Genomic DNA, 56,644 nt, shown 5'->3' on the forward strand with positions numbered 1-56,644 from the left:
CAGCGCCAGCAGGCCAGCGCCCAGAAGGAAGCCCACACCCTTCACCGCATTCTTGGACCCCGTCAGAACCGCGACCCATCGGAAGAGCCCGCCTTGCGCCTTGGGCGCGAGCGTCTTCACGGCACTCTTGGCCGAGGTCTTGGCAAGATCCTTGGCGACGCCCGATGCGCCTTGCACCGCCATGACATAGGCGACCGACGCCCAGAGCGCCCATCCCGGATCGAGCGCGGCAAGCGCCAGCAGCGCCACGACCTGAAGGCCAAGCCCGGCATACAGCGTCGAGGTCATCCCGAACCGCGCCGCGATCCAGCCCGCGCAAAGATTGGTGATGATCCCGGCAATCTCGTAAAGGATGAAAAGGTAGGCCAGTTGCACGGGCGAGAAGCCGAGCGTGTGGAAGTGCAAGAGCACCAGCATCCTCAGCGCGCCATCGGTGAGCATGAAGGCCCAATAGGCCGCCGTCACCGCGATATAGGCGGAAAGCCCGTCCTGCCGCGCCGCGCTCATAGGGACGCGCCCACCATGCGTGCCACGTCGACGAGGCGGTAAGCATACCCCATCTCGTTGTCGTACCACGCATAGATCTTGGCCTGCGTGCCGTTCACCACCATCGTCGAGAGCGCATCCACGATGCCCGAGCGGGTGTCATTGGTGTAATCGGCCGAGACGAGCGGGCGCTCCTCGTAGCCGAGAATGCCCTTCAGTGGGCCCTCTGCGGCCTCCTTGAAGAGCGCGTTCAGCTCCTCCGTGGTGGTCTCGCGCTCCAGTTCGAAGACGCAATCGGTGATCGAGGCGTTGAGGAGCGGCACGCGGACCGCGTGCCCGTTGAGACGTCCCTTGAGCTCGGGATAGATCAATGTGATCGCCGTGGCAGACCCCGTGGTCGTCGGAATGAGCGAGGTCAGCGCGGAGCGCGCACGGCGGAGATCCTTGGCGGGCCGGTCCACGATGGTCTGCGTGTTGGTGACATCGTGGATCGTTGTGATCGAGCCGTGCCGGATGCCGATCGCCTCTTGCACGACCTTCACGACCGGTGCGAGGCAGTTCGTCGTGCAGGAGGCCGCGGTCACGATCCGGTGCTCCGCGGGGTCGTAGATGTCATGGTTGACGCCGTAGACGACATTCGCCGCATTACCGTCCTTCACGGGCGCGGAGACCACGACCTTCTTCACACCAGCCTCGAAATACGGGGCAAGCTTGGCCTCGGTCTTGAAGACGCCGGTGCAGTCGATGACCACGTCGACGCCGTCCAGCGGCAGATCCTCGATCCGACGTTCGGAATGGACCGGCAGGCGCATGCCGTTCACCGTGATGCTGCCTGCATCATGGGCGAACTCGGCGTCCCAGCGGCCATGAACGGAATCGAATTCCAGAAGATGCGCGTGCATCTCGGGATCGCCGACCGCGTCGTTGATCCAGGCGATCTTTGTGCCTTGGTCGATCAAGGGTTTCAGCGCAAGTTTTCCGATACGGCCAAGGCCGTTCAGCGCGTAGGTGGTCATGCGGGCTCCCCGGCATTGGTCTGGCCGATGTCATCGACGGCGTGTTGCAGCGAGATCCGGTCGAGCGTGCCGATGGGCAGCGCGACGAAGGCCTGAATGCGATTGCGAAGGGCGCCATAGGCGTGCTGGAAGGCGAGGCTCTTCTCGGCATCGGTGCCGACCGTCTTCACCGGGTCGGGCATACCCCAATGCGCGCTGACAGGCTGGCCTGCCCAGGCCGGGCAATCCTCGTTTGCCGCGCGGTCGCAGACGGTAAAGACGAAATCGAATTGCGGCGCGTCCGGGCCTTGGAATTCCTCGACATTCTTGGCGCGCAGCGCGTCGATGTCGTAGCCTTTCTTGCGAAGCGTCTCCACCGCGAAGGGGTTCAGCTCCGAATAGGGCCTGGTGCCCGCCGAATAGACGTTGAAGCGATCTCCCCCCTCCCGGCGCAGGATCGATTCAGCGAAGATCGAGCGGGCGGAATTGCCCGTACAGATAAAGAGAACGTTGTATTTGCGGCTGGGCATGATCGCGTTTCCTTCTGGCAGGGGGAATGCGGATGGCCCGCAGAGATCCGGGCGGCCCCGGCAGCACTCCGCGAACAGGAAATCCATCAATCCCCGCGATCTCGTCGCATCGAGCCGGTAAAGCAGCGAGCGACCCTCACGGGACTGAGTAATCAGACCGACGTGACGCAGGGATGACAGGTAGGTGGAGGCGGTATTGGCGCGCGCGCCGATCGCGTCGGCCAGCTCGCCCGCCGGAACGGCATCGGGGTAGCGGCGCACAAGGAGCCGAAAGAGCGCGAGGCGCTGCGGATGGCCGAGGACGGCGAGCTGATCTGCGTGGTACGATTCCATATTTCAGGAAATATTGAAATATAGCGCGGGTCGTCAAGAGCCTTTCGCCCGTGGCGCGTGCGGGAGCGAGGGGCCAGCCCCTCGCGCTCCCCGCGGTATTTTCACCAATCCAAAGAGGGGGCGCAGCGCGCCCGTCAGGTCGTCTCGCGCTCTGCCCAGCCGGCGAAGACGCGCTCGAGAAAGACCACCGCGTAGTAAAGGGCGATGCCGAGCACCGCGAGCGCGATCAGCACCGCGAACATCAGGGGATAGTTCGAGTTCGTCTGGCCCGAGAGGAACAGCGCGCCGAGGCCGCGCCCGTGCGGCGAGACGATCTCCACGAGATTGGTGCCGATGAAGGCAAGCGTGACCGAGACTTTCAGCGCGCCGAAGAATTCGGGCAGCGTCTTCGGCAGCGCGATCTTGCGGAAGATCGTCACCCGGCTCGCGCCGAGCGAGCGCAGGATGTCCCGATATTCGGGTTCGAGCGTCGAGAGGCCGATCCCGACCGAGACGGCGATCGGGAAGAAGGAGATGAGGAACGCCATCATCACCGTGTTGAAATCGTGCTGGCCGATGAAGAGAAGCGCCAGCACCGGCACAAGTGTCGCCTTCGGGATCGCGTTGAACCCCACGAGCAGCGGATAGAGCGCATCGCGCATGATGCGCGAAAAGCCCATGACCATGCCGATCAGAACGCCGACGATCACCGCGAGCAGAAGGCCCGCGACCGTCCGCCAGAGCGTTTGCCAGGCGCCGACGAGGAACAACTCCCAGAACCGCGCATAGGCCTGCGGCAGATCGGAGGGAGACGCCATGACGTAGTCGGGCCAGCCGTTCAGGCGAACGAGTGCCTCCCAGAGAACGAGAAAGACAAGGATGGCGGCGATGGGCACGCCGATTTTCTGAAGGCTTTCCATCACTGCGCCTCCGCCGCGCCGCGCCCTTGGGCGATCTTGATCTGGTCGCGCAGGATATGCAGCATCTCGCCCGCCTCGCGTTCGTAGAGAATGTCGATGGTCCGGTCATCCGGAAGGGTCACGTCGAGCACATATTGAGTGCGTGCGGGTCGGCCCGACAGGACGATCACCTGATCGCCGAGAAAGACGCTCTCGCGCAGATCGTGGGTGATGAGGACTGCGGTGAACGGCTCCTTGGCGCGCAGATCGCGCATGGTCTGCCAGAGATCCTCCCGCGTGAAATTGTCGAGCGCGCCGAAAGGCTCGTCCATGATCAGCACGTCCGGTTTGTGCACGATGGCGCGGCAGAGCGAGGCGCGCTGACGCATGCCGCCCGAAAGCTCGGAGGGACGTTTGCCCTCGAAGCCCGACAGCCCCACCATCTCGAGCAGCGCCTCGGCGCGGGCCACGCGGTCGCGGCGCGGCATCGACGGAGCGACGATCTCGAGCGGCAGGATCACGTTGTCGAGGATGTTGCGCCATTCGAGAAGGACGGGGTTCTGAAAGGCCATGCCGACGGTCTTGCGCGGGCTCGTCACGCGCTTGCCGTGCAGCCAGACCTCGCCCTCGTCGGGACGCATGAGACCCGCGACAAGGCGCGTCAGCGTGGACTTGCCGCAACCCGAGGGACCGACCACCGCGCAGAATTCCGATTCCGCCACCTGGATGTCGAGCCCGTCGAGCACGGGCAGCGGGCCGGCCTTTGTGCGGTAGGCATGGCGCACGCCCTTGATGTCGATGAGATTGTCCATGTCCCCTGCCCCTTTGCCTTGCGGACCGGAGGCGCATGACCCCCGATCCGGTCGTTTTATTCGGACAGCATCCGCGCCTCTGCCTCGGGCAGGTAGCTGTCGTCGAAAAGCGCCGCGATGTCCGGCTCGTTCTGGAACTCGTAGACCGTGCGTGTCTGTTCGATGGCGGCAGCAAACCGCTCGGGGTCGATTCCGCCCATGCCGTTCTCGGCGACGTAATCGGTAAGGACATTGGCCTCGATCGACAATTGCAGACGGCGCTGTTCGAGATCGGCATCGGCCGCCGGGTTACGCTCGAGGAGCGAGGCGATGGCCGCCTCGGGGTCGGAGATCGCCGCCTGCCAGCCTTCGGCGATACCGGTCAGGAAACCTGTCACGGCTTCTGGGTTCTCGGAGGCGAAGTCGGTGTTCACGATAATCGCGTTGCCATAGAGATCGACGCCGTAATCGGCCATCAGAAGCACCGAGATGTCGTCCTCTGGGACGCCGAGCCGGATGAGGTTCAGCGTCGAGGAGAAGGAAAAGCCGGTGACGGCGTCCACTTCGCCCGAGGCCAACATCGGCTCGCGGGTCGGAAAGCCCACGGGCTCCACGGTAATCGCATCCATGTCGAGATCGTTCTCGGCGGCGAAGATCGGGAACTGCGCCCAGGCGCCGTCCGGCGGCGGCGCGCCGAGCGTTGCGCCTTCAAGATCGCCGGGCGCTTCGATGCCCTGGCTGATCCGGCCGACGACGGCGAAGGGCGGCTTGTCGTAGACCATCATCACCGGAACGACGGGCGCGCCGGGGTTCTGGTCGAGAAAGCGGATGACCGAATTGATATCGGCAAAGCCGACCGGGAAGGCACCGGTGGCGACTTTCGGGATCGCGTCGAGCGAGCCCTGACCTTCGGTGATCGTCACCTCGAGGCCCTTGTCTGAAAAGATGCCCTCGTCGATCGCCAGGGTGTATGGCGCGGCGGGACCTTCGAACTTCCAATCGAGTGCGAAGGGCATCGAGGTCTGCGCGAGCCCGGCGCTGGCGATCAGCCCGAACGCGGCGGCGGCGAAAGAGGTTTTCAGCATGTATGTCTCCCTGTTGACGGGCCATCTTTCTCGGGACGTCTGATGGCTTGGCCGCTACCCTTGCGCGGCGCAGGCCAGTGAACCACAGCCGATGCCTGCACTCGACCATTTTTTCGGCACCCTGCCGATTTTTCGAGCAATCCTGAAAGGCCATTGCCGCAGGTCACACCTTTCCGTGAGGGCCGAGACCGCTATCTGTCCGGTCCATGACGCATTTTTCGCTCGCTCTGCCGCCCCGCATCGCATTTGGCAGGACTTGTTCGGACGCTGCGCCGGACGCTTGTCTCGCATTGGGGCAGCGCGTTCTGATGCTCCGAAGTCCGTCCGTCTCCGCTGCGGGCCGGATCGGCCGTGCGCTGGAGGAAAAAGGCGCGGAGCTGGTCACGGAAGACCATCGCGGCGAGCCGACGATCGACGCGCTCCGCGCCGCGCTCGACCGCTGGCGGACGGCCCCGCCTGACGTGATCCTTGCGATTGGCGGCGGATCGGTGATCGACATGGGAAAGGCGCTGGCGGCTTTGCTACCGCAGCCGGGTCCGGCCGAAGATCATCTCGAAATCGTGGGGGCCGGGCGTCCGCTCGACACGCCGCCACTGCCTGTGATCGCCGTGCCCACCACGGCGGGCACGGGGGCCGAGGCGACAAAGAACGCGGTGATCGGCGTGCCGGAGGCGGGGCGAAAAGTGTCCTTGCGCGATCCGGGGATGATCCCGGCCCGCGCTTTCGTCGATCCCGCCCTGACCGATGAAAGCCCGCGCAACGTTACGCTAGCGTCGGGGCTCGATGCGATCACGCAAGTGATCGAGCCGTATCTCTCCGCGCGGGCGAACCTCGTGACGGATGCGCTCTGCCGCGACGCGATCAGCCGCGGAATCGATGCACTGCACTGGCTGATGGCCGAAGAGACCGCCGAGGCGCGGGACACGATGGCCTATGTCAGCCTGATTGGCGGTATCGCCCTGGCCAATGCGGGCCTTGGTGCCGTTCACGGGCTTGCGGGCGTGGTCGGCGGTCAGACGGGGCTCGCGCACGGTGCGATTTGCGGACGGCTCCTCGTGCCAGTCCTCAGGGCCAACGAGGAAGCGCTGGCGGTGGACCGTGACACCGCGCGGATCGATTTCGTCGCGCGCATCCTTGCGGACCAGTTCGGGGTGCCGAAGATGGGGGCATTCGACGCCTTCCAGGACTGGATTGACGACCAGGGCCTGCCCTATATTCCGCGGCCCGAAAACAGTGAGACAGTGTTGGGCAGCTGGGCCGAGGCGGCGGCGGACGCCTCCTCGATGAAAGCCAACCCGGTCCCGTTGCCGCGCGAAAGGCTTGCCGCGATCCTGTCCGAAGCCAGCGCCTGATCCGCAATATCCCGCGAAGGGCGGCGCATCACGTCAATCGGTTGCTCCTGCCGGCGGTTCCGATCTCCGCACGCCTATCCTGTCACCGTTGGAGCGCGGCCGGCTGAGCCGACCTCCTCGGCCACGTCCGTCAGCCGTTCGGCCAGCGGGTTCGAGGCGCGCCAGATCATGCCGACGCTGCGCTTCGGACGCGGATCGGCGAAACGCGCGACCGACACGCGGGCCGAGCGCGTCTCGACCGGCACGGCCATCTCGGGAATGAGCGTCACGCCGATCCCCGCGCCGACCATCTGAACGAGCGTCGCGAGCGAGGATCCCTCGAGCCCTTCGCGCGGCAGGTTCGACGTCATCTTGCAGAACGATAGTGCCTGGTCGCGAAAGCAGTGCCCCTCTTCGAGGAGGAGAAGCCGCATCCGCGCCAGCGCCTCGCCGTCGGGCACCGGCAGGTCGGCATCGGCTTCGGGCCGGATCAGCACGAAATCCTCGTCGAAAAGCGCAGTCTCCGACAGGCCCGGCTCCGAGACCGGCAGCGCCACGATGGCCGCATCGAGCCGTCCATCACGCAGCTCCTCGATAAGGCGTTGTGTGACGGTCTCGCGAATATGGATGTCGACCTCGGGAAACCGCTCGCCGAGCCGCGCGATGACCCTCGGCAGAAGATACGGCGCGATCGTCGGAATGACCCCGAGGCGAAGGCGCCCCGAAAGGCCCTCCCCGGCTGCGCGCGCCATATCGGAGAGCTCGTCCACCGCGCGCAGCACCTCGCGGGCACGGGCGGTGAACTCCTCTCCGAACGCGGTCAGCCGCGCAGCGCGCGCACCGCGCTCCACCAGTTTGAGGCCAAGCGATGCCTCAAGCTCGCGGATCTGCACTGACAAAGCAGGCTGGGAGATCGACGACGCCTCTGCCGCGCGGCCGAAATGTCCGTGGCGCGCAAGCGCGTCGAGATAACGAAGCTGTCTCAGGCTGAATTCGCTCATAAGAAAAAGTTATCAAAACCATTCCCAAAAGCAAATTTTCTTCATAGCTGGAGGATGCTAAACACGGGCACAGATCACTGCGCCGGGGGAATCGTTCCGGCTGCACGACAACCCGAGAGGAGAGACAAGATGATGGACGGCAACGATCTTGGCGGCTGCCCGGTCATTCACGGCACCGCCACGCAATCGCGCTTCGGCGGTCGCGGCAACCGGGACTGGTGGCCCAATCAGCTGAACCTGAAGATCCTGCATCAGAACCAGCCTGCCGGTAACCCGATGGGCGGCGATTTCGATTATGCAGAGGCGTTCAAGGCCCTCGATCTCGATGCGGTCAAGACGGATATCGCGCATGTCCTGAAGGACAGCAAAGACTGGTGGCCCGCCGATTACGGCCACTACGGCCCCTTCATGATCCGCATGGCCTGGCATTCCGCCGGCACCTATCGCACCGGCGATGGTCGCGGCGGCTCGGGCTCGGGGAGCCAGCGTTTCGCACCGCTCAACTCCTGGCCCGACAACGGCAACCTCGACAAGGCCCGCCGCCTGCTCTGGCCCGTGAAGCAGAAATACGGCCGGTCGCTCAGCTGGGCAGACCTCTTCATCCTGACGGGCAATGTCGCTCTCGAGGATATGGGCTTCAAGACCTTCGGTTTCGCCGGTGGCCGCGAGGACATCTGGGAGCCCGAGGAAGACATCTATTGGGGCTCCGAAGAAAAGTGGCTCGCCACCTCCGATGAGCCGAACAGCCGCTACGCCGAGGGCCGCGCGCTCGAAAACCCGCTGGCGGCGGTGCAGATGGGCCTCATCTACGTCAACCCCGAGGGCCCGGACGGCAACCCCGACCCGCTGGCCTCGGCGCAGGATATCCGCGAGACCTTCGCGCGCATGGCGATGAACGACGAGGAAACCGTCGCGCTCACCGCGGGCGGCCACACCTTCGGCAAGACCCACGGTGCGGGTGACGCGGCGAATGTGGGCGTCGAGCCAGAGGGCGGCGACATCACGGCGATGGGCTTCGGCTGGCTCTCGACCTTCGAGAGCGGCAAGGGCAAGCACGCGATCACCTCGGGTCTCGAAGGTCCGTGGACGCCGACGCCGACGCAGTGGGACATGTCCTATTTCGACATGCTCTTCGGCTACGAGTGGGAGCTGACCAAGTCCCCGGCCGGCGCGCATCAGTGGACGCCGAAGAACATCAAGGACGAGGACAAGGCCCCGCAGGTCGACGGCTCGGACGAGAAGGTCGTGCCGATGATGTCCACCGCCGACATGGCGATGAAGATGGACCCGGCTTACGAGAAGATCTCGCGACGCTTCCATGCCAACCCGGACGAGTTCGCCGATGCCTTCGCCCGCGCTTGGTTCAAGCTGACCCACCGCGACATGGGTCCGAAGGTCCGTTACCTCGGTAAGGAAGTCCCCGCCGAAGACCTCATCTGGCAGGATCCGATCCCCGAGCGCGATCACGAGCTGGTCGATGCGAAGGATATCGACGCGCTGAAAGCCTCGATCCTCGAAAGCGGCCTGTCCGTGCGTGAGCTGGCCTATACCGCCTGGTCCTCGGCGGCGACCTATCGCGGATCGGACAAGCGCGGCGGCGCCAATGGCGCGCGCATCCGTCTGGCGCCGCAGAAGAGCTGGGAGGTCAACGAGCCCGAGCAGCTCTCCAAGGTGCTCGAGGTTCTCGAAGGTCTGCAAAAGGCGTTCAATGACGGTCAGAGCGGTAACAAGCGGATCTCGCTCGCCGACATGATCGTTCTCGGCGGCAACGCGGCCGTTGAAGAAGCCGCGCGCAAGGCCGGTCACAAGGTCGAGGTGCCTTTCACTCCGGGCCGGATGGATGCCACCGAAGAGCAGACCGACGTCGACAGCTTCGACGTGCTCGAGCCCGGCGCGGACGGCTTCCGCAACTACCTCAAGACCGGCTACACCGTGCCGACCGAGGAGCTCTTGATCGACCGCGCGCATCTTCTGACGCTGACCGCGCCCGAGATGACGGTGCTGGTCGGCGGGATGCGCGCGATGGGTCTCAACCAGGGCGAGCGCAAGCACGGCGTGTTCACCGACCGTCCCGGCGCGCTGACCAATGACTTCTTCCTCAATATCCTGTCGATGGATACCGAGTGGAAGCCGGTCGACGAGAACGGGCAGGAATTCGAAGGTGTGGACCGTGCCAGCGGCGAGAAGAAGTGGGATGCGACCCGCGTCGATCTGGTCTTCGGCTCGAATTCGCAGCTTCGCGCGATCTCCGAGGTCTATGCCGAGAACGGTCACGAAGAGAAGTTCGTCGCCGATTTCGTGAAGGCCTGGGTCAAGGTGATGGATGCGGATCGCTTCGACGTGAAGTGAGCCCAGCTCCCTCTGCAAATGAAACGCGCGCCCCGAGGGGCGCGCGTTTTTCGTTCTGAGGCCCCTGCCCTGTCCCTTGAAACCTCAGGGCATCAGAACGGTATCAATGACGTGGATCACGCCGTTCGTTGCCATGATGTCGGCTGTGGTGACGCGGGCATTGTCCACATGCACGCCGTTGCGGCCGTCGATATGCACGTCCGAGCCCTGAACCGTCGTCACCGACATGCGCTGACCGGCAAGCTGGTCGGAGGTCACCGCACCCGGCACCACGTGATAGGTCAGGATCGAGGTGAGCTGGTCCTTGTTCTCGGGGAGCAGAAGGCTTTCAACCGTGCCTGCAGGCAGCTTGGCGAAGGCCGCGTTGGTCGGCGCGAAGACGGTGAAAGGCCCGTCGCTCTTGAGCGTGTCGACAAGCCCGGCGGCCTCCACAGCGGCCACGAGTGTCGAAAAGTCGTCGTTTGCCGCAGCGATATCGACGATGTCGTCTCCGTCATCCATCGCCGGAGCGCAGGCGGCGGCCAAGGCTGCGACGCTGAGCGCGGCGAAGGTCTTGATGGCAAAACGTCGTTTCATGGGACGTCCTTCCTCGGTTTTTTCCAATCTGGGTGCTGCGCCGTCTCGCCCGGCGCTGGTTAGGTTTACGCGACGTCGCCCATGCCGGATCAGTTTTGCCTGTATCGCCACCCGGGCACGGGTTCAAAGCGGCGGACCTGTGGTCTAGGCTCAAGGCCTCAACGCCCGTCGAAAGGCCTCGCATGACGCTTTCCCTCGCCCATATCCTCTCGGCCCGGCGCACCTTGCGGGGCGTCGCCGATGCGACCCCCTTCGTGCCCTCGCCGTTCATGACGAAGGCTGCCGGGCAGGACTTCCTGCTCAAGCTCGAGAACATGCAGCCGATCGGGGCCTTCAAACTGCGCGGCGCGATGAACGCGGTGATGGCCTTGCCAGAGGGCACGGCGGGCGTGACCTGCTGCTCCACCGGCAATCACGGGCGGGGCGTTGCCTATGCGGCCGGCCTGCGCGGCATTCGCGCGGTGATCTGCATGTCCGAGCTGGTACCGCAGGCGAAGGTCGACGGCATCCGGGCGCTCGGCGCTGAGGTGCGGATCAAGGGGCGCAGCCAGGACGAGGCGCTGGCCGAGAGCCTCAGGCTCGTCAAGGAAGACGGGCTGGTGGAGATCTCGCCCTTCGACGATCCGCATGTCATCGCGGGACAGGGAACGATCGGCCTCGAGATGCTGGAGGCGCGGCCCGATCTTCACACGATCCTCGTGCCTCTTTCGGGCGGCGGGCTGGCCGCGGGCGTCGCGCTTGCCGCCAAGTCGATCAATCCGGACATCCGCGTCATCGGCGTCTCGATGGATCGCGGCGCGGCGATGCACCTCTCCATCGCGGCGGGGCATCCCGTCGAGGTGGAGGAAGTCGCGAGCCTCGCCGACAGCCTCGGCGGCGGGATCGGGATGCAGAACCGGCTCTCCTTCCCACTCTGCCGCGACCTTCTGGACGACACCGTCCTGGTGACAGAGGACGAGATCTATCACGCCATGCAGGTTCTTTTCTACGAAGACCGGATCGTCGCCGAGGGAGCCTGTGTGGTCGGCCTTGCGGCAAAGCTGGCGGGCAAAGTGCCCGCAGCCGAGGGGCCCGTCGGCACGATCATCACCGGGCGGAACCTCGACATGACCATGTTCCATGACATCATGGCCGGGCGCGATGTGCAGCTCGGCGACGTGACCGTGAAAGGCAAACCCTATGGCGCATGACGTTCGTGTGGTCACGGAGGCCGAACTGCGCGCAGTCGTCGCGCTCGATCTGGAGACGGTCGACGTGATCGAGGCGGCCTTTGCGGCGCTTGCCTCGGGCCGCGTGGTGATGCCGCCGATCCTGTCGATGGAGCTGGCGGAAGCCAATGGCGAGGTCGACGTGAAGACCGCCTATATTCCGGGATTCGACGGCTTCGCGATCAAGGTCTCGCCGGGCTTTTTCGACAATCCCTTGCTTGGCCTGCCGAGCCTCAACGGCTTGATGATCCTCTTTTCCGCCAAGACAGGCCTCGTGGAGACTGTCTTCCTCGACAACGGCTACCTGACCGACATCCGCACCGCCGCCGCGGGCGCGGTCGCCGCGCGGCACCTCGCGCGTTCAGAGATCGAAACCGCGGGCGTGATCGGAACAGGCGTGCAGGCGCGGCTTCAGATGAAGGCGGCGCATCTCGTCCGACCGTTCTCGAGGCTCTTGGTGCATGGCCGCGACGCCGCGAAAGCGCGCGCCTGCGCCGAGGAACTGGCCGCAGAGCTTGGCATCGAAGCAGACGCGGTGGATGCGGAGACCTGTGTGCGGGAAAGCCAGCTCGTGGTGACGACCACGCCCGCGCGCGACCCTGTGGTTCACGCCGACTGGCTGCATCCGGGACTGCACATCACCGCGATGGGCTCGGACCAGGCCGGCAAGAACGAGATCGCGCCCGAAGCGCTCGCCGCAGCCGATCTTTACGTCTGCGACAGGGTCAGCCAATGCGAGGTTTCGGGCGAGCTTGAAGCAGCGCACGCGGCGGGGCTTCTGATGGACAGAACGCCCCCAGAGCTTGGAGAGATCGTGGCCGGCACCCATCCCGGCCGCACCGATGCCACACAGGTCACGATCTGCGATCTGACGGGCACTGGCGCGCAGGACACGGCGATCGCGAGCCATGTCTCCACCCGGCTTTCCGGGGCCGGAACGCTCGTGCGCGCCTAGCGCGCGGCGAGGACCGCGCCGATCCGCTCTATCGCCTTGGAAATGTTCGCCTCTGAATTGGCGTAGGAAATTCGTAGGAACCCCTCGCCATTTGCGCCGAACGACGTGCCCGCGACGGTCGCGACGCCCGCTTCCTCGAGAAACAGCGTCTGCGCGTCCATCGAGGTCAGGCCCGTCCCACGAATATCGGCAAAAGCGTAGAACGCCCCGCCCGGATCGGCGCAGGAGACCCCCGGCAGAGCGTTCAGCGCCTCCACCGTCACGATGCGGCGGCGATCGAAGGCGGCGACCATCTCGGCCACGGCGTCCTGCGGGCCGGTCAGCGCCGCGAGCCCTGCATATTGTGCCGAGGCGTTCACGCAGGAATGGTCGTTGATGCAAAGCCGCGTGACGTGATCGACCGCCGCTTCCGGCCAGACCGCGTAGCCGAGCCGCCAGCCCGTCATCGCGTAGGTCTTGGACCACCCGTCGAGCAGGATCAGCCGGTCGCGGATCTCGGGATAGCGCAGGAGCGAGACATGCTCGCGCCCGCCATAGAGCATCTGCGAGTAGATCTCGTCCGACAGGATCGCGACGTGCGGATGCTTGGCGAGGCCCGCGACGAGCGCATCGATCTCGGCTTTCGGCATCACCCCGCCGGTGGGATTGCCGGGCGAGTTCACCACGATCAGGCGCGTTCGATCCGTGATCCGGGACAGGATCGCCTCGGCCTCGGGCGCGTGTCCCAACGTTTCGGACAAGGGATAGGGCACGGCTGTCGCGCCGGAATAAGCGATGGCGGAGCCGTAGATGGGAAAGCCGGGATCGGGGTAGAGAATCTCCGCCCCCGGCTCGCCGAACATCAGCATGGCGAAGAACATCGTGGGCTTGCCGCCCGGCACCGCGACCACGTGGCCCGGATCGACCTCGGCCCCGTGGCGGCGGGCAAGGTCCGCGGCCACGGCTTCGCGCAGCGCCGGAATACCGTTCGCCGGTGTGTAGCCGTGATGGCCATCCCTCAGCGCCGCAATTCCGGCCTCGACGATATGGGGCGGTGTCGGAAAATCCGGCTGGCCGATACCGAGATTGACGATGTCGTGTCCCTCGGCGGCAAGCGCGTTGGCCCGCGCGAGGACTGTAAAGGCGGATTCCGTGCCCAGCCGCGAGAGCGAGGCGGCAAACCTGAGTTGAGACATTCCCGCATCCTCCCGATTGCGAAGATCATGGCTATCGCCGGGCGCAGGCGGGGGCAAGGGCGCGGTGTTCGGGAGGTTCAGACCGCAGCAGAGGCTACCGTCCGTTGCCTGAAAGCGACATATAATGTCGCATCCGGGCGATTCATCCCTTTACCGTCGTGTCGTGACAGATAGCTTAAGCTTCATCGCGTGTGGTGCCAAAGGTGCCCACGCCACCAAAAATGACAAAGCACAGATAGGGAAGATCATGAAGACACTCGCTTACAGCGCGGCAGCCATTGCGCTTTTCGCCGCCGCACCGGCATTGGCGCAGGAAGATTGCGGCGAAGTCTCCATCACGGAGATGAATTGGGCATCGGCCTCGATCGTGACCAATGTCGCGAACTTCATCCTGACGCAGGGCTATGGATGTGACGTCAGCGTGGTGCCGTCCGACACCGTGCCTGCGATCACCTCGCTCGTGGAGAACGGCGAGCCCGACATCGTGACCGAGCTCTGGACCAATTCCACCGGTGACGCCTATGCCCGCCTTGTCGAAGAGGGCCGCGTACAGGAAATCGGCACGATCCTCGATCCCGGCGGCATCGAAGGCTGGTGGGTGCCTGCCTATCTCGTCGAAGAGCATCCCGAACTCGCCGATGTCGAAGGTGTGCTTGCCAATCCCGACCTTGTCGGCGGGCGCTTCCACAACTGCCCCGAAGGCTGGGGCTGCCGAATCTCGAACGACAACCTGACCGAAGCCTTCGGCGTCGCGGAAGCGGGCATCGAGATCTTCAACCACGGCTCGGGCGAGACGCTCGCAACCTCGCTGGCCTCCGCCTACGAGGCCGAGGAGCCCTGGTTCGGCTATTACTGGTCCCCGACCGCGCTTCTGGGCTCCTACGACATGGTCAGCGTCGATATGGGCCCCTACAACGAAGAGGAATTCCGCAAGGCGACCCAGCCCGATTCCGAGAATGTGGGACGGTCCTCCTTCCCCGCATCGCCTGTGAAAACAGCCGTGGTCGCGGATTTTGCAGAGGCGCATCCGGCAATCGCTGATTTCCTGTCGAAGATGACCTACCCGACCTCGACCATGAGCGAGATCGTCGCCTGGATGGATGAGAACTCCGCCTCCGCCGAGGAGGGCGCGGTCTATTTCCTGACGAATTACCAGGACGTCTGGGGCGCCTGGCTCGACGAAGGGGCGACACAGCGCCTTCAATCCGTCCTGAACCAGCAGGGCTGAATTCAAGAGCGGCCTCTCGGGGCCGCTCTTCGCTTCTTGGCCGACCGCATGGCCGGTTCCCAAGCACAGGGAGAAACATCATGAAACTTCAACTGACCGCTGGCGCCGTCACCGCGCTTCTCGCAGCACCTGCCTTCGCGCAAGAGAGCTGCGGCGATGTCTCGATCACCGAAATGAACTGGGCCTCGGCCTCCGTCGTGACCAATGTCGCGAACTTCATCCTGACCCAGGGCTACGGATGCACTGTCAGCGTCGTGCCGTCGGACACCGTGCCCGCGATCACCTCGCTCGTGGAGAACGGCGAGCCCGACATCGTGACCGAGCTCTGGACCAACTCGACGGGCGAAGCCTATACGCGCCTTGTTGAGGAAGGCCGCGTGCAGGAATTGGGCGACATCCTCGATCCCGGCGGAATCGAAGGCTGGTGGGTGCCCTCCTACCTGGTCGAGGAGCATCCCGAGCTGGCCACGATCGAAGGCGTGCTGGAGAACCCCGAGCTTGTTGGCGGGCGTTTTCACAACTGTCCCGAAGGCTGGGGGTGCCGGATCACCAACGACAACCTTCTTCCCGCCTTCGGCGTCGAGGAAGCCGGTTTCGAGATCTTCAACCACGGCTCCGGCGAGACGCTCGCAACGTCGATGGCCTCCGCCTTCGAGGCAGAAGAGCCCTGGTTTGGCTATTACTGGGCCCCGACCTCACTTCTGGGCTCTTACGACATGGTCAGCGTCGACATGGGCGAGTTCAACGCCGAAGAGCATGCCAAGGCCACGCAGCAGGACGCCGAGGATGTGGGACGCACGTCCTACCCCGCGGCGCCGGTGAAAACCGCCGTCGTGTCGGACTTCGCCGAGAGCAATCCCGAAGTGACCGACTTTCTGTCGAACATGACCTTCCCGACCGCCACCATGAGCGAGATCGTTGCCTGGATGGACGAGAACTCGGCCTCGGCAGAGGAAGGCGCGGTATTCTTCCTCACCAACTACCAGAATGTCTGGACGGACTGGCTGAGCGACAGCGCGACCGAGAACCTGCAATCGGTTCTGGCCCGCCAGTAAGGCCGTCAGGGGCGGTCCTAAATGGATCGCCCTGCCTTCGCTTCGCAGGTTCGAGGCCGCCCCGACACCCCGCGGGAAGCTAGGACTCGCAATCATGGCCCGACCGTGTCTATAATTGACTGGTCAATCAAAAGCCCCGCTCAAGAGGGTGCATGATCCACAACCGTAAACAGGGATAAATCCGAATGAACCGCACCATCACCTTGGCGGCCTCTGCCGCCGCAACGCTTTTCGCAGCCCCCGCCCTCGCGCAGGAGGAATGCGGCGAGATTTCCATCACCGAAATGAACTGGGCGTCGGCCTCGGTCGTCACGCAAGTCGCGAACTTCATCCTGACGCAAGGCTATGGCTGCGACGTATCGGTCATCCCCTCCTCGACCAACCCGGCGCTGACCTCCGTCGCCGAGACCGGCGAGCCTGATGTTCTGACCGAGCTCTGGACCAATTCCGCACCCGCCTATGCGCGGCTTCGCGACGAAGGCAAGCTCGTCAAGCTCGCGGACGTCCTCTCCGATGGCGGTGTCGAGGGCTGGTGGGTTCCGAACTACCTCGTGGAAGAGAACCCCGAACTCGCCACGATCGAGGGCGTGCTGGCGAACCCGGAGCTTCTGGGCGGACGTCTGCACCAGTGCCCTGATGGCTGGGCCTGCAAATCCGTCAATGCGAGCCTCGCCGAGGCGGCGGGCCTTGAGGAGGCCGGTTTCGAGATCTTCGTGCATGGCTCGGGCGAGACACTCGCGACGTCCATCGCCTCGGCCTATGAGAGCCAAGACCCCTGGCTCGGCTATTACTGGTCGCCGACCTCGGTACTGGGCCAGTATCCGATGACGATGGTCGACATGGGGGGCACCGATATGGAGGCGCATGAGTGCAACGCGCAGGAAGATTGCGCCGATCCGCAGCTGTCGAACTATCCCTCCTCCGAGGTGCTGACCGCCGTCACCGCCGATTTCGTGGAGCGCGAGCCGGCCGCCTCCGAGTTCCTGTCCAAGATGAGCTTCACCAACGCGCAGATGAACGAGGTTCTGGCCTGGATGGAAGAGAACGCGGCCTCCTCCGAGGAAGGCGCGGTTTACTTCCTGACGAGCTTCCAGGACAACTGGACCGGCTGGCTGAGCGACGGCGCACGCGAGAACCTGCAATCGGTCCTCGCCTCGCAATAAGGCAAAGCGGCGGGCGTGTCTCAGGGCACGCCTGCCCCGCCCCGTGCCGGAGCCTTGCATTGCGTCCGGCGATCGGGGTCAAATGAAAGGAAGTGGCGGGCCGCGACGTTGCGCCTGCCGATCTTGCGATCACGCGATGGGTCCGGTCACAAGGGCCCGACAAAGAAAAGACAGGGGAAAGGATCGCCATGGCGACCTATGATTGGATATTCGACGGTCTCGGACTTCGGGGCTGGTGTGACGGGGACGGCTCCGGGAGCGGAGCCCCGATGTCGATGTCGGACCTGATGAACCAGGCTTCGGGAGAACAGCCGGACGTCTCGGTCTGGGAGACGCCCTTTCCCTCGATGGACGCGCTCAACGATGCCTGCGATGCCTTTCCGCAGTCGCGCGAGGTGACCAAGGGACTCGAGCGGGGCTTTCTCGACGTCAAGGACGCGCTCTCGACGGTGCTCGACCCGATCACTCAGCCCCTGAGCTGGGCGCTCGAATACGCGCTCTGGGCGTTCCAGGGTGTGCCGTGGTGGATCATGATCCCTCTCCTGGCGCTTCTCATCAAGGTCGTCAGCCGCTCTTGGGGCCTCGCGGCCTTCGTCGCGGGCTCCTTCGCGGCGCTCGCCTTCATCGATTACTACGATTACACGATGCAGACGCTGGCGGTGATCTTCGTCTGCGCGCTGATCTGCGTCGCCCTCGGCGTGCCCATCGGAATCGCCATGTCGCGATCCGACAAGCTCCAGCAAGCGATGATCCCGGTCTTGGACATGCTGCAGACGCTGCCGCCCTTCGTGTACCTGATCCCGCTGATCTTCCTCTTCTCGGTGACCGAACCCAAGCTCTACGGCATCGCGATCATTCTCTATGCCATCGTGCCGGTGATCCGCCTGACCAATCTCGGTATCCGGCTCGTCGACAAGGAGGTGATCGAGGCCGCGGACGCCTTCGGCATGACCAAGCGCCAGAAACTTTACGGCGTGCAGATCCCGCTCGCGCTGCCGAACATCATGGCCGGCGTGAACCAGACCATCATGATGAGCCTCGCGATGGTGGTGATCGCCTCGCTCGTCTCGGCCCCGGGCCTCGGCGTTCTTGTCCTCCGCGGCATTCGCAATCTCGAGCTTGGCGTCGGGCTGATCTCGGGTCTCGGCATCGTGCTGCTCGCGGTCATCCTCGACCGCTCCACCAAGGCGGCGCTGGCGCGCGTCAACGCCGCGCAGAAGCATTAAGGAGGGCGCGACATGGCCGATCCCAAGATTTCCATCCGCAATCTCTACAAGATCTTCGGCAGCGACCCGCAGATGGCGCTGAAGCACGCGAAGGAAGGCATGCACAAGACCGAGCTGTTGGAGCAGCACCGGCATGTCCTCGGTCTGCGCGACATCAACGTCGATATGCAGGCGGGCGAGATCACCGTCATCATGGGCCTTTCGGGCTCGGGCAAGTCGACGCTGATCCGGCATCTCAACCGGCTGATCGACCCCACGGACGGCGAGGTTTGGGTCGAGGATTCGAACATCATGACCTATTCGGATGCGCGGCTTCGAGAGATGCGGCGCAAGAAGATGTCGATGGTGTTCCAAAAATTCGCGCTTCTGCCGCACCGCACGGTGCTCGAGAACGCGGCAACCCCGATGATCGTCGACGGGGCCAAGCGCGCCGACTGGGAAAAGGAGGCGACCCGCTGGCTCGACCGCGTCGGGCTCGAGGGACAGGGGCCGCAATATCCCCACCAGCTTTCGGGCGGTATGCAGCAGCGCGTGGGCATCGCGCGGGCGCTGACCTCGAACTCGGACATCATGCTGATGGACGAAGCCTTCTCGGCGCTCGATCCGCTCATCCGCACCGACATGCAGGATCTCTTGATCGAGCTGCAGCGCGAATTGCAGAAGACCGTGGTCTTCATCACCCACGATCTCGACGAGGCGCTGAAGCTCGCCGATCACCTGGTGATCCTCAAGGATGGCGAGGTCGTCCAGCAGGGCGAGCCGCAGCATATCCTGATGAACCCCAACGATCCCTACATCGTGGACTTCATCTCCGACATCAACCGCGCCCGCGTTCTGCGCGCCCGGACGGTGATGAAGAAAACCTCGGAGAATCCGGGCGACACCTCCGGCGAAGTGGACGGCAACGACACGCTTGAAAGCGTCATCGCCAAGTCACGCGGCAATGCGGACCTGTCCTACCGCGTCATGCAGGACGGCAAGCAGACCGGCATTTTGACCATGCGCGACGTCGTCACCGCCCTCGTGCCGACCGAGGCGGCCGAGGACGGCATGCGGAAAGCGTCGTAACTCCCTACCCGCGCGCCGGCTCCGGCTCAGGCGCGCGGGAAGTAATCGTGCCGGATCATGTAGTCGAACATCTGCATCATGGAGAGCCCGAGCGGGCGGTATTCGAGCCCGAGCTTCTCGCGGCTTTTGGAATTGTCCGCACGGAACGGCACGTCGACATTCCGCTTGACGTAGCCGCGTTCGAGCCCCGCCTTGGGCGCGATCAGCCAGACGAGCCATTTCGGCGCGGCGCGCGTCGGTATCGGGTAACTCTCGCCGTAGCTCGGCACCAGTTCCTGCGACACCGAGAAGAGATCGGTGTCGTGCCCGCTCGTGATGTGACGCCCCTGAGCGTCCGGCAGGAAACCGGCGGCGATATGCGCCTCGGCCACGTCGCGCACATCGACGACACCGATGCCGAGACGCGGCGCGCCTTGCTTGAATTCGCCGTTCCCGATCCGCGCGACGATGGAGAAGCTCTCGGAACTCGGCGTGCCGCCGATCGCGGGACCGACCACAAGGCTCGGATTGATCGTCACGAGCCGCCACTGGTCCTGATTGTTGGCGATGCGCCATGCCTCGCGCTCCGCGACGGTCTTGGAGTAATTGTAGGGCTGGTAGTCGAGCGAGGCGGTCTCGTTCCAGACATCCTCGGTCAGCCGGCCGCCCGGCGCATCCTGGCATTCGGTGTTGTCGCTGTAGATCGCGGCACAGGAGGATGTGACGACGACCCGACGCACGGTTTCGGTCTTGCTGGCCTCGCTGAGAACGTTGCGCGTGCCGTTCAGCGCCGGGTCGATCAGATCCTTCTGCGGATCGTCGTAATCGGAGGTGAAGGGCGAGGCGGTGTGAAAGACGACGCCGCATCCTGCCATCGCCTCGGCGTAAGAGCCCTCTTCCAGAAGATCGGCCTCGAAATAGCGAATCGTGCCCGGCGCGTCCTCGGCGATTGCGTCGAGATGGCGGGTCTTGGCGGAGTTCCCGGCGTCGCGGATGGGCGCATGGACGGTCGCGCCCGCCTCGAGAAGGCGCTTCACGATCCATCCTGCCACGTAGCCGGTCGCGCCGGTCACGAGAATGGGGGTATCGGCGTCGATCTCGGGTCTCGGCATGGTGTATCCTATGAAAATTGTTTGTCTTTGATGCGGGAAAAGCGCGCAAACCGGCCGCCCGGTTCCCCGTCTGAACGCGCACCTTGCCGTGACCTTGCGTTCCGCGCGCGGGAAGGTGAGCGCGCCGTCATGGCGTTTATGGAACGGAATGTTATCCTTCCGCCAAGTGATGAGGAGGGGTGCATCGCATGAAACTCACCGTGAACGGCACGTCGCACGAGGTGGATGTCGAGGAAGACATGCCGCTTCTGTGGGTTCTGCGGGACGAGCTCGGCTACAAGGGCGTCAAATACGGCTGCGGCATCGCGCAATGCGGGGCCTGCACGGTGCATCTCGATGGCGTCGCGACGCGGTCCTGCCAGATCCCGGCGGGCTCGGCGGAGGGCGCGGAGGTTCTGACCATCGAAGGGCTCGGCCAGCCGGATGCCCTTCACGCGCTTCAGGCCGCCTGGATCGAGCACCAGGTCGCGCAATGCGGTTACTGCCAGTCGGGCCAGATCATGCAGGCCGCCGATCTTCTCTCGCAGGTGGCGGATCCGACGGATCAGGACATCGACGACGCGATGGGCGGCAATCTCTGTCGCTGCGGGACCTATCCACGCATCCGCGCCGCCATTCGCAGCGCCGCGCAGGCGATGAAGGAGGTCTGAGATGAGCCGTATCGGAACCATCGCCCGCCGCACCTTCCTCGTGGGCAGCGTTGCCGTCGTCGGCGGGGCGGCCTTCGGCGTCTATGCCGCGCGAAAGCCCCACCCCAACCCGCTACAGACCGGCGAGGGAGAAGCCGCGATTACGCCGTATGTTCGGATCGATGGCGGCGGGGTCACGCTCATCACGCCGCGCGCCGATAGCGGTCAGGGGGTCTACCACGTGCAGGCCGCGCTCATCGCCGAAGAGCTCGACGTCGATCTGGACGCGATCGCCATCGATCCCGGCCCGCCCGCGCCCGCCTATTGGAACACCGCGCTTGGCGCGGAGGCCGCCGAATTCATGGTGCCCGCGCAAGGGGCGATGCACAACGCGACCGAAGGCGTCGTGACCGCCGCGATGAAGCTGATGGGGCTGCAGATCACCGGCGGCTCGACCTCGGTGCCGGACGGGTTCGACAAGCTGCGCGCCGCAGGCGCCTCCGCCCGGGAGACGCTGAAATCGGCAGCCGCCGCGCGGTCGGGCGTGGATGTGACGCTGCTCGAGACCGAAAGCGGGCACGTGATCCTGCCCGATGGCAGCCGCATCGCCTACCCGGATCTCGCGCCCGAGCTGGCCGAGACCCCCGTCGTGCAGGACGTGCCGCTGCGTGCGCCGGAGGATTGGCGCTATATCGGCAAGCCCATGCAGCGGCTCGATATCGTCGCGAAATCGACCGGTACGCAGACTTACGGGATCGATGTCGAGGTCGAGGGCATGGTCCACGCGACGGTGCTTCTCAATCCCGCCCAAGGCGGCGATCTGGGAGACTGGGACGCGGCCGAGGCGCTGACCATGCGCGGCGTCACCGACATCGTGCCGATCACCGGCGGGCTCGGCATCGTGGCGGACAACACCTGGCGCGCTTTCAAGGCGGCGCGGGCGATTTCCGCCGAATGGGGCGCACCAGACTTTCCGGCGGAGCAAGAGGGCCACTGGGCCGCGCTCGAGGCCGCCTTCACCGAAGAGGCCCGCGACAGCCGCAAGCGCGATGATGGCGATGTCGAGGCCGCGCTGGCTGAAGGCGAGGTCATCGAAGCCGAATACCGCGCGCCTTACCTCGCGCATGCGCCGCTTGAGCCGCTCTCGGCCATCGTGCGCGTGAACGCCGACAGCGCCGAGGTCTGGACCGGCACGCAGATCCCCCGCTTCCTGCAGAACAACGTGGCGCGGATCGCCGGGATCGACGCGGAGAACGTGATTGTTAACGCGCAGATGATGGGGGGCTCATTCGGCCACCGGCTCGAGGACGAGGTGGTGAAGCACGCGGCCGAGATCGCGGTGCAGATGCCCGGCGTGCCGGTCAAGCTTACCTATTCGCGCGAGGAGGACATGATCCACGACTATCCCCGCGCCATCGCGATGGGCCGGATCCGCGGGCGCGTGTCGGAGGGCCGCGTCCAGGCGCTGGACCTGTCGATCGCGCAGCCTTCGGTCATGTCCTCGCAGATGGGACGACAGGGGCTCTCGGCACCGGGGCCGGACAGCCAGATCGTTGCGGGCGCGTTCGAGCAGCCCTTCGCCCTGCCCCATCAGCGCGTGACGGGTTACCGGGCGACGGGACTTGCGCCGGTGTCCTCCTGGCGGTCGGTCGGCGCGTCGTCGAACGGGTTCTTCTACAATTGCGCGCTCGACGAGCTCATCCATGCTGCCGCGGCCGATCCCCTGGAGGAGCGGCTGCGGCTCGTTTCGGATCCGCTGGCGCGCGCGGCGCTCGAGGCCGTGGGCGAGATGTCGGGCTGGTCGGGGCCGACGCCCGAGGCGGGGCTCGGCCGCGGCGTCGCACTCACCCGGTCCTTCGGCGTGCATTGCGCGCAGGTGGTCGAGGTCCGGGATACCGAAGCGGGGCTCCGTATTGCACGGGTCTGGGTGGCCGCGGAAGTTGGCCGCATCGTCGATCCGGTGAACTTCGAGAATCTCGTCCAGGGCGGCGTGATCTGGGGCCTCGGGCACGCGATGAACTCCGAGATCACCTATTCGGGCGGCGTCGCGCAGCCCGACAATTTCCACGACCATGCGGGGATGCGGATCTGGCAGGCCCCCGAGATCGAGGTGCGGGGGCTCGAGAACGGCGATGCGGTCCGGGGCATCGGCGAGCCGCCGGTGCCGCCGGCCGCCCCGGCGCTTGCCGGCGCGATCTTCGCCGCGACCGGCACGCGCCTCCGGGAGATGCCGTTCAACAGATCCGTGACATTCGCCTGACGGGGAACGCCGGGGGCGCTGCCCCCGGACCCCCGGAGTATTTTCGGCCAGATCATGGGCAAGGCGCGCATCGCCCCAGCCCATTGCACCCCGGCGCGTCATGCGGTTGTCTTGTGCCAACAGGCACATCGGCAGACACGGGAGGCGCCGCATGACCCATATTCTCGCCATCGACCAGGGCACGACCTCGAGCCGGGCGATCCTGTTCGACGAGACGCTGAAGATCACGGCCATAGCGCAGGAGGAGTTCGACCAGCATTACCCTGCGAGCGGCTGGGTCGAGCACGAGGCCTCCGACCTTTGGACGACAACCGCCGCGACTTGCCGGGGCGTGATCGAGAAGGCCGAGATCGGCGCGGGCGACATTGCTGCTATCGGGATCACCAACCAGCGAGAAACAACGGTGGTCTGGGATGCAGAGACCGGCCATGCGGTCCACCGCGCCATCGTCTGGCAGGACCGCCGCACCTCCGCGCTCTGCCAGGAATTGAAGGCCGCGGGCCACGAGGAGATGGTCACGGATCGCACGGGACTGCTGCTCGATCCCTATTTCTCGTCGACCAAGCTGAAGGTGATCCTGGATGAGGTCGATCCGGACCGCTCGAAGGCGCGGGCGGGCAAGCTCCTGTTCGGAACAGTCGACACGTTCCTCATCTGGAAGCTCACGGGCGGCAAGGTCCACGCGACGGATGCGACCAATGCCTGCCGGACGATGCTGTATGATACGTTCAAGGGCCGCTGGTCCTCCTCGATCTGCGAGCTTCTCGATATCCCGATGGAGATGCTACCCGAGGTCCGAGACAGCGCCGGCGATTTCGGCGTGACACGGTCGGATCTCTTCGGGCGCGAGATCCCGATCCTCGGCGTGGCGGGGGATCAGCAGGCAGCGACGATCGGTCAGGCCTGTTTCAAGCCCGGCATGCTGAAATCGACCTATGGGACGGGGTGTTTTGCACTGTTGAACACGGGCGATACGCCGGTCCGGTCGGAAAACCGGCTTCTGACGACAGTGGCCTACCAGCTGAACGGCACGCCGACCTATGCGCTCGAAGGATCGATCTTCATCGCGGGCGCCGTGGTTCAATGGCTGCGTGACGGGCTCAAGATCATCCGCGAGGCAAAAGAGACGCAGCCCTTGGCAGAACGCGCGGACGACGCGCAGAACGTCGTGCTCGTTCCCGCGTTCACGGGCCTCGGCGCACCCTACTGGAACGCCGAATGCCGTGGCGCGATCTTCGGCCTCACGCGAAATTCGGGCCCCGAGGAATTCGCGCGTGCCGCGCTCGAGAGCGTTGGCTATCAGACCCGCGATCTTCTCGATGCGATGCGCGCCGACTGGCAGGGCGAGAACGCCGCCGACACCCTGCGCGTCGATGGCGGCATGAGCGCGTCCGACTGGGCGATGCAGTTCCTCGCCGACATCATCGGCGCAAATGTGGACCGCCCGGATGTGCTCGAGACGACGGCGATGGGCGCTGCGTGGCTTGCAGGAATGCAGGCCGGGATCTACCCGGACCAGCAAGGTTTTGCGGATATGTGGCAGCTCGACCGGAAATTCGAACCAGCGATGGATAAGATGCGGCGGGAAGAGAAATACGCCGCCTGGCAACGCGCGGTGGCGGCGGCTCAGGGGTTTTGATCCGGCGCGCAGAATAGCTCGGCGCCTCTCCGCCTCCGGCTCAGCGCGCTCTTGCCGATATGAGGCCGCGCGGTCATGCTTCGGCAAAAGCTTCGAAGCAGGAGGCCGAGCAGAATGACACGACTGACACGACGCGGTTTCACATCCCTCGCCGCGATGGCGGCCCTATCGGCATGCGGCGGCGTGCCGGCCGGCAGCGGATCGGGGCCGGCCCCCGCCCCGGATCCGAGCCTCCGTCCGGTTCCGAATTCGGGCTACGATCAGTGGGTCGCGGCGTTCCGGAGCCGCGCTGCGTCGAGCGGGATTTCGAACACCACGCTCGACACCGCCTTCCGCAGCGCGGGCTTCCTGCCCGGCGTGGTGGAGCGCGATCGCAACCAGACCGAGTTCAAACGAAGCTTCGAGGATTACCTCAACATCGTCGCAGGCGAAGCACGCGTCACCACGGGCCGGGAGAAGTTTCGCCAGTTCGGCGGCATCCTGTCCGAGATCGCGAACCGCTACGGCGTGCCGCCCGAGATCACCTGCGCCATCTGGGGCGTCGAGAGCCGCTTCGGCGCGCGGCGTGGCGATATCTCGGTCATCTCGGCCACCTCCACCCTCGCCTATGACGGCCGGCGGGGCGATTTCTTCGAAGCGCAGCTTCTGGCGGCCCTGCGGATTCTCGAGCGCGGCGATACGAGCGCAGGCCAGCTACAGGGGTCCTGGGCAGGCGCGATGGGGCATACGCAGTTCATTCCCACGACTTACCAGGCCCATGCGGTCGATTTCCGTGGCGACGGGCGGCGCGACATCTGGTCGGAAGATCCGACCGACGCGCTGGCCTCGGCGGCGGCCTACCTTTCGGACAGCGGCTGGCGGCGCGGCGTGCCCTGGGGTCTTGAGGTCAACGCACCAAGCGGTCTGCCAGTCGGGCGCGGCACGCGCCGGTCGGTCTCGAGCTGGGCCTCCTCGGGGGTCACGCCTGCGCGCGGGGGCAGCCTGCCCGCGCTCGGCGACGCAGCGCTTCTGCGGCCCGATGGCAGCACGGGCCCGGCCTTCCTCGTGTCGCGGAATTTCGACGTGATCCTGCGCTACAACAACTCGGAGAATTACGCGCTCGGCGTGGGATACCTCGCCTCGCGGATCGCGGGCGGGCCGCCGCTGTCGGCGTCGTTTGGTCCCGACAGGTACGGTCTGACCGTCGAGGACCGCCGACTTCTGCAGGAGCGGCTGACGGCGCGCGGCTTCGATACAGGCGGCACCGACGGGGTCATCGGTCCCAATACGATCGAGGCGATCGAGGCTTACCAGGCGAGCGCCGGTCTTGCCGTGACAGGAGAGCCGTCGCAGGCCCTCCTCAACACGCTGCGCTAAGCGTCGAGTGGCACCACGCGAAAGCCATCCGCCGTTTCCCTGAGGCGGATGGCGCGACACGGCGCCCTGGCCTTCAGACAGCCGATATGCGGCGCGAGCCCGGCTGCCTCGGCGGGAAGTCGCGTCGCCATGGCAAGCGCGCGGGACAGCGGCACATCGCACTGCCGCACAAGCACGGTGACAGCCCGCGCCATATCGAGGTAGGCACCCGCGAGCGTGCCATCCTCAAGGCGCAGTTCTCCGTCCCGGCGCAGAATTTTCCGGCCATTGAGCGTGAAGTGGTCCAGTGTGGTGCCGGCCACCGCCATCGCATCCGATACGAGAAAGATCTTTGGGGACGCAGCCAGCGCAACGCGCATCACATCGGGCGCGACGTGAACGCCATCCGCGATCAGCCCCGCCCATGCTTGGGACGCGAGCGCTGCGCCGACAAGGCCCGGTGCGCGCGACTGCATCTGGCTCATGGCGTTGAACAAATGCGTGACGCCACGCGCACCAGCAGCAAATGCACGCTGGGCGGTCCCGGCATCGCACGCGCTGTGGCCGAGCGAGACATAGATCCCGGCCTCGGAGAGCCGCGCGATCTGATCGGTCGTCACGGTCTCGGGCGCGACAGTGACCTTGAGGCAGCCGACCCGCGCTTTCGCCTCGATGAGAGCAGCGAGATCCGCTGTCTCTATCGGCCGGATCAACTCGGGCGCATGCGCGCCGTGCTTCGCGGCGGAAAGGTGGGGGCCTTCGAGATGAAGACCCTCGATGCCGGTCATAGTGCGGGTTCGGGCCTCGGCGACAGCGTCGATGGCGGCTGCGGTAATCTCGGGCCTGTCGGTGATGAGCGTGGGCAGCAGCGACCCTGTGCCGAGCGCGATATGGGCATCTGCGATGCGCTGAAGGGTCTCCACGCTCGGATCATCGTTGAAGAGCACACCGCCGCCGCCATTGACCTGCAGATCGACGAATGCCGGGGCGAGGATATCGCCGGAGAGGTCTATCGGATGCCCCTCAGCGCCTTCGATTATATAACAATCTTCGATAGTTATCGCGCCATTCTCATGCAGGACATGACCATCGAAGACCCGGCCGCCGTGATAGGTTACGCGTTCCATGTCGCCCCCGAGATCCAACGCTGTGCGAGAGAGAGCGCTCCGTCGAGAGGCGTGCCCACAGGCTCGATGACGCGATGACGCGCACGCTCCGGTAGCCGCGATGCGAGATTCGGGCCGAGCCCGCCCGTCAGGCATATCGGGGCGTCTTGAGACAAGCCAATTTCCTTTGCCACATCATATAATTGCTCTGCGGAATTGATGAGAATTCCGTCAGCAGCAGGATCATTGGCCGCAGCTTCCGTCACGAGCCGCGCCAGCGCGGCGACCTCTTCGGTCGACGCACCGGCCGCAAAGCGAATAATCGCCGCGCGATCACCGATCCGATCTCGGATCGCGCGGCTCAACCACCCCTCGGCTGCACGGCACTCGAAGAACGCCATCGCGTGCCGGAGCGCCGCGCGTCCGACCTCGTAGGCGGACCCGTCATCGCCAAGGCGCGCGCCCCATCCGCCGGCGAAGCGAAGAGGGCCGTTATCGCGCACGGCGACGAAAGACCCCGTGCCGGAATGAAGGACGCAGCCATTCCCCGGACCGAGCGCACCTTCAACCGCGCAAAACCGGTCTTCTTCGACCTTCACATGCGTCAGCGGCAGCGCCGCTTCAGCCTCACGTGCGAGCGCATCCGAGACGACGCCAGCGAGTCCGCAATAGGTCGGAACGTCTGTCAGCGCGCGTCCGGCCTTGTCTGACAAAAGGTCAAGACCGCCCCACAATACATTGATACCGCGTCTAAAATCGCTCGAAAGATTGCATGGTCCGACCTCAAGCTCGGTGCGCTCACCCGCCTCGAGCAGCGCGAGCCGGCATCTTGTGCCGCCGCCGTCTATACCGATGACCGGCGCATGTTCTGACCGCATCGAAAGCCTCGTGGATCGGATCGCTGATTCGCACGGGCGTTGACACAAAACGCGAACGCACGTAGAACAAAGCGGAACGGGTGAAGGAAATCATCTCATGTTGACCAAGAAACAACTCGATCTTCTCGACTTCATCAACCGCCGCGTGCAGCGCGATGGCGTGCCCCCGAGTTTCGACGAAATGAAAGAGGCGCTCGACCTTCGGTCGAAGTCCGGCATTCACCGCCTGATCACCGCGCTGGAGGAGCGTGGCTTCATCCGGCGGCTGGCCCACCGGGCCCGCGCGATCGAGATCGTGAAGCTGCCCGAGAGCCTTGGCGGTCTCGCCAGCGGCTTCCAGCCAAAGGTGATCGACGGCGACCGCCCCGACAGCAAGCCGCTGGCCGCGCAACCCATCGAAACGGCACATGCGACCGAGCTGCCGCTCATGGGCCGGATCGCCGCCGGTCAGCCCATCGAGGCGATCAACGATGCGCCTCCGGGAATCGCGGTGCCGGGTCAGATGTTGTCTGGGTCGGGCAAGCATTACGCGCTCGAGGTCAAGGGCGACTCGATGATCGAGGCGGGGATCAACGATGGCGACGTCGTGGTGATCCGCGAGACGAGCGATGCACAGAACGGCGATATCGTGGTCGCTCAGGTCGAAGGCTACGAGGCGACGCTGAAGCGCTTCAAGCGCAAGGATGACATGATCATCCTCGAAGCCGCGAACCCCGCCTACGAGCCGCGCGTGCTGCCGAAAGGATCGGTCAGCGTGCAAGGACGGCTGGTCGGGCTGATCCGCACCTATTGACGGGCAGCGTGACCGGACGGGCCATGGGGCTCGATCCGGTCCGCCCATATCCGGCGGCCGGTCTGGTCCGCGACGGTTCGGATCAGGAAGCCCTGCCCGCGGCGGGCCACCGCGACAGCACCGGTAGCGGCGAGTTCCTCGGGGCCGAAGGCCAGGCAAGGCAAGTCCGGGGGTAGCGTGTAGCGGCTGACGACGATCTCTTGGTCGCTGCACCCGCCGAACGCGGCCTCCCCTTTCTTGTCGGCGATGTGGATCACGGCGGTCTCTTGCAGCCAGCGCGCGGCGGCCTGCACCTGATCCGCCGGATCGCCATCGTTCTCGAGCCAGAGGCCTGCCGCGAACCCCGCCCCGCGCTCTCGAGACAGCGCCCGCCCCACTGCCGTCATCTCGCCGACAAGAGCGCCGTTTGCATCGATCAAAAGCCAAGGCCGCTCCGTCTGCCACCACATGAGCCCCGCAAGGGCAGCTGGTCCGAGCGCGACGAGGCGCCCGCGCCCCGCGACAAGCACCGCGATGAGACCGGCCAGAGCGACGAGGGGCAGAACCGCGCCCGACGGCGCGACGACCTTTCCCACCGCGCCCGGCAGCGCGGCCGCCCAGTCCGCGACCCCGAGGATCCAGTCGAGACCGAGGCGCATCACCCAGAGCGGCAAAGCCTCGAGGCCGAACGGCATGAGCGCTAGTGCGATCAAGCCGGCGGGCATGACCAGCGCGCCCATGAGCGGCACGGCAAGAAGGTTGGCCAGCAATCCGTAGTGAGCAACCTGATTGAAATGCGCCATCGCGAAGGGAGCTGTGGCCGCTCCCGCGACGGCGGAGGAGATCACAACCGCCGCCGCGCCGCGCAGCAAAGGCGGCAGGCGCCGCTCCATCCCGGTATCGCGCCAGAGCGCGAACGCCGCGACCAGTGCTGTGGTGGCTGCGAAGGACATCTGGAACCCGGGCGATAGCAGCGCTTCGGGCCGCAGGAGGAGCACCACCAGCCCCGCAAGCGCGACCGAGCGCAGGGACAGCGCGCGCCGGTCCGCAAGAACGGCGAGCAGCATCACCGCGACCATGACGAATGCCCGCTCCGTCGCGACATTCCCGCCCGACAGCGCAAGATATCCCGCCCCCGCCAGAAGCGCGCCCCCGGCGGCGATTTTCTTCACGGGCCAGACCAGCCCCAAACCCGGCAAGAGAACGAGCGCAAGTCGCAGAGCGGCGAAGACGATGCCGGTCACCAGCCCCATATGCAGACCGGAGATCGCCAGAAGATGCGCGAGGTTGGACGCGCGCAGCGCCTCCGTGGTGCCTGCTTCGATCGCGCTTCGGTCGCCTGACAGGAGCGCCGCTGCCACCGCACCCGAGGTCTCGGGCATGGCGGCCCGAACGCGGTTGGAAATCGCGTGGCGCAGGCGAGCGATGCGGAAGCTGCCGGGCTCCGCCGGGGCGAGCGCGAGCGCCGGGCTGCGGGTGTAGCCGACACCGCCAATTCCCAGAAACCAGGCATGCCGACGGAAATCGAATCCGCCCGGCTCGACGGGCCCGTTCGGTGCGGAAAGATGCCCCGTGAGGATAACAAGACTACCGGGCTTTGGATCGATCCAGCGTTGATCGCCGTGAAGGGAGATCCGCACACGGCGCGGCACGGCCTCTCGAGGCATCCAGGGCAAGGCCACGCGGTCGAGCGTAAGACGCATCTTGTCGGAGGCGGAGCGGTCGATCCCGACGACCCGGCCTTCCACCGGACCATAATACCGCCCCTCGATGAGCGGCCCCGCGACGAGATGCGCGCGCGCACCGGCGACCGAGAGGCCGAAGAGCGGCAAGGACATCGCCAGCGCCAGCACGGCGAGGACCGGCGGGACACGCGAGGCGGTGACGAGGCCCAAGGCCCCGAGACAGGCCGCCGCGACCAGAACCGGGATCGGCGGTTCGACACGTAAGGCGAAGTAGAACCCGATCCCTGAGGCGAACGCCACCACAGCCCAAGGAAACAGCGCGCCGGTCTGTCGCCCGAGCCAGGCCTCCAGCCGCGCCTCGATACGGGCCATGCTTGTCCTCTGATCGCTGCACCGTTAAGCCTCCGCTCAAGAATGCGCGCGGATCATTATCGAAGGGTTAATACACGCCGATGGCAGAGAAGATCGTCACCCGTTTCGCCCCGTCTCCCACGGGGTTTCTGCATATCGGGGGGGCACGCACGGCGCTCTTCAACTGGCTTTACGCGCGGGGCAGAGGTGGCCAATTCCTGCTGCGGATCGAGGACACCGACCGGGCCCGCTCCACCGAGGCGGCGACCGACGCGATCCTCAAGGGTCTTTCCTGGCTGGGGCTCGACCACGATGGCGACGTCGTCAGCCAGGCCGCCCGCGCGGATCGTCATGCCGAGGTGGCGCGCGATCTCTTGAGCAAGGGCGCGGCCTACAAGTGTTTTTCCTCGCAGGAGGAAATCGAGGCGTTCCGCGAGACCGCCCGCGCCGAGGGCCGCTCGACGCTCTTCGTCTCACCCTGGCGCGATGCCGATCCGTCCACGCATCCCGAAGACGCGCCTTACGTGATCCGTCTCAAGACCTCGCTCGACGGTGAAACGGTGATCCGAGACGAGGTGCAGGGCGATGTCCGGATCGGAAACGATCAGCTCGACGACATGATCCTGCTGCGCTCGGACGGCTCGCCAGTCTACATGCTGGCCGTGGTCGTGGACGATCACGATATGGGCGTGACCCACGTGATCCGGGGCGACGATCATCTGAACAATGCCGCGCGGCAGATGGGGATCTACACCGCAATGGGCTGGGATGTGCCCGTCTACGCGCATATCCCGCTCATCCACGGGCCGGACGGCAAGAAATTGTCGAAACGGCACGGCGCGGTCGGGCTCGAGGAATACCAGGTGATGGGCTACCCCGCGCAGGGGATGCGGAATTACCTCGCCCGGCTCGGATGGAGCCATGGAGACGACGAGGTCTTCTCCGATGCCGAGGCGCTCGAATGGTTCGACATCACCGGAATCGGAAAATCGCCGGCGCGGCTCGATTTCAAGAAATTGGAAAGCATTTGCGGTCATCACATCGCCCGGATGGAGGATGCTGCACTGCTGCAAGAAATCGATGCTTTTCTGGATGCCGCCGGGCGCCCCGCCCTGACCGAAGGGCAGCGCGTGCTCTTGTCGGAGGGCATGTACTGCCTGAAAGATCGCGCCAAGACACTCCCTGAACTCCTTGAGAAGGGGCAATTTATTTTCGCGGAACGCCCGATTGTCCCGGACGAGAAAGCGGCGAAGGCACTGGACGATGTATCCCAAGGTATACTGTCAGAATTGACGCCGCAGCTGCGAAATGCTAATTGGTCGCGCGACAATCTGGAGGTTGTTCTCAACGCCTCGGCGGAAGCGCACGGAATTAAATTCGGCAAACTTGCGGGACCGCTCCGCGCCGCACTCGCAGGGCGCGCCGTCACGCCAAGTGTGTTCGACATGATGCTCGTTTTGGGACGCGATGAAACTATCGCGCGGCTGGACGACGCAGCAGGCCGAACGGACTGAGACACGGTCGCCAGACCGACCTCGTCCCGGCCAAACGACATTCGCGCGCCGCGCCCGCGGCGTGACAGGGATAGCTTGAAGGGACGACGCCATGGCTGAAAGCACGAAAAACGCAACGCTCTCCATCGACGGAAAATCGTGGGATCTGCCGATCTATTCGCCCACGGCCGGACCTGACGTGATCGACATCCGCAAGCTCTATTCGGATGCCGGTGTCTTCACATACGATCCGGGCTTCACGTCGACGGCGAGCTGCGACTCGACGATCACGTTCATCGACGGGGCCAAGGGCGAGCTGCTGCACCGCGGCTACCCGATCGATCAGCTCGCCGGCAAATCGCACTATCTTGAGGTTTGCTACCTGCTTCTCTACGGAGAGCTCCCCTCCGCAGAGCAACTCGAGATCTTCGAGAGCACGATCACCCGGCACACGATGCTGCACGAGCAGATGGTCAACTTCTTCCGTGGCTTCCGCCGGGACGCGCATCCGATGGCAGTCATGGTCGGTGTCGTCGGCGCGATGTCGGCCTTCTATCATGACAGCACCGACATCTCGGATCCCTACCAGCGCGAGGTCGCCTCGCACCGCCTGATCGCCAAGATGCCGACGATCGCGGCCTGGGCCTACAAGTATTCCGTGGGACAGCCCTTCGTCTATCCGCGCAACGATCTGTCCTACGCGGCGAACTTCCTGCACATGTGCTTTGCCGTGCCGGCAGAGGAATACGTGGTCGATCCGATCCTCGCCCGTGCGATGGACCGCATCTTCACACTGCATGCGGATCACGAGCAGAACGCGTCCACGTCGACAGTGCGGCTCGCCTCCTCCTCGGGCGCGAACCCCTTCGCCTGCGTCGCGGCGGGGATCGCCTGCCTGTGGGGTCCGGCACATGGCGGCGCGAACCAGGCCTGCCTCGAGATGCTGAAAGAGATCGGCACCCCGGACCAGATCCCTGAATATATCGCGCGCGCGAAGGACAAGAACGATCCGTTCCGCCTCATGGGCTTCGGTCACCGCGTCTACAAGAACTTCGACCCCCGCGCGACGGTGATGAAACAATCGGCCGACGAGGTGCTCGATCTCCTTGGCGTCGAGAACAACCCGATCCTCGCCACCGCGAAAGAGCTCGAGAAGCAGGCGCTCGCCGATCCCTACTTCACCGAGAAGAAGCTCTTCCCGAACGTGGACTTCTATTCGGGCATCATTCTCGAGGCGATGGGCTTCCCCACCTCGATGTTCACGCCGATCTTCGCGCTCTCGCGCACGGTTGGCTGGGTCAGCCAGTGGAAAGAGATGCTGAACGATCCGCAGAACAAGATCGGCCGTCCGCGCCAGCTCTATCTCGGCAACACCCAGCGCGACTACGTGGACATCGAAAACCGCTGAACCGTATCGCACACGACATCGTGCGGCCGTCCGAAAAACCGGGCGGCCGTTTCGATTCGCCCGTCCCGTGGACTTGGTAAGCCCGACCGCGACAATCCCGAGACATCCTCAAACATTGTCACCAAGCCAAAGACAATGGAGCGGCCAAGCCCCTGAAAAAAGGCGTTAATCTGGCGTTTTACCACCTTTTTCTTGCCACATATCCCAAGCTTGAGGCCATGTCTGGCGAGGCTTTCCTCAACCGCTGGAGTAACGAATATGGCAACTGGTGAAACTGTTATCGTGACGCTCGGATGCGATCCGACCATTGACCTCGAAGTGGTCGAGGACGGCAACAAGCTCGTCGTGCGTCTCATCAATCCGTCCGCCGATGTCGATATCGACGGGCTGTTCCTGAACCTTCAGAACGACGCGCTCGCCGATCAGATCGATATATGGCCGCGTGAAAACTCGGTACCGATCACCGGCTTCGACACTCAGGCCAACAGCGTCGACCATCTCGACAACGGCGCGACCGTCCAGGGCGACTACGATGTCGGCATCCAGTTCGGCAATGCGCCCGACAGCACCGCCGGCTACACCGAAGCGCCCGTGATGTTCACGATCGAGCCCAAGTTCGGCTCAGGCATCGACGCGATCACGCTCGCGGATCTCGACCTGACGAACGTCACCCTCGTCGTGAACAGCGATACGGGCAACGGCCAAGCGCTGGTCGGCAATCCCTCCGGCGATTTCGACGATGGCGCCACCACCACGGAAATCGTCGAGGAAGTGGCGGTCTCCGAGGACTTCAACCACATCCACCGCCCCGAAGACAGCGACGACATCGTGGGCAACGATGGCTGGTACATCTGGGACAACAAGGCGTGGACCGACGGCTGCCGGGACGGCAAGCTCGTTTTCGAGGAAGTCGCAGCGAATTCCGGCGTCACCATTTCCTTCGACGCCATGACCTGGAACGCGGCCTGCTTCGAGAATTCAGGCCATTCGAAGGACACGTTCGAGGTTCAGGTCAAGCTCGATGACGGCTCCTGGCAAACGCTCGATGTCTTCACCGTGAACGATAAGGGCACGGCGATGGTCGGCTCCGAGACGGGTCAGACCTTCGGCAACCACGGCAATACCCTGACCTACGAGGTCGACGGCGTCAGCGAAAGCGCGCAGCTTCGGCTCGTCTCCGACTTCACGGCGAGCAACGAATATGTCGGGATCGACAATGTCGAGATCGTCGCGAAGAACGAGGTTATCATCGACGGTGACGGCGATGATTGCGACGACGAAGACGTCGTGATCGCCGAAGACGATTTCGACGGCCTCCGCTACGCCAGCCACGCCGAAAGCGTACAACATGCCGGTAAATGGTATGCCGAAGACGGCAAGCTCGTCGCCGATGGCTGCAAGGACGGCAATCTCTGGTTCGATACGGTCGAGACGCCGAACGATACCACGATCTCCTTCGACGCCTCCACGCCGAACGCGCATTACTTCGAGAATAACGGCTGGATGGAAGACAGCCTCGAGGTCTGGGTTCTCAAGGACGGCCACGAATGGGTTCTGCTCGACACGTTCCATGTGAACGATGAGGGCACGGCCCTGGTCGGCGACAAGACCGGCCAGACGATCACCTCCGACAGCCAGACGATCAGCTATTCGGGCGGTGAACTCGAAGGCGCGAAGAGCATGCAGCTCGTGCTTGATGCGGATTTCTCGGCATCCAACGAGCAAGTCCACATCGACAACCTCGCCTTCACCGAGGAAGCGGAGTGCGACGACGACGGTGGCAAGGATGGCGAGGAAATCTGCGAGGATTTCAGCGGTCTGCAGGCCGGCGACGATCCCTTCGATGCGTTCGAGAACCTCAAGATCACCGCGACCAAGGCTGGCACGACGCAAGCCGACGATGCGATGATCTTCGACACCGAGAACCCGACCGGTTGGGACTACGACCTTGGCTTTGCCGATCAGGGCAATGCGATCATCATCTCCGAAGATGGCGACGCGCATGATCCGGACGACAACGCCCACGGCGGCACGATCTCGTTCGAGTTCACCAGACCGTCCGAGGTCAAGAGCCTCAGCATCCTCGATGTCGAGGAGCATGGCGGCACGATCGATCTCTTCGACGCGGACGGTAACGTTCTGAACTCGCTTGAAATCCCCGCGGGCCGCGACAACTCGCAACAAACGCTCGAGATCAACACCCAAGGCGTGAGCTACATGGACGTGAACCTCGTCGGCTCCGGTGCGGTGGATGATCTCTGCTACATTCCGGAGGATGATTGCGAAGGCGACCAATACGACATTCTCTTCAAGGACGAAGAGGACGAGGACGCCGATCCTTACGCGGATGCCGAGGACGAGAGCGAGGACGAGGACGCGTACGAATACGCATAATCCAAACTCCTGCCCAAGACAGCGCGCCCGGGGCTCCTGCTCCGGGCGCGATCGTTTCGGCGAACCAGAAGCGCCGTTAACCCATTGTTAAGATTACAATCCGCTTAACCATCACATTCTGTTATTCCGCGCTCGGGGCAGTCAGTGGAGTTTGCGGAATGGAACAGCTGGTTTTCCTTGCCTTCGGCCTCATGGCATTGCCCGAAGACGACAAGCGGGCGCATTTCCTCGCCGGACGGGCGATCACGGAAATCGGACAGGCGGACGGTCTGGATCCATTGGAAGCGTGCGGCGTGACGCTGCTGGCCGGTGTCGCCAAGGAGATGGCCGATATCCGCGGACCGGGAGACGCCTCGCTCCGCGACGGGCTCGCGACCGTCGCGGGATGCGGCATCACCTATCGGTTCTGAGCGATCAGCGCCCCTCGAAGGCAGCGGGGCGCTTTTCGAGGAAGGCGAGCACACCCTCTTTGAAGTCGCGGGTCTGGCCGCATTCACCCTGCAGCTTCGCCTCGAGCGCGAGCTGTTCCTCGAGATCGTTCTCGAAGCTCGCATGCATGGCCTGTTTGACCTTCTGAAACGCCGCGGTCGGCCCCTTGGCGAGATGCGCCGCCCGCGCGCGCCAATGCGCGTCGAACTCATCATCCGCGACCGCTTCCCAGATCATGCCCCATTGGTCAGCCTGCCGCGCGGATATCTTCTCAGCGAAAAGCGCCGCGCCCATCGCCTTGGCGAGCCCCATCTGCCGCGGCAGTGCCCAGGTGCCGCCCGCATCGGGGATGAGCCCGATCCGCGTGAAGGCCTGGCTGAAGAAGGCGCTTTCGGTGGCGATGACCACATCGGCAACGAGCGCAAGATTGGCCCCTGCCCCCGCTGCCGCCCCGTTGACCGCCGAGATCGTCGGGACCGGGCTGTCCACGATCGCACGTAGCATCGGCACGTATTCGTCGCGAAGCGTGCGTTCGAGATCGAGATTGGCGGCATTGGACCGATCTCCAAGATCCTGACCCGAACAGAAGGCCCGGCCCGTGCCGGTCAGGACGACGCAGCGCGACTCCTCTCCGCCGCGCTTGACGGCGTGGGTGATCTCGGCGCGCATCTGGGTGTTGAGCGCGTTCATCACGTCGGGACGGTTCATGGTGACGACAGCCACCCCGTCTGCGACCTCGTAGGAAAGCGTTTCGTATTGCATGGGCCCTGTCCTCCTTGTCGCGCGCATCAAACACGCGCCCGCGGGGAAAGGCAAAGCGCAACGCGGCGTCACGGAAGGGCGGATCAGCGGCTGTCGCCGTCCAGAAGTTCACGGAGGCGGGCTTGCTCTGCGTCGCTCAGTCCCGCTTCTGCCTGCGCCTCGGCGCGAGAGCGGCCGCGCAAATAGCCGAGGCCAAGACCGAGGGCGATAAGCCCCATGAGCGGGCCCGCCCCCCAGAGGAGCCAGTTCCAGCCATCGGCCTGCGGGTTCAGGAGAACGAATTCGCCGTAGCGCTCCACGATGAAGTCGACGACTTCCTCGTCGGTATCGCCAGCTTCCAGCCGCTCGCGCACGAGCAGACGCAGATCCCGCGCGAGCGAGGCGTTGGATTCGTCGATGGATTCGTTGCGGCAAACGAGGCAGCGCAGACCTTCGGAGATCTCCCTCGCCCGCGCTTCGAGCGCCGGATCGTCGAGCACTTCATCGGGCTGCACTGCCGGCAGGGTCGATGTCAGAGACGCCGCGAAGACGGCCGCAAGGGTGAATGAGCGCGCGACCCTCATTCCGCCGGCACCGCAGACCGAGAGGTCTTCTTCGCCCCGGCGGCCACGCGGAAACGCCGGTCCGAGAGGCTGAGCGCGCCGCCGAGCGACATGATGAGGCAGCCCGCCCAGATCCAGTTTGCGAGGGGCTTGATATATGTCCGAACGACCCAGCCGCCGTCATCCTGACGGTCGCCGATCACAACGTAGACATCGCGCAGGAAGCGGTAGTCGATCGCAGCCTCGGTCGTGGGCATCCGCGCCACCGGGTAATTGCGCTTCTCGGGCGTCAGAACAGCCACCTCGCGCCCATCCTTGGCCAGCGTCACGTTCGCCATCGTGGAGACGTAGTTCGGCCCCTGAACGCGATCCACGGCATTCAGCGTCAGCGTGAAGGCTCCGACATCGAAGGTCTCTCCGATCTGCGCCGTGCGGATGTCCTCCGACTCCCAGGCCGTCAGTCCGGCGACCCCAACGAAAAGGATGCCGAGCCCCGCATGTGCCACGCTCTTTCCCCAATCGGCGCGCGGCAGGCGGGCAAGCCGTTTGAGATCGCGCGACTGTCCGGTACGCGACCAGAGATCCACCACCGAGCCGCCGACGAGCCAGGCGCCGAGGAAGAGCCCGACCGGCCCCAGCAGCGAGCGTCCGGTTTGCATCGCCCAGGCCAGCCCCGCGATGGCGAAGGCCAGGAGCAGCACCGGCAGAAGGCTTCGCCCGATGCGACCCAGCTTGCCGCGCTTCCAGGAGATCATCGCGCCAAAGGGCAGGATCAGCCCGAGGATCAGCATGAAGGGCGTGAAGGCCGCGTTGAAGAACGGCGGGCCGACCGAGAGCTTCCGGTCGAACGCCATCTCCGCGATGAGCGGCCAGATCGTGCCGACGAAGACGACGAGCGAGGAGACCGCCAGTAGGATGTTGTTGGCCACCAGCGCGGATTCCCGGCTGACCATCCCGAAGACGCCCTTGGCCTGCATCGCGCTCGCCCGCGCGGCGAAAAGCGTGAGCGCGCCGCCGGTGAAGGCGATGAGGATCATCAGGATGAAGACGCCGCGCTCGGGGTCGTTCGCGAATGCGTGGACCGAGGTGAGCACGCCCGAGCGCACGATGAACGTGCCGATCAGGGAGAATCCGAAGGCGAGGATCGCCAGAAGGATCGTCCAGGCTTTCAACGCCTCGCGCTTTTCGACCACGATCGCCGAATGCAGCAGCGCCGCTGCGAAAAGCCAGGGCATGAAGGACGCGTTCTCGACCGGATCCCAGAACCAGAAGCCGCCCCAGCCAAGCTCGTAATAGGCCCACCAGGAGCCCATGCCGATGCCGATGGTCAGGAAGATCCAGGCCGCGAGCGTCCAGGGTCGAACCCAGCGGCCCCATGCGGCATCGACGCGCCCTTCAATGAGCGCGGCAACCGCGAAGGAGAAGCAGATCGATAGACCGACATAGCCGAGATAGAGAAATGGCGGATGGAAGGCGAGCCCGGGATCCTGCAAGAGCGGATTGAGATCCTGTCCGTCGAAAGGCGGCACGGCAAGGCGCGCAAAGGGGTTCGAGGTCCAGAGGATGAAGGCATAGAACGCCACACCGATCGAGGCCTGCACCGCGAGGACACGGGCCTTCAGCGTCTCGGGCAGGTTGCCGCCGAACCAGCCGGCCATCGCCCCGAACAATGCCAGGATCAGCACCCAGAGCAGCATCGAACCCTCGTGGTTCCCCCAGGTACCGGAGATCTTGTAGAGCATCGGTTTGGCCGAATGCGAGTTCTGCATGACGAGGTTGAGCGAGAAATCCGACGTCACGAAGGCATGGACGAGCGCGCCGAAGGAGAAGGCCACCAGCAGGAATTGCGCCGTCGCCGCTGGCTCGCCCACGGCCATCCAGCCGCTCCACCGTTTGTGCGCGCCGACAAGCGGCACCACCGTTTGCACGAGCGCCACGAGGAACGCGAGGATCAGGGCGAAATGGCCAAGCTCTGTAATCATGCCCTGTTATAGGCACGAAAAATGGGGCGGGCCAATGGGGAGCAGCCCGCCCCGGTTCAACTTGTCGCGCGTCTCAGCCGGCGCGGGCCCGCCATTCGGCAAGCGCTGCATTCGGTTCCAGGGGCTGCGTTTCCTCGGGCCTCTCAGGCTCAGCGGCACGAAGTGTCTCCAATGCCTTCATATCCGCCATCACGCGCGGCGCGGCCGCCATCGTCAGCGCGACGTCGCGCTGGAAGTCCTGTCCCTTCGCCTGGTGACGCGCTCCGAAATAGAAGCTGACGATCGCGCCCAGAAGCCACCAGAGCGGCTCTGGCACGAGTGCAATCCCCGCCATGCGTTGGCCGAACCAAACCGGATCCACGAGCGCCGCGATGAAGAGCCCGATCGTGCCCAGGGCCATCGCCGGGCGCGGAACACGGTTGAGCCCGTCGATCACCTGGTCGAATACTCCTTTCCTCGGCAAAGCAAACTCCGCGCCGAATTGCTTGAGGGCGGCCTCGCGAAGGGCCTGCCCGCGTTCCGCTTCGCCTTCGGCATTGGCGCGAAACACCTCGACGGTTTCCGCGACGACGTTCCGGCCGGTGCCGAACAGCAGCTCCATCATCCCCATGCCGCGACCCTCCGCTCGAAGTCGCGCTGGCTGAGGTGATAGCGCAACGCGATGAACTCTTCCGCCCGCGAGATCCAGCCGCCCTTCCCGCCAGCGCGGGTCCGGGCGTATTTGCGTGAGGCCGGGCGGCGGTCCGCCAGCGCGAAATAGTAGTTGCGCCGCGCGATTCCGTAGGCATCGACGAAATAGGCACCTGCCTGGTCATGGGCCTCGCGCGCCGCGCCGCAGGTCTCGGGGCCAAGCGCCCCATCCACCGCCACGCGCCAGCCCATCTCGCAGAGAAGTCGCTGGAGGATCTTGATCGCATTGGACCCGGCATTCACCTGCATGTCGAAGACGCTTGCCTGTAATGGCTCCGGCAGGTTCGCGATGCCTGGGGCGTGGAAATAGTGCTGCAGGAAAATTTCCGTCGCCTCGGCGCGGCTCAGCGCCTTCACATCCGACACCCCGACACGGCCATCGCCATCGAGATCGCGGCCGAGCCGGCGCATCGTGTGAAGGGTGACGCCATACTTCGTTGCGCCGCCGGGATCGTCCGGATCGTTCACGTAGCCGCCTTCACGCGCCACGATCTCTTCGGCGATGCGCCGGACGTCGGACTTGGGTGAGCTCATCGGATTTGCCTCTTGCCTCTGGATAGTGAGGCGGCAAAGCTCGCGCGAACGGGTTAATAGCGGGCTCCATCGGCGTTCGCAGCCGGCACGGATCAGGGGATGGCGACATGCACGCGGATGAAATCATTACGCTTCTGGGGCTGGAGCCACATCCCGAAGGCGGACATTACAGGCAGACCTGGGAAGGGCCCGGAGAGGAACGCGCCTCGGGCACGGCGATCTATTTCCTTCTTAAAGGAGACGAGGTGAGCCATTGGCACCGCGTCGATGCCGCCGAGATCTGGCACTTCTATGCCGGCGCGGCGCTGACACTGAAGATCGCCGACACCGATCAGGGCCCGGTCACCGAGTTCACGCTGGGGTCCGATTTCGAGACCGGCCAGCGCCCCCAGATCACCGTGCCGCAAAGGGCGTGGCAATCGGCGCGGTCGACCGGAGACTGGACGCTGGTCGGCTGCACGGTATCGCCCGGTTTCCGCTTCGAAGGGTTCGAGCTGGCACCGGAAGGGTTCGACATACCTGGCGCATGAAAAAGGCCGGGCGCTGGGGCCCGGCCTTGATAACGTGAGAGACGTGGAACCTTAATTCCAGAAGCCTTCATCGACGCCTTCCATCTCTTCCAGCTGCTCTTCGCTCTGGCCGATGGCGAGCGCGTAGCTGCGGTCATCGACGGGCACGAGCTGCACATCGTCGATTTCCAGGAAAACGTGCTTGTCGCCAAGGTCGAGGAAGCCACCGACCTCGATCACGAGCCCGCGAAATTCACCGCTCCGCGTCAGGACCACGTCTTCAATGGTGCCGATCTGGTTCCAGTCGGAGCCGACCTCTTCGTAGGTCTCTGCGCCGAAGTTCTCGACGCCCTCTTCGGAGTTGACCGAGTAGACGGGTCCGTCGGTGATGTCGCGCGTACGGATGAGCTGCGCGTCCTCGGCGTTGCCGGTCATCTCGGCTGTCTCTTCGGAGATCTCGTCACCGGCGTTCTCGGCCGCCTGCTCGGTGTTCTCAGCGGCATTCTCGGTCGCCTGAGCGGCATCTTCCGCAGCGTTTTCAGTTGCCTGAGCGGTATCTTCAGCTGCGTTCTCGGTCGCTTGGGCCGCGTCCTCAGCGGCGTTTTCGGTCGCTTCACCCGCGTTCTCGACCGCCTGCTCGGCATTCTGAGCGGCGTCGTCCATGTTGTCGTCGGATTCCTGGGCGAACGCGGTGCCCGCAACCATCGTCAGGGCGAGTGCGGACGTCATAAGACGTGTCATGAGATACTCCTTTCAATCTCGTGCATCTGAGCAAAGAACACGAAATCGGGAGCGGCGTTCCGCTTATTGAGCAAAAAATACTCACGAAATTCACGGAACAGTGAGCGGCCTCACGCGTTCGCGCGGATCATGCGTCAGTCGCGGTAAAGCGACGCGAATTCGATCAGTTGCCGGGTGGAGCCATCCTTGTCCTCGGCGGATCGCTCGCCCGTCACAACAGGTCCGAGCGAGGAGGCCAGCTCCTTGCCAAGCTCCACTCCCCACTGATCGAAGGAGTTGATTCCGAGGATCACGCCCTCGACGAAGACCCGGTGCTCGTAGAGCGCGACAATCTTGCCGAGCGTTTCGGGCGTGAGCTGACCGTAAATCAGCGTCGTCGACGGCCGGTTCCCGGGGAACACGCGATGGCGCGCCTGCCGCTCGAGCTCAGCGCCCTCGAATTTGCCCGCGACGGTCTCTCGCGCGTCCTCGAGACTGCGCCCGCGCATCAGCGCCTCGGACTGCGCGAGGCAATTGGCGAGCAGAAGGTCGTGATGGTGTCCGAGCTCAGGCTCGTGCCCTTTCGCAGCGACCATGAATTCGCAAGGGATCACGCGTGTGCCCTGGTGGATGAGTTGATAGAAAGCATGCTGCCCGTTGGTGCCGGGCTCTCCCCAGACGACGGGACCGCTGTTGTAGGGCAGCGGCGTTCCGTCCATCGCGACGGACTTGCCGTTGCTCTCCATCTCGAGCTGCTGAAGGTAGGCCGGAAGCCGGGCGAGCCGGTCGTCATAGGGCAGCACGGCGCGGGTCGCGTGCCCGAGCACCTGGTTGTGCCAGATGCCGATTAGCGCGAGGAGCACCGGCATGTTCTCGTGCAGTTGCGCCGATTGGAAGTGGCGGTCCATCTCCTCCGCGCCGCTCAGGAAGGCCCGGAACGCCTTGGGACCGATGGCGATCATCAACGACAACCCGATCGGCCCCCACATCGAGTAGCGCCCGCCGACCCAGTCGCCGAAACCGAAAACACGCGCCTCGGGGATGCCCCACTCGGCGGCCTCTTCCTTGTTCGAGGACAGCGCGACGAAACGCGTCTCGGGCTCCACGCCGCGATCCATCAGCCAGGCCCGCGCGGTGCGGGCATTGGTCATGGTCTCAATCGTGGTGAAGGTCTTGGAGGCGACGATGAACATTGTCGTCTCGGGGTCGAGCCCGCGCAAGGTATCGGCGATATCCGCGCCATCCACGTTCGAGACGAAATGACAGCGCGGGCCTTCCGCATAGGGCGACAGCGCCGTGTAGGCCATTGCCGGGCCGAGATCGGAGCCGCCGATGCCGATATTGACGACGTCGGTCACGGACGCGCCGCGCAGCTCCTCCGCGAGCGCTTCCATCCGCTCGAGCGTTGCCAGAACCTCGGGCATGACGTCCTCGCCATCGACGTGCACCGGGCTGCCGGAGAGATTGCGCAGCGCCGTGTGCAGAACCGCCCTGCCCTCGGTCTCGTTGATCGGCTCGCCGGTGAACATCGCCGTGCGGCGCGTCTCGACGCCGCGCGCGCTTGCAAGGTTCAGAAGCGCGGCGCGGATCTGCTCGTCCGCCTGCGTCTTGGAATAATCAAAGAGCATGCCCGCGGCCTTGAGGCTGAACTCCTCGGCACGGTTCGGATTTTCGGCGAAAAGGCCCTCTATCCGGCGATCTTCGGTCTTTCTCGCCAGTGCCTGCAAGTCTTCGAACATGGCTCTACTCCGCCCAGTGCACGGTTGCGCCGCCAAGGACGGCCTTGATCGGAGCCTCAGAGGGCGACAGCCCGCGCGCCCGTTCCAGCGCCTCGCGCTTTTCCTGCCCGAAGATCAGGATATGTTTCGACAGCGCGCCATTGAGCACGGGCGCGGTCAGCGTCACGCGCGGCTCGGGCGCACCTTCGGCCCGCATCGGCATCAGGATCGGCGCGCGTTTGTCGAGCGCATCCTCCAGCCGGTCCGCGCCGGGAAAAAGCGATGCCGTGTGCATGTCAGCGCCCATTCCCAGAAGCACGACCGACAGCGGCAACTCGGGCGCGATGATCTCCGCGATCTCGTCCAGACGCTCTTCCGGTGTCTGGCAGGGCATGTACATCGGCAGGAGCCGTGCGTCGGCGGCCTTCTCCACCAGCAAGCGCTCGCGCAGGAGCCGCGTGTTCGAACGCTCGCTGTCCTCGGGCACCCAGCGCTCGTCTGTCAGCATCACGTCGACCCGCGACCAGTCGAGCTGCACCGAACAGAGATCGTCGAAAACCGGCCCCGGGGAGGTGCCGCCGGGCACGGCAAAGGTCACGCGCTCGGCCTGCGACAGCGCCGAGCGCAGCTCGCCGGCGATCTTGTTGGCCAGGTTGATCGCGAGCGCCTCGCGGTCGGGATAGCTGATGAACTCCATTGGGGTCTCTCCGTCCGAACCGGTGTCTACGTCGCGGTGAGGCTAACAGCCCGCACCGGCCCTCGTCATGCCTTGATCTCGCGCCAGCGCCGGCCGTCACGATGCAGGAGCATGAGGCTGTCCTCTGGCCCCGGCCCACCCGGATCATAGGGTTTCGGCACGTCGCCGCGCGCCTCCCATCCCTCGATGATCGGATCGGTCCAGGCCCAGGCGGCCTCCACCTCGTCGCCGCGCATGAACAGCGTCTGGTTGCCCCGGATCACGTCCATGATGAGCCGTTCGTAAGCGTCGGGCACCGCCTCGGTATCGGGGCCGAGCGCGTCGGCAAAGGTCATGTCGAGCGGCACGTCCACAAGGCGCATGCCACCGGGGCCCGGCTCCTTGATCGTCACGTCGAGGGTCATGCCCTCGTTCGGCTGCAACCGGATCGACAGAACGTTCCGGTGCCGTCCGGCATCCGCGCCGAAGATCGAATGCGGCGCATCCTTGAAGACGACCGCGATCTCGGAGGTTCGTGCGCGCAGCCGCTTGCCCGTACGCAGGTAAAAGGGCGTGCCTGCCCAGCGCCAGTTCGAGATATTCACGCGCATCGCGACGAAGCTTTCCGTGCGCGACTTCTCGTTCTCGACGTGTACGCGGTAGCCCTCTTCGTCCCCGCCGGCGGCATATTGGCCGCGCACCATGTGGTGCGGTTCCACCGGATCGAGCGCGCGGATCACCTTGAGCTTCTCGTCCCGAACCGCGTCGGGGTCGAATTTCGCGGGCGGTTCCATCGCGATAAGGCACAGAAGCTGCATCAGGTGGTTCTGCACCATGTCCCGCATCGCGCCGGACTTGTCGTAATAGGATCCGCGCCCGCCGACACCCACGGTCTCGGCCACGGTGATCTGGATATGGTCGACGTATTGGGAATTCCACAACGGCTCGAACAGCATGTTGCCGAAACGGACGGCCATGAGGTTCTGCACCGTCTCCTTCCCGAGATAATGGTCGATCCGGTAGATCTGCGTCTCGTCAAAATGCTGGGCGAGCGTTGCGTTCAGGCTTTTGGCCGAGGCCAGATCGTGACCGAAAGGCTTTTCCACCACGATCCGGCTTTCCGCGTCGGCGAGACCTTTGTCGCGAAGCCGCTCTGCGATCGCGCCGAACAGCGACGGGCCGACCGAAAAATAGAAAGCACGGATAGTGTCGTCGCGCAGATGGCTCTTGAGCGCCTCCCAGCCGTCATCCCCTGTCGCATCCACGGCTTCGTAATGAACACGCTCGAGAAAGCTCGAAAGCTGACCGGGCTCGTGCGGGGTCGATCCGAATTCCTCGATCGAGGCGCGCACCATCTCGCGGAATTCCTCGACGCTCATTTCAGAGCGTGCGGCGCCGATGATCTTGGCCTCGGGCGGAACCTGTCCGGCACAATATCGGCGGAAAAGACCTGGCAGGATCTTGCGGCGGGCCAGATCGCCGGTGCCGCCGAAGATGACGAGGTCGAAACTGTCGACCGGGATGACGCGGGATACCATGGACCGTTGCTCCGATTCGTCCTGTCTTGTGCCCTTCCTGCCCGGCAGATGCGTCTATTCGCAATGCCCTGACCGGAAAGGACGCGATTTAGTTAGCGCTAACGCACGCGCACTGACGGGTTAGCCCAACTTGGCCGCCCTGTCTAATGCCTTGACGCGCTTGCCGTCCGAGACGGGCCATGCCACCACATTGCGACAATACCGATCGGAGATACGCATGGCGCCGCGCAAGATCATCATCGACACCGATCCAGGCCAGGACGACGCGGTCGCGATCCTGCTCGCGCTGGCCTCGCCCGAAGAGATCGAAGTGCTCGGGATCACCACGGTCGCGGGCAACGTGCCGCTGGAGCTGACCACGAAGAACGCGCGCATCGTGTGCGAACTCGCGGGCAAACCGGACACCCGCGTCTTCGCAGGGTGCGACCGCCCGCTTGGCCGCGATCTCGTGACCGCAGAGCATGTGCATGGCAAGACGGGTCTTGACGGCCCCACCCTGCCGGAGCCGACCATGCCGCTTCAGGACCGGCATGCGGTCGATTTCATCATCGACACGCTTCGCGAGGAACCCGAAGGCAGCGTCACGCTCTGCCCGCTCGGGCCGCTGACCAATATCGCGACCGCACTGGACCGCGCGCCCGACATCGCCCCGCGCATCAAGGAGATCGTGCTCATGGGCGGGGCCTATTTCGAGGTGGGCAACATCACCCCCGCCGCCGAATTCAACATCTACGTGGACCCCGAGGCGGCGAAACAGGTCTTCGGCTGCGGTGCGCCGATCACCGTCATGCCGCTCGACGTCACGCACAAGGCGCTGGTCACCAAGCCCCGGAACGACGCCTTCCGTGCGCTCGGCACCCCGGCCGGGGTCGCGGTCGCCGAGATGACCGATTTCTTCGAGAGGTTCGACAAGGAGAAATACGGCTCCGAAGGTGCGCCGCTGCACGATCCGTGCGTGACCGCCTATCTCATCAAGCCCGAGCTTTTCTCGGGACGCCACATCAACGTGGAGATCGAGACCACCTCCGAGCTGACACTCGGCATGACGGTCGCCGATTGGTGGGGCGTCTCCGGCCGACCGCCGAACGCCACATTCATGGGCGATCTCGATGCGGACGGGTTCTTCGCGCTGCTGACGGACCGGATTGGGCGGCTATGAGCGGCTTTCTACTCTATGGACACCCGGATTCGGGCCATGCGTGCAAGGTCGCGCTGGCGCTGCGCCTTGCGGGCCAAGCGCACGAGACCAAGCGCATCGACATCTGGGCCCCACGCGAGACGCGGGATGCAGCGTTTCTTGCCGCCAGCCCTGCCGCCGAAGTGCCCTGCCTGATGATCGACGGTGCGCCGCATGTGCAATCGGGTGCGATCCTGCTCGACCTTGGAGAGCGTTTGACCGGCCTGGGCGGAAACAACGCGGCGGGGATGCGCCGCGCGCGGGAGGTGCTATTCTGGGAAGCCAACCGGATCGGCATGTGCCTGCCGCAGCTGATCGAAGCGCGCAGGACCGGAGCGGCCCCCTTGCCGCCCGGCGCTGTCGCGTGGCTCGAGGGCCGCTTCGCGGTGGATCGCGACCGCTTCGATCTTCTGCTCGGCGATGCGCCGTTCTTCCACGGCGACGCGCCGGGTATCGCCGATTGCGCGGTTTGGGGCTATGTCCAGTGGGTCGAGAAGGCGGGGCAGACCCCGTCAGCCGCGATGGCGGCATGGCTGACAAGGATGCGCGATCTGCCGGTCGAGACGCGGCCCGAGGCGCTCTTTCCCGCCTGAGCCGCGGGGCTTCGCCGATCGCAGGGTCGCCCCCTTTCGCAGACGGGGCGAATGGCCTAGTGCACAGCCCAAAGCGGCGCGCAGGAAAGGCCCCCATGAAATCGCTTCATCTTGCCAGTCCCGGCGACGCGGAAAAGCTTCTGCCTCTCGTCGCGGCGTTCCATACCGAAATGGGCTTCGGCACCGATGCCGAGCATCAGGCGCAGGCGATCGCGCCGCTCCTCGACGGCTCGCCGCACGGGGCAATCTGGCTCGTGGGGCCGCGCAAGGCCCCGGTGGGCTATATCGTCATCACCTTCGGCTGGTCGGTCGAGTTCGGCGGGCTCGACGCCATCGTCGACGAGGTTTACGTGCGCCCCGCAGTGCGCCGCCGCGGCATGGGCGGCGAGGCGCTCAACGAGATCGCCAAGGCGCTGAAGGATGCGGGCGTCCACGCTCTGCATCTCGAGGTGGCGCAATCGGACGACCAGGCGCAAAACTTCTATTCCCGCGCCCGGTTCAAGACGCGCGACGGTTACGTGTTCATGTCGCGCATCCTGCGGTGAGCGGTCAGCTCATCGAAGCGACGACGATCACCATGAGGATCGAGTAGAGCATGATCCCGCCCCCGATCATCCAGACGGGGTAGTTCCTGCCGACGCTCGCCTTGGCCAGCTCCTTGGCCTGGTAAATGAGATCCGGCCACGTGTAGCTGACGAAATCGCCTTGCGTGAAGACCATTTTGATCCGTCCCTCGGCATCCACGACCGGGAGGCGGCGGAAGCGCTCGTTCGACATGATGCGAAGCCAGTCGATGAGATCGTCGTCCTCTTTCGCGACGCGCGGATCGCGGGTCATGATCTCGGAGAGCTTGACCTCGGCCGCGTTCTTCTCGGACCCGACGATCTTTCGCATGACGTCGCGCTCGGTCACCACGCCGATCACCTTGTTGCCCTCGTCCACGATCATGACCGAGCCGTAATTCTTCTCGTTCATCGCCTTCACCGCGGCGAGAACGGTTTCGCCTTCGGGCATGGTCAGGGGCTTGGGTTTGCTCTTGAATTCCGGACGATCCTTGATCGCCATTCCGACACGGTCCGTCGCAGCCATGAGGGATCTCCTTCTTTCTCGGTCAATTCAAGGAGCTAGCGTGCCCCGCCAAAGAGCCAACCCTTTGCGAAGCTGCAATGCCCGGCCTATATCCCTGCTATGACCTTCGCGATCCCCTTCGATAATTCCTACGCCCGCCTGCCCGATGGCTTCTACACCCGGCTCGATGCGACGCCGGTCACCGAGCCGTCGCTTGTCGCCTTCAACAGCGAATTGGCCGCCGAGCTCGGCATCGGCGAGGCCGATCACGAGACGCTGGCGCGCATCTTCGGCGGCAACGAGAACCCGGAGGGCGCAGAGCCCCTCGCGCAGCTTTACGCGGGGCACCAGTTCGGCACGTTCAACCCGCAGCTCGGCGACGGTCGCGCGCTGCTTCTGGGCGAGGTCGTCGACAGATCCGGCATCCGCCGAGATATTCAGCTCAAGGGATCGGGCCGCACACCCTATAGCCGGATGGGCGACGGACGCGCCTGGCTCGGGCCAGTTTTGCGCGAATACGTGGTCTCCGAGGCGATGAATGCGCTTGGCGTGCCGACCACGCGGGCACTGGCGGCGGTCCGCACCGGCGAGAACATCCTTCGCGAAGGCCCCCTGCCCGGCGCGGTCCTGACGCGCGTTGCGGCGAGTCATATCCGCGTCGGCACGTTCCAGATCTTTGCCGCCCGCCGCGACTACGACGCGCTCCGCGCGCTTTACGATTACACCGTCGCACGGCATTACCCGGACGCCGCCGATCCGCACGGTCTTCTGGATCGTGTGATCGCGAAACAAGCAGCCCTTGTCGCGCAATGGATGAGCGTCGGCTTCATCCACGGCGTCATGAACACCGACAATTGCACGCTCTCGGGCGAGACCATCGATTACGGCCCCTGCGCTTTCATGGACGATTATCACCCGGACCGGGTCTTCTCCTCGATCGACCGGATGGGGCGCTACGCCTATGCGAGCCAGGCCGATATCATCGTCTGGAACATGGCGCAGCTCGCGACGGCGCTTGTGCCGCTGTGCGAGGATCAGGAAGCGGCGGTCAAACGCTTCACCGACCAGGTGCATGCCATGCCCGATCTCATCCGCGCCGAATGGGAGGCGCGCTTCGCCGCCAAGATCGGCATCTCCGAGCCGCGCGCCGAGGACAAGATGCTGGTTGCCGAGCTTCTGACGCTCATGCAGGAGAACCAGGCCGATTTCACCAACACCTTCCGCGCCCTCTCCCGAGGCGCAGGCCGCGACGAGTTCACGGATCGCGCCGCCTTCGACGGCTGGGCAAAGCGCTGGCAGGAGCGGATCGCGGATGAGACCGAGCCCGAAGCCCTGATGCGCCGCACAAATCCCGCCTTCATCCCCCGCAACCACCGGATCGAAGCGATGATCGCCTCGGCCGTTGCCGGCGACGATGCGCCCTTCCACCGCATGAACGCCGTGCTTGCCCGTCCGTTCGACGATCAGCCCGAGGCGGAGGATCTGGCTCGCGCTCCATTGCCAGACGAGGTTGTCCCGGCGACCTTCTGCGGCACCTGAGGGGGAATGCGCTTGCCACCAAGCACGATTCAGCCTGTCTGCGCTTTTGATATTGCGAAGGATGGCAGCACCAAGCCCGCCGATCCGCTCACACCGCAGCCCGAAGGCGCGCTGCGCTGGATTCATCTCGATCTAGGCGATCCCGCGCTCGAAGACTGGCTATTCGCCAACCTGCCCGAGCGCGCCGCCGAAGCGCTCGTCCAGCCCGAAACCCGACCGCGCGCACTGGCGCATGATGGTGGGGTGATCGCTGTGCTGCGCGGGTTGAACCTTAATGAGGGTGAGGATCGCGACGACATGGTCGCGCTTCGGATCTGGGCGTCCAAGACGCTGTTCGTGACCGTGCGTCGGCGCCGCGTCTTCGCCGCGCAGGATCTCGAGGCGCGCGGCAAGGCCGGCCACCTGCCCGCCAGTGCCGACATGCTGCTCGTCGCGCTGGCCGAGAACTTCACAAGCCGGATCGAGGAAAATGGCGTCGCGCTCGAAAACCGTGTCGATACGCTGGAGGACATCCTTTTCCTCGACGACCGCGACCCGTCCTCGAAGGAATTGCCCGAGATGCGCCGCACGGTCATCCGTCTCAGCCGCTTTCTCGGACCGCAGGCGCAGGCGCTTGCACGCCTGGCACGGCCCGACATGAGCCTGATCGGACCCGAGGCGCGCGAGGATCTGGAAGAGATCGCGAACCGCGCCGAACGCGCCGTCGAGGAAGTGCAATCGACCCGTGACAGGCTCGAAGCGCTCAACGATCATCTCGATCAGGCCCGCAACCTGCGGCTCGCCAAGAACTCTTACGCCCTCTCCATCGTCGCGGCGGTCTTTCTGCCGATGGGGTTCCTGACCGGGCTTTTCGGCGTCAACGTCGCGGGCATGCCCGGAGTCGAGACGCCCTCGGCCTTTGCGCTTCTGACCCTCGGCAGTATCGCGCTCGGAGGCGGGGTCTTCCTTGTCCTTCGCGCCTTCCGACTATTCTAACCTTATGGGCTGCGCTGCCACATCTTTTGTGCAACCCTCTCACCCAAACGCCTCGAACAGGAGCTAAGCCATGGGCCTGATGAAAACTCTCACCAAAGTCGCCTTGGGATATGCCGCCGCGCGGGGCGTCGACCGGATGTCGGGCGGCAAGGGCCTGCAAGGACTGATCGGCGGCGGCGCACAGATCAAGGGCGCGCATCCCGCGACCAAGGCGGGCAGCCAGGTCACGGACCAGATGCAGCAGGGCGCGACCCAGGCGGCCGCCCCGATGCAGGCGCTGTTGGCGAACCTTCGCACGGCGGGCTTCGATTTGTCTTCGATGATGGGCGGGCAAGGAAACCAGGCGGGGCAAGGCGGCGCGCAGAAGGGCCTTCTGTCTTCGATGCCGTCGACGGGCGGCGGTGGCTTCGCGGGCATGCTGGCCGCGGCCGGTGGCGCGGCGGCGATGGGCGGCAAGGGCGCGGGCGCCCTCCTCGACCAGTTCAACATGGAGAAATCCGCGCCCGAGCTCGAAAAGAGCGCCGGCCTCATGCTGCGCGCGATGATCCAGGCGGCCAAGGCCGACGGTCATATCGATGCCGAGGAGAAGGCGAAGATTCTCGAGCTTGTGGGCGACGATGCGACCGAGGAAGACCTCGCCTTCATCAAGGCCGAGCTCGAAGCTCCCATCGACATCAAGGGCCTCGCCGACGCCACGCCTGAATCGCAGAAGATGCCGGTCTACTCCGCTTCGCTGATGACGATCCGCGTCGATACGGACGAGGAAGCCGAATATCTAGACCGGCTGGCGCAGGCGCTGGGGCTCGACGAGCCCACGGTGAACGCGCTGCATGTCCAGATGGGCAACAAGCCGCTCTACGTCTGAGCCAGCCTGCATGACCTCCAGACACCCGGCCTTCGGGATCGGGCTGGCTGCCTTCGGCGCGCTGGTCCTGTCGCCCGACGCACTCTTCATGCGCCTCTCGGGCATGGACGGGATGCAGATGGTCTCCTGGCGCGGCACCTCCATGGGCGCGCTCTTCCTGATCGCGTGGGCTTTGACCAGCAGGAACCGCGCGCGCGACATCGCGATGCTCGGCACCGGCGCGGGTCTGACCATCGTGGGCGCGCAGGTTCTGAATGCGATGCTCTTCCCGACCGGCATCGCGCTTGCCCCGGTGGCGGTCATGCTGATCGGCGTGGCAACCGCGCCGGTCTGGTCCGCGCTCCTGTCGCGGTTCCTCTACGGAGAGACGACGGGCCGGGCGACATGGATCACCATCGGCTTGGTTCTCGCGGGCATCGCCATCGCCGTGACCGGCAAGGGCGATCTCGCCGTCTCGCCTGGTGCGGCGCTCGGCGCGCTTTGCGGCGTCGGGGTCGCCTTCGTTCTGGCGCTCAACTTCACGACGCTGCGCTTTCACGGCGAGGTGCCGATCCTTCTGGCGATGGGGCTGGGCGCGCTCTGCGCCGGGATGATCGGGATCTCGGTCACCGGCCCGGCGCAGATGCCTGTGGGAAACGTGCCCGCGATCCTCCTGACCGCGCTTCTCATCCTGCCAATCTCGTTCTTCTCGCTGTCTCTGGCGTCACGCTACACAGCGGCGGCCAATGTGAGCCTTCTGATGCTCCTCGAGACGGTGCTCGGGCCGCTCTGGGTCTGGATCGGGACCGGCGAAGCCCCTACCTCCCGGATGCTCACCGGGGGGGCTATCGTGGTCGGCGCGCTCGCAATCTATCTCGCCCGGCCGAAGCGGCGCGCGCGGATGTGAGGCTACTGGCCAAGCCGTCGAAAGCGGGTTAGCCCGAGGACGCAACTTAGCGGAGCCCTCATGGACAATGTGCGCGGCGCGCTCCTGATGATCCTCGCCATGGCGGGGTTCGCGGTCGAGGACGCCTTCATCAAAACCGCCGCGACGGACATGCCGACGGGTCAGATCCTGATCGTGATCGGATGTGTGGGCGGTGCGGTCTTCTGGGCGATCACCCGGCGGCGGGGCATCCGGCTGCTGACAGGCGATCTTCTCACGCGCCCGGTCATGCTGCGAAATCTCTCCGAAATCGCGGGCACGATCGGGTTCGTCACGGCGATCACCACCATCCCGCTCTCGACCGCTTCTGCCATCGCGCAGGCGATGCCGCTCGTCGTGACGCTCGGCGCGGCAGTGTTCTTCGGCGAGGCAGTCGGCTGGCGGCGCTGGTCCGCGATCCTCGCGGGCCTCGTGGGGGTGCTCGTCATCATCCGTCCGGGCCTTCAGGTCTTCGACCCCAATGCGCTCTGGGCGGTGCTGGCTGTGTTCGGGCTCGCGGCGCGAGACCTCGCGGCGCGGGCGGTCCCGAAAGGTATCCCCCATCTTCAGCTGGCCGCGTACGGGTTCCTGAGCCTCATCCCGACGGGCCTCATCCTGATCCTCGCATCGGGCGAGGCGCCGGTCTGGCCGGACGGGCGGCTGACGCTCCTTCTGGCAGGCGCGGTCCTGACCGGGATGCTGGCGTATTACGCGATCACCTCGGCCTCGCGCACGGGCGAGGTGTCGGTGGTCACGCCCTTCCGCTTCTCTCGCATGCTCTTCGCGCTTCTCATCGGCGTCACGATCTTCGGCGAGAGGCCGGACCTTGCCACCTATCTCGGCGCGGCGCTCATCATCGGCTCGGGGCTCTACACGTTCCTGCGCGAGCGCCGTCTGGGCCGGATCGAGGCGCGAAGGCGCGAAGCCCGCTATCACTGAGCCCGCCTGCGTTTACAGCGCGCGGCAGGCTGGTATAGGTCGAAGGCAACGACATGCGACAAGGGACAGGAGCCCACCCATGAGCATCATCATCGACATCTTCGCCCGAGAGATCCTCGACAGCCGCGGCAACCCGACCGTCGAGGTCGACGTCACGCTCGAGGACGGCACGATGGGCCGCGCCGCGGTCCCCTCGGGTGCGTCGACCGGCGCCTACGAGGCGGTAGAGCGGCGCGACGGCGATGCCGGCCGCTACAAGGGCAAGGGCGTGATGGACGCCGTCGCCTCGGTCAACGGCGAGATTGCCGAAGAGCTTCTGGGCATGGACGCGACCGAACAGGTCAGCATCGATCAGACGATGATCGAGCTCGACGGCACCGACAACAAGGGCCGGCTCGGCGCGAACGCGATCCTCGGCGTCTCTCTCGCGGTCGCGAAGGCCGCCGCCGACTACACCGAGCAGCCGCTCTATCGCTACGTGGGCGGCACCTCGGCGCGCGTTCTGCCGGTGCCGATGATGAACATCATCAATGGCGGCGAGCACGCCGACAACCCGATCGACATCCAGGAATTCATGATCATGCCGGTCGCCGCGACCTCGATCCGCGAGGCGGTCCGCATGGGCTCCGAAGTTTTCCACACGCTGAAGAAAGAGCTCTCTTCTGCGGGGATGTCCACGGGCCTCGGCGACGAGGGCGGCTTCGCGCCTGAGCTGAAGGGCACGCGCGATGCGCTCGATTTCATCCTCAAATCCATCGAGAAGGCCGGCTACAAGCCGGGCGAGGACATGTATCTCGCGCTCGACGCCGCCTCGACGGAATACTTCAAGGACGGCAAGTACGAGATGAAGGGCGAAGGCCTCTCGCTCACGCCCGAAGAGAACGTCGACTACCTCGCCAAGCTCTGCGACGAATATCCGATCATTTCCATCGAGGACGGCTGCTCGGAGGACGATTGGGACGGCTGGAAGATCCTCACGGACAAACTCGGTGAACGCGTCCAGCTCGTTGGCGACGATCTTTTCGTGACGAACCCGACGCGCCTTGCGGACGGGATCTCGCGCGGCGTCGCCAACTCGATGCTGGTGAAGGTGAACCAGATCGGATCGCTCACCGAGACGCTGGCGGCGGTCGATATGGCTCACCGCGCCCGCTATACCAACGTGATGTCCCACCGCTCGGGCGAGACCGAGGACGCGACCATCGCCGATCTCGCGGTGGCGACGAATTGCGGACAAATCAAGACGGGCAGCCTCGCGCGCTCGGACCGGCTGGCGAAGTACAACCAGCTCATCCGCATCGAGGAAGCGCTCGGCGAGACGGCGATCTATGCCGGCCGCTCGATCCTGAAGCGCTAAGGCGTGCTTTCTGGCTGGCCGGTCTCGGGATCGGCCGCCAGGGCAAGGGTTTCCGGGGTCTGGGACCGCGCAAGCGGACCCGCCTGGAAATCGGTCTTCTGCGCCTTCGGCACGGCCGCCGTCGTTCTGAGCCGCAGGATCGCGAAGACGATCAGCAGGACATGTGCGACCCCGATCACGGCAAAGAGTGTCGCCGCGCCGTAAGCCGTCATCGCATAGCCCGCGAGGGTCGGCCCAAGAATCGACCCCAGGCCGAACACCAGAAGCAGCCCGCCGCTGACCTGGATGAACGATCCGGGCTCGGCGTGATCGTTCGCATGGGCGACGATCACCGGGTACATCGCGAAGACACTCGCCCCGAAGAGCGCAACGAGCGCGAGGACCAACGTGCGCCCCGGCTCTCCAGCCATGATAAAGAGCCCGTCCGCCACAACCGCGACGAGGGCCACTCCGATCAGCACCTTGCGCCGCTCGAACTTGTCCGAAAGGTATCCGACCGGGATCTGCGCCACCGCGCCCGCCAGGATCGGAATGCTCGCGAAGAGTGCGATATCGGACAGCGACAAGCCGATCCGTGCGCCGTAGACCGCCGCGAGCGTGCCGAACGAAGCATTCGCGATGCCGATCATGAAGACCGAGAAGACCGCGACCGG

The 56,644-nt window shown here is 65.0% G+C and carries 52 protein-coding genes (2 of these 52 running past the window's edge); 28 read left to right on the forward strand and 24 right to left on the reverse strand.

Features of this window, described 5'->3' with window-relative positions; all coding sequences use genetic code 11:
* The 6 genes from arsJ to BM171_RS06370 all read right to left on the reverse strand — a co-directional run.
* Positions 1–507, reverse strand: partial view of an organoarsenical effux MFS transporter ArsJ gene (gene arsJ, locus BM171_RS06345; protein WP_093009985.1) — the beginning only. The gene continues 762 nt to the left of window position 1, outside the view; 507 of the gene's 1,269 nt are visible here — the first part of the coding sequence; it begins with the start codon at positions 505–507; the stop codon falls past the left edge of the window.
* Complete coding sequence (locus BM171_RS06350) at positions 504–1,502, reverse strand: ArsJ-associated glyceraldehyde-3-phosphate dehydrogenase (protein ID WP_093009986.1); 999 nt, start codon at positions 1,500–1,502, stop codon at positions 504–506. The genes arsJ and BM171_RS06350 overlap by 4 nt, the downstream gene beginning before the upstream one ends.
* The gene (locus tag BM171_RS06355; RefSeq protein ID WP_093009987.1) at positions 1,499–2,344 is read right to left on the reverse strand and encodes an arsenate reductase/protein-tyrosine-phosphatase family protein; all 846 of its coding nucleotides are present in this window, start codon (positions 2,342–2,344) and stop codon (positions 1,499–1,501) included. The genes BM171_RS06350 and BM171_RS06355 overlap by 4 nt, the downstream gene beginning before the upstream one ends.
* Positions 2,345–2,478: 134 nt before the next feature.
* Entirely contained in the window at positions 2,479–3,243 is a 765-nt protein-coding gene (locus BM171_RS06360) for an ABC transporter permease (RefSeq protein WP_093009988.1), read from the reverse strand.
* Positions 3,243–4,034, reverse strand: a complete 792-nt coding sequence (locus BM171_RS06365; protein WP_093009989.1) for an ABC transporter ATP-binding protein — start codon at positions 4,032–4,034, stop codon at positions 3,243–3,245. The genes BM171_RS06360 and BM171_RS06365 overlap by 1 nt, the downstream gene beginning before the upstream one ends.
* Positions 4,035–4,090: 56 nt before the next feature.
* On the reverse strand, positions 4,091–5,098 hold the full coding sequence (locus tag BM171_RS06370) for an ABC transporter substrate-binding protein (protein WP_093009990.1): 1,008 nt from the start codon (positions 5,096–5,098) through the stop codon (positions 4,091–4,093).
* A 206-nt stretch (positions 5,099–5,304) separates the two neighbouring features.
* Between BM171_RS06370 and BM171_RS06375 the strand changes: the two genes are divergently transcribed.
* Positions 5,305–6,450, forward strand: a complete 1,146-nt coding sequence (locus BM171_RS06375) for an iron-containing alcohol dehydrogenase (protein WP_093009991.1) — start codon at positions 5,305–5,307, stop codon at positions 6,448–6,450.
* A gap of 74 nt (positions 6,451–6,524) precedes the next feature.
* On the opposite strand, the gene BM171_RS06380 is transcribed toward BM171_RS06375, so the two are convergent.
* Positions 6,525–7,430 (reverse strand): hydrogen peroxide-inducible genes activator, encoded by a 906-nt coding sequence (locus BM171_RS06380; RefSeq protein WP_093009992.1) that lies wholly within the window; start codon positions 7,428–7,430, stop codon positions 6,525–6,527.
* 132 nt (positions 7,431–7,562) lie between these two features.
* Between BM171_RS06380 and katG the strand changes: the two genes are divergently transcribed.
* Positions 7,563–9,779 (forward strand): catalase/peroxidase HPI, encoded by a 2,217-nt coding sequence (gene katG / locus BM171_RS06385; RefSeq protein ID WP_093010121.1) that lies wholly within the window; start codon positions 7,563–7,565, stop codon positions 9,777–9,779.
* 84 nt (positions 9,780–9,863) lie between these two features.
* On the opposite strand, the gene BM171_RS06390 is transcribed toward katG, so the two are convergent.
* Entirely contained in the window at positions 9,864–10,355 is a 492-nt protein-coding gene (locus BM171_RS06390; RefSeq protein WP_093009993.1) for a fasciclin domain-containing protein, read from the reverse strand.
* Positions 10,356–10,537: 182 nt separating this feature from the next.
* Between BM171_RS06390 and eutB the strand changes: the two genes are divergently transcribed.
* Complete coding sequence (gene eutB, locus BM171_RS06395; RefSeq protein ID WP_093009994.1) at positions 10,538–11,545, forward strand: hydroxyectoine utilization dehydratase EutB; 1,008 nt, start codon at positions 10,538–10,540, stop codon at positions 11,543–11,545.
* Positions 11,535–12,518 (forward strand): cyclodeaminase, encoded by a 984-nt coding sequence (locus BM171_RS06400; RefSeq protein ID WP_093009995.1) that lies wholly within the window; start codon positions 11,535–11,537, stop codon positions 12,516–12,518. Before eutB ends, BM171_RS06400 begins: the two co-directional genes overlap by 11 nt.
* Here the strand turns inward: BM171_RS06400 and BM171_RS06405 are convergent.
* Positions 12,515–13,693: a pyridoxal phosphate-dependent aminotransferase gene (locus BM171_RS06405; RefSeq protein ID WP_093009996.1), complete on the reverse strand. Its 1,179-nt coding sequence runs from the start codon at positions 13,691–13,693 to the stop codon at positions 12,515–12,517. The two genes, BM171_RS06400 and BM171_RS06405, sit on opposite strands and share 4 nt — an antisense overlap.
* Before the next feature lie 247 nt (positions 13,694–13,940).
* Here BM171_RS06405 and BM171_RS06410 point away from each other — a divergent pair, with 247 nt between their 5' ends.
* The 5 genes from BM171_RS06410 (at position 13,941) to BM171_RS06430 (ending at position 19,433) form a co-directional block, all read left to right on the forward strand.
* Positions 13,941–14,921 (forward strand): ABC transporter substrate-binding protein, encoded by a 981-nt coding sequence (locus BM171_RS06410; protein ID WP_093009997.1) that lies wholly within the window; start codon positions 13,941–13,943, stop codon positions 14,919–14,921.
* An 80-nt stretch (positions 14,922–15,001) separates the two neighbouring features.
* Entirely contained in the window at positions 15,002–15,976 is a 975-nt protein-coding gene (locus BM171_RS06415; protein WP_093009998.1) for an ABC transporter substrate-binding protein, read from the forward strand.
* A gap of 185 nt (positions 15,977–16,161) precedes the next feature.
* Positions 16,162–17,139, forward strand: a complete 978-nt coding sequence (locus BM171_RS06420) for an ABC transporter substrate-binding protein (RefSeq protein ID WP_093009999.1) — start codon at positions 16,162–16,164, stop codon at positions 17,137–17,139.
* Positions 17,140–17,327: 188 nt separating this feature from the next.
* Positions 17,328–18,365, forward strand: a complete 1,038-nt coding sequence (locus BM171_RS06425) for an ABC transporter permease (RefSeq protein WP_093010122.1) — start codon at positions 17,328–17,330, stop codon at positions 18,363–18,365.
* A 12-nt stretch (positions 18,366–18,377) separates the two neighbouring features.
* On the forward strand, positions 18,378–19,433 hold the full coding sequence (locus tag BM171_RS06430) for a quaternary amine ABC transporter ATP-binding protein (protein ID WP_093010000.1): 1,056 nt from the start codon (positions 18,378–18,380) through the stop codon (positions 19,431–19,433).
* A gap of 26 nt (positions 19,434–19,459) precedes the next feature.
* Here BM171_RS06430 and BM171_RS06435 read toward each other — a convergent pair whose 3' ends face one another.
* Entirely contained in the window at positions 19,460–20,524 is a 1,065-nt protein-coding gene (locus tag BM171_RS06435; protein ID WP_093010001.1) for an NAD-dependent epimerase/dehydratase family protein, read from the reverse strand.
* A 188-nt stretch (positions 20,525–20,712) separates the two neighbouring features.
* On the opposite strand from BM171_RS06435, the gene BM171_RS06440 reads away from it, so the two are divergent.
* The 4 genes from BM171_RS06440 (at position 20,713) to BM171_RS06455 (ending at position 26,408) form a co-directional block, all read left to right on the forward strand.
* Positions 20,713–21,174 carry a (2Fe-2S)-binding protein gene (locus BM171_RS06440; RefSeq protein WP_093010002.1) on the forward strand — a complete coding sequence of 154 codons (462 nt, stop codon included), beginning with the start codon at positions 20,713–20,715 and terminating at the stop codon, positions 21,172–21,174.
* A gap of 1 nt (position 21,175) precedes the next feature.
* Complete coding sequence (locus tag BM171_RS06445) at positions 21,176–23,413, forward strand: xanthine dehydrogenase family protein molybdopterin-binding subunit (protein ID WP_093010003.1); 2,238 nt, start codon at positions 21,176–21,178, stop codon at positions 23,411–23,413.
* Positions 23,414–23,564: 151 nt separating this feature from the next.
* A complete protein-coding gene (gene glpK, locus BM171_RS06450) occupies positions 23,565–25,052 on the forward strand; it encodes a glycerol kinase GlpK (RefSeq protein ID WP_093010004.1) in 1,488 nt (495 codons plus the stop codon).
* A 114-nt stretch (positions 25,053–25,166) separates the two neighbouring features.
* Positions 25,167–26,408, forward strand: coding sequence for a lytic murein transglycosylase (locus tag BM171_RS06455; RefSeq protein ID WP_093010005.1), 1,242 nt, complete (start codon positions 25,167–25,169; stop codon positions 26,406–26,408).
* Here the strand turns inward: BM171_RS06455 and nagA are convergent.
* Positions 26,405–27,514 (reverse strand): N-acetylglucosamine-6-phosphate deacetylase, encoded by a 1,110-nt coding sequence (nagA, locus tag BM171_RS06460; protein ID WP_093010123.1) that lies wholly within the window; start codon positions 27,512–27,514, stop codon positions 26,405–26,407. The two genes, BM171_RS06455 and nagA, sit on opposite strands and share 4 nt — an antisense overlap.
* Positions 27,502–28,371: a glucosamine kinase nucleotide-binding domain-containing protein gene (locus BM171_RS06465; protein WP_093010006.1), complete on the reverse strand. Its 870-nt coding sequence runs from the start codon at positions 28,369–28,371 to the stop codon at positions 27,502–27,504. The genes nagA and BM171_RS06465 overlap by 13 nt, the downstream gene beginning before the upstream one ends.
* 97 nt (positions 28,372–28,468) lie before the next feature.
* Between BM171_RS06465 and lexA the strand changes: the two genes are divergently transcribed.
* Entirely contained in the window at positions 28,469–29,164 is a 696-nt protein-coding gene (gene lexA, locus BM171_RS06470; RefSeq protein WP_093010007.1) for a transcriptional repressor LexA, read from the forward strand.
* On the opposite strand, the gene BM171_RS06475 is transcribed toward lexA, so the two are convergent.
* Entirely contained in the window at positions 29,158–31,200 is a 2,043-nt protein-coding gene (locus tag BM171_RS06475) for a ComEC/Rec2 family competence protein (RefSeq protein ID WP_093010008.1), read from the reverse strand. The two genes, lexA and BM171_RS06475, sit on opposite strands and share 7 nt — an antisense overlap.
* Before the next feature lie 80 nt (positions 31,201–31,280).
* Between BM171_RS06475 and gltX the strand changes: the two genes are divergently transcribed.
* The 4 genes from gltX (at position 31,281) to BM171_RS06495 (ending at position 36,884) form a co-directional block, all read left to right on the forward strand.
* Entirely contained in the window at positions 31,281–32,693 is a 1,413-nt protein-coding gene (gene gltX, locus BM171_RS06480) for a glutamate--tRNA ligase (protein WP_093010009.1), read from the forward strand.
* Positions 32,694–32,784: 91 nt separating this feature from the next.
* On the forward strand, positions 32,785–34,080 hold the full coding sequence (gene gltA / locus BM171_RS06485; RefSeq protein ID WP_093010010.1) for a citrate synthase: 1,296 nt from the start codon (positions 32,785–32,787) through the stop codon (positions 34,078–34,080).
* 258 nt (positions 34,081–34,338) lie between these two features.
* Positions 34,339–36,474, forward strand: coding sequence for a hypothetical protein (locus tag BM171_RS06490; RefSeq protein ID WP_093010011.1), 2,136 nt, complete (start codon positions 34,339–34,341; stop codon positions 36,472–36,474).
* 158 nt (positions 36,475–36,632) lie between these two features.
* Positions 36,633–36,884, forward strand: coding sequence for a hypothetical protein (locus BM171_RS06495; protein WP_093010012.1), 252 nt, complete (start codon positions 36,633–36,635; stop codon positions 36,882–36,884).
* A gap of 4 nt (positions 36,885–36,888) precedes the next feature.
* On the opposite strand, the gene BM171_RS06500 is transcribed toward BM171_RS06495, so the two are convergent.
* From BM171_RS06500 to BM171_RS06520, 5 genes are all read right to left on the reverse strand, one after another.
* A complete protein-coding gene (locus BM171_RS06500) occupies positions 36,889–37,665 on the reverse strand; it encodes an enoyl-CoA hydratase-related protein (protein ID WP_093010013.1) in 777 nt (258 codons plus the stop codon).
* Positions 37,666–37,748: 83 nt separating this feature from the next.
* The gene (locus tag BM171_RS06505) at positions 37,749–38,228 is read right to left on the reverse strand and encodes a cytochrome c-type biogenesis protein (RefSeq protein ID WP_093010014.1); all 480 of its coding nucleotides are present in this window, start codon (positions 38,226–38,228) and stop codon (positions 37,749–37,751) included.
* Positions 38,225–40,189 (reverse strand): heme lyase CcmF/NrfE family subunit, encoded by a 1,965-nt coding sequence (locus BM171_RS06510; RefSeq protein ID WP_093010015.1) that lies wholly within the window; start codon positions 40,187–40,189, stop codon positions 38,225–38,227. Before BM171_RS06510 ends, BM171_RS06505 begins: the two co-directional genes overlap by 4 nt.
* Positions 40,190–40,262: 73 nt before the next feature.
* Complete coding sequence (locus tag BM171_RS06515) at positions 40,263–40,799, reverse strand: holin family protein (RefSeq protein ID WP_093010016.1); 537 nt, start codon at positions 40,797–40,799, stop codon at positions 40,263–40,265.
* Entirely contained in the window at positions 40,790–41,413 is a 624-nt protein-coding gene (locus BM171_RS06520) for a holin-associated N-acetylmuramidase (protein ID WP_093010017.1), read from the reverse strand. Before BM171_RS06520 ends, BM171_RS06515 begins: the two co-directional genes overlap by 10 nt.
* A gap of 107 nt (positions 41,414–41,520) precedes the next feature.
* Here BM171_RS06520 and BM171_RS06525 point away from each other — a divergent pair, with 107 nt between their 5' ends.
* Positions 41,521–41,943, forward strand: coding sequence for a cupin domain-containing protein (locus tag BM171_RS06525; RefSeq protein ID WP_093010018.1), 423 nt, complete (start codon positions 41,521–41,523; stop codon positions 41,941–41,943).
* A 51-nt stretch (positions 41,944–41,994) separates the two neighbouring features.
* Here the strand turns inward: BM171_RS06525 and BM171_RS19170 are convergent, their stop codons facing one another.
* From BM171_RS19170 to zwf, 4 genes are all read right to left on the reverse strand, one after another.
* Positions 41,995–42,663, reverse strand: coding sequence for a PRC-barrel domain-containing protein (locus BM171_RS19170; protein WP_245760198.1), 669 nt, complete (start codon positions 42,661–42,663; stop codon positions 41,995–41,997).
* A 134-nt stretch (positions 42,664–42,797) separates the two neighbouring features.
* Positions 42,798–44,381, reverse strand: coding sequence for a glucose-6-phosphate isomerase (pgi, locus tag BM171_RS06535; RefSeq protein WP_093010019.1), 1,584 nt, complete (start codon positions 44,379–44,381; stop codon positions 42,798–42,800).
* A gap of 4 nt (positions 44,382–44,385) precedes the next feature.
* Positions 44,386–45,057, reverse strand: a complete 672-nt coding sequence (gene pgl, locus BM171_RS06540) for a 6-phosphogluconolactonase (protein ID WP_093010020.1) — start codon at positions 45,055–45,057, stop codon at positions 44,386–44,388.
* A gap of 65 nt (positions 45,058–45,122) precedes the next feature.
* Entirely contained in the window at positions 45,123–46,574 is a 1,452-nt protein-coding gene (gene zwf / locus BM171_RS06545; RefSeq protein ID WP_093010021.1) for a glucose-6-phosphate dehydrogenase, read from the reverse strand.
* 217 nt (positions 46,575–46,791) lie between these two features.
* Here zwf and BM171_RS06550 point away from each other — a divergent pair, with 217 nt between their 5' ends.
* The 3 genes from BM171_RS06550 to BM171_RS06560 all read left to right on the forward strand — a co-directional run bounded on the left by BM171_RS06550 (position 46,792) and on the right by BM171_RS06560 (position 48,889).
* Positions 46,792–47,733, forward strand: coding sequence for a nucleoside hydrolase (locus BM171_RS06550; protein WP_093010022.1), 942 nt, complete (start codon positions 46,792–46,794; stop codon positions 47,731–47,733).
* The gene (locus BM171_RS06555) at positions 47,730–48,344 is read left to right on the forward strand and encodes a glutathione S-transferase family protein (RefSeq protein ID WP_093010023.1); all 615 of its coding nucleotides are present in this window, start codon (positions 47,730–47,732) and stop codon (positions 48,342–48,344) included. Before BM171_RS06550 ends, BM171_RS06555 begins: the two co-directional genes overlap by 4 nt.
* Positions 48,345–48,439: 95 nt before the next feature.
* Entirely contained in the window at positions 48,440–48,889 is a 450-nt protein-coding gene (locus BM171_RS06560; RefSeq protein WP_093010024.1) for a GNAT family N-acetyltransferase, read from the forward strand.
* Positions 48,890–48,893: 4 nt separating this feature from the next.
* Here BM171_RS06560 and BM171_RS06565 read toward each other — a convergent pair whose 3' ends face one another.
* Positions 48,894–49,433: a CBS domain-containing protein gene (locus BM171_RS06565; protein WP_093010025.1), complete on the reverse strand. Its 540-nt coding sequence runs from the start codon at positions 49,431–49,433 to the stop codon at positions 48,894–48,896.
* Positions 49,434–49,532: 99 nt separating this feature from the next.
* Here BM171_RS06565 and BM171_RS06570 point away from each other — a divergent pair, with 99 nt between their 5' ends.
* The 6 genes from BM171_RS06570 (at position 49,533) to eno (ending at position 55,991) form a co-directional block, all read left to right on the forward strand.
* Positions 49,533–50,951 (forward strand): protein adenylyltransferase SelO, encoded by a 1,419-nt coding sequence (locus BM171_RS06570; RefSeq protein ID WP_093010026.1) that lies wholly within the window; start codon positions 49,533–49,535, stop codon positions 50,949–50,951.
* A gap of 12 nt (positions 50,952–50,963) precedes the next feature.
* A complete protein-coding gene (locus tag BM171_RS06575; RefSeq protein ID WP_175497501.1) occupies positions 50,964–51,926 on the forward strand; it encodes a CorA family divalent cation transporter in 963 nt (320 codons plus the stop codon).
* Positions 51,927–51,996: 70 nt separating this feature from the next.
* Positions 51,997–52,791: a DUF533 domain-containing protein gene (locus tag BM171_RS06580; protein WP_093010028.1), complete on the forward strand. Its 795-nt coding sequence runs from the start codon at positions 51,997–51,999 to the stop codon at positions 52,789–52,791.
* Between the two features lie 10 nt (positions 52,792–52,801).
* Positions 52,802–53,677, forward strand: coding sequence for a DMT family transporter (locus BM171_RS06585; RefSeq protein ID WP_093010029.1), 876 nt, complete (start codon positions 52,802–52,804; stop codon positions 53,675–53,677).
* A 60-nt stretch (positions 53,678–53,737) separates the two neighbouring features.
* A complete protein-coding gene (locus BM171_RS06590) occupies positions 53,738–54,634 on the forward strand; it encodes a DMT family transporter (protein WP_093010030.1) in 897 nt (298 codons plus the stop codon).
* Positions 54,635–54,713: 79 nt separating this feature from the next.
* Positions 54,714–55,991, forward strand: coding sequence for a phosphopyruvate hydratase (gene eno / locus BM171_RS06595; protein ID WP_093010031.1), 1,278 nt, complete (start codon positions 54,714–54,716; stop codon positions 55,989–55,991).
* On the opposite strand, the gene BM171_RS06600 is transcribed toward eno, so the two are convergent.
* Positions 55,988–56,644, reverse strand: partial view of an MFS transporter gene (locus BM171_RS06600; protein ID WP_093010032.1) — the 3' portion only. The gene runs 600 nt beyond the window's last position; 657 of the gene's 1,257 nt are visible here — the last part of the coding sequence; the start codon falls outside the window, past its right edge; it ends in the stop codon at positions 55,988–55,990. The two genes, eno and BM171_RS06600, sit on opposite strands and share 4 nt — an antisense overlap.

It is taken from the genome of Roseivivax halotolerans (assembly GCF_900115815.1).
GTDB classification, from domain to species: Bacteria; Pseudomonadota; Alphaproteobacteria; order Rhodobacterales; family Rhodobacteraceae; genus Roseivivax; species Roseivivax halotolerans.

What these genes read in the sequence shown, in the direction of transcription:
- BM171_RS06350 (WP_093009986.1), bottom strand. Translation starts at nt 1,502, where the DNA reads ATGACCACCTACGCGCTGAACGGCCTTGGCCGTATCGGAAAACTTGCG.
- BM171_RS06355 (WP_093009987.1), bottom strand. Translation starts at nt 2,344, where the DNA reads ATGGAATCGTACCACGCAGATCAGCTCGCCGTCCTCGGCCATCCGCAG.
- BM171_RS06360 (WP_093009988.1), bottom strand. Translation starts at nt 3,243, where the DNA reads ATGGAAAGCCTTCAGAAAATCGGCGTGCCCATCGCCGCCATCCTTGTC.
- BM171_RS06365 (WP_093009989.1), bottom strand. Translation starts at nt 4,034, where the DNA reads ATGGACAATCTCATCGACATCAAGGGCGTGCGCCATGCCTACCGCACA.
- BM171_RS06370 (WP_093009990.1), bottom strand. Translation starts at nt 5,098, where the DNA reads ATGCTGAAAACCTCTTTCGCCGCCGCCGCGTTCGGGCTGATCGCCAGC.
- BM171_RS06375 (WP_093009991.1), top strand. Translation starts at nt 5,305, where the DNA reads ATGACGCATTTTTCGCTCGCTCTGCCGCCCCGCATCGCATTTGGCAGG.
- BM171_RS06380 (WP_093009992.1), bottom strand. Translation starts at nt 7,430, where the DNA reads ATGAGCGAATTCAGCCTGAGACAGCTTCGTTATCTCGACGCGCTTGCG.
- katG (WP_093010121.1), top strand. Translation starts at nt 7,563, where the DNA reads ATGGACGGCAACGATCTTGGCGGCTGCCCGGTCATTCACGGCACCGCC.
- BM171_RS06390 (WP_093009993.1), bottom strand. Translation starts at nt 10,355, where the DNA reads ATGAAACGACGTTTTGCCATCAAGACCTTCGCCGCGCTCAGCGTCGCA.
- eutB (WP_093009994.1), top strand. Translation starts at nt 10,538, where the DNA reads ATGACGCTTTCCCTCGCCCATATCCTCTCGGCCCGGCGCACCTTGCGG.
- BM171_RS06400 (WP_093009995.1), top strand. Translation starts at nt 11,535, where the DNA reads ATGGCGCATGACGTTCGTGTGGTCACGGAGGCCGAACTGCGCGCAGTC.
- BM171_RS06405 (WP_093009996.1), bottom strand. Translation starts at nt 13,693, where the DNA reads ATGTCTCAACTCAGGTTTGCCGCCTCGCTCTCGCGGCTGGGCACGGAA.
- BM171_RS06410 (WP_093009997.1), top strand. Translation starts at nt 13,941, where the DNA reads ATGAAGACACTCGCTTACAGCGCGGCAGCCATTGCGCTTTTCGCCGCC.
- BM171_RS06415 (WP_093009998.1), top strand. Translation starts at nt 15,002, where the DNA reads ATGAAACTTCAACTGACCGCTGGCGCCGTCACCGCGCTTCTCGCAGCA.
- BM171_RS06420 (WP_093009999.1), top strand. Translation starts at nt 16,162, where the DNA reads ATGAACCGCACCATCACCTTGGCGGCCTCTGCCGCCGCAACGCTTTTC.
- BM171_RS06425 (WP_093010122.1), top strand. Translation starts at nt 17,328, where the DNA reads ATGGCGACCTATGATTGGATATTCGACGGTCTCGGACTTCGGGGCTGG.
- BM171_RS06430 (WP_093010000.1), top strand. Translation starts at nt 18,378, where the DNA reads ATGGCCGATCCCAAGATTTCCATCCGCAATCTCTACAAGATCTTCGGC.
- BM171_RS06435 (WP_093010001.1), bottom strand. Translation starts at nt 20,524, where the DNA reads ATGCCGAGACCCGAGATCGACGCCGATACCCCCATTCTCGTGACCGGC.
- BM171_RS06440 (WP_093010002.1), top strand. Translation starts at nt 20,713, where the DNA reads ATGAAACTCACCGTGAACGGCACGTCGCACGAGGTGGATGTCGAGGAA.
- BM171_RS06445 (WP_093010003.1), top strand. Translation starts at nt 21,176, where the DNA reads ATGAGCCGTATCGGAACCATCGCCCGCCGCACCTTCCTCGTGGGCAGC.
- glpK (WP_093010004.1), top strand. Translation starts at nt 23,565, where the DNA reads ATGACCCATATTCTCGCCATCGACCAGGGCACGACCTCGAGCCGGGCG.
- BM171_RS06455 (WP_093010005.1), top strand. Translation starts at nt 25,167, where the DNA reads ATGACACGACTGACACGACGCGGTTTCACATCCCTCGCCGCGATGGCG.
- nagA (WP_093010123.1), bottom strand. Translation starts at nt 27,514, where the DNA reads ATGGAACGCGTAACCTATCACGGCGGCCGGGTCTTCGATGGTCATGTC.
- BM171_RS06465 (WP_093010006.1), bottom strand. Translation starts at nt 28,371, where the DNA reads ATGCGGTCAGAACATGCGCCGGTCATCGGTATAGACGGCGGCGGCACA.
- lexA (WP_093010007.1), top strand. Translation starts at nt 28,469, where the DNA reads ATGTTGACCAAGAAACAACTCGATCTTCTCGACTTCATCAACCGCCGC.
- BM171_RS06475 (WP_093010008.1), bottom strand. Translation starts at nt 31,200, where the DNA reads ATGGCCCGTATCGAGGCGCGGCTGGAGGCCTGGCTCGGGCGACAGACC.
- gltX (WP_093010009.1), top strand. Translation starts at nt 31,281, where the DNA reads ATGGCAGAGAAGATCGTCACCCGTTTCGCCCCGTCTCCCACGGGGTTT.
- gltA (WP_093010010.1), top strand. Translation starts at nt 32,785, where the DNA reads ATGGCTGAAAGCACGAAAAACGCAACGCTCTCCATCGACGGAAAATCG.
- BM171_RS06490 (WP_093010011.1), top strand. Translation starts at nt 34,339, where the DNA reads ATGGCAACTGGTGAAACTGTTATCGTGACGCTCGGATGCGATCCGACC.
- BM171_RS06495 (WP_093010012.1), top strand. Translation starts at nt 36,633, where the DNA reads ATGGAACAGCTGGTTTTCCTTGCCTTCGGCCTCATGGCATTGCCCGAA.
- BM171_RS06500 (WP_093010013.1), bottom strand. Translation starts at nt 37,665, where the DNA reads ATGCAATACGAAACGCTTTCCTACGAGGTCGCAGACGGGGTGGCTGTC.
- BM171_RS06505 (WP_093010014.1), bottom strand. Translation starts at nt 38,228, where the DNA reads ATGAGGGTCGCGCGCTCATTCACCCTTGCGGCCGTCTTCGCGGCGTCT.
- BM171_RS06510 (WP_093010015.1), bottom strand. Translation starts at nt 40,189, where the DNA reads ATGATTACAGAGCTTGGCCATTTCGCCCTGATCCTCGCGTTCCTCGTG.
- BM171_RS06515 (WP_093010016.1), bottom strand. Translation starts at nt 40,799, where the DNA reads ATGGGGATGATGGAGCTGCTGTTCGGCACCGGCCGGAACGTCGTCGCG.
- BM171_RS06520 (WP_093010017.1), bottom strand. Translation starts at nt 41,413, where the DNA reads ATGAGCTCACCCAAGTCCGACGTCCGGCGCATCGCCGAAGAGATCGTG.
- BM171_RS06525 (WP_093010018.1), top strand. Translation starts at nt 41,521, where the DNA reads ATGCACGCGGATGAAATCATTACGCTTCTGGGGCTGGAGCCACATCCC.
- BM171_RS19170 (WP_245760198.1), bottom strand. Translation starts at nt 42,663, where the DNA reads ATGACACGTCTTATGACGTCCGCACTCGCCCTGACGATGGTTGCGGGC.
- pgi (WP_093010019.1), bottom strand. Translation starts at nt 44,381, where the DNA reads ATGTTCGAAGACTTGCAGGCACTGGCGAGAAAGACCGAAGATCGCCGG.
- pgl (WP_093010020.1), bottom strand. Translation starts at nt 45,057, where the DNA reads ATGGAGTTCATCAGCTATCCCGACCGCGAGGCGCTCGCGATCAACCTG.
- zwf (WP_093010021.1), bottom strand. Translation starts at nt 46,574, where the DNA reads ATGGTATCCCGCGTCATCCCGGTCGACAGTTTCGACCTCGTCATCTTC.
- BM171_RS06550 (WP_093010022.1), top strand. Translation starts at nt 46,792, where the DNA reads ATGGCGCCGCGCAAGATCATCATCGACACCGATCCAGGCCAGGACGAC.
- BM171_RS06555 (WP_093010023.1), top strand. Translation starts at nt 47,730, where the DNA reads ATGAGCGGCTTTCTACTCTATGGACACCCGGATTCGGGCCATGCGTGC.
- BM171_RS06560 (WP_093010024.1), top strand. Translation starts at nt 48,440, where the DNA reads ATGAAATCGCTTCATCTTGCCAGTCCCGGCGACGCGGAAAAGCTTCTG.
- BM171_RS06565 (WP_093010025.1), bottom strand. Translation starts at nt 49,433, where the DNA reads ATGGCTGCGACGGACCGTGTCGGAATGGCGATCAAGGATCGTCCGGAA.
- BM171_RS06570 (WP_093010026.1), top strand. Translation starts at nt 49,533, where the DNA reads ATGACCTTCGCGATCCCCTTCGATAATTCCTACGCCCGCCTGCCCGAT.
- BM171_RS06580 (WP_093010028.1), top strand. Translation starts at nt 51,997, where the DNA reads ATGGGCCTGATGAAAACTCTCACCAAAGTCGCCTTGGGATATGCCGCC.
- BM171_RS06585 (WP_093010029.1), top strand. Translation starts at nt 52,802, where the DNA reads ATGACCTCCAGACACCCGGCCTTCGGGATCGGGCTGGCTGCCTTCGGC.
- BM171_RS06590 (WP_093010030.1), top strand. Translation starts at nt 53,738, where the DNA reads ATGGACAATGTGCGCGGCGCGCTCCTGATGATCCTCGCCATGGCGGGG.
- eno (WP_093010031.1), top strand. Translation starts at nt 54,714, where the DNA reads ATGAGCATCATCATCGACATCTTCGCCCGAGAGATCCTCGACAGCCGC.